Source organism: Thioclava sp. 'Guangxiensis', from assembly GCF_045348365.1.
Taxonomy (GTDB): Bacteria; Pseudomonadota; Alphaproteobacteria; order Rhodobacterales; family Rhodobacteraceae; genus Thioclava; species Thioclava kandeliae.
This window is the reverse complement of record NZ_CP155824.1, coordinates 558,043-615,713: the sequence shown is the minus strand read 5'-3', so window position 1 is coordinate 615,713 and position 57,671 is coordinate 558,043. Positions and strand designations below refer to the sequence as shown.

The window sequence follows — 57,671 nt, the reverse complement described above, 5'->3', positions numbered from 1 at the left end:
ATCCAGACGGCTGTGATCACGGGCGGTGCCAGCGGTTTTGGCGCGGTGGCCACCCGTGCGCTCCATGCGGCGGGCTTCCGTGTTGTGATCACCGACCTCGACCAGGAGGCGGCAGGCGCTCTGGCGCTGGAGCTGGATCTGGCGGGGGAAACCGCCGTAACAGCCACGCTTGATGTGTCGAAACCGGAAGATTTCCAGACCGTGCTGACTAAGGTCATCGAGCGCTGGGGCTCGGCCGAGGTGTTGTTCAATAACGCCGCCCGCACCGAGGCCAAACCCGTGCTGGAGATTGACCCTGCTACCTTCAATGAGGTGATGGCGACCAATGCCGGTGGCGTCTTTGCTGGCTGCCAGACCTTCGGGCGGCATTTCAAGGAACGCGGCTACGGGCGCATCGTCAACATGGCCTCGCTTGCGGGACAGAATGGCGGCACAGCGACAGGGGCGCATTATGCGGCCTCGAAAGGTGCGATCCTCACGCTCACCAAGGTCTTTGCCCGTGATCTGGCGGCCTTTGGCGTGACCTGCAATGCCATCTCTCCGGGTCCGATGGATACGCCCATGGTGCATGGGATCGTTCCGGAAGAGCGGATGGAAGGCTTTCTGAAGAACATCCCCGTCGGGCGGCTCGGCTCGCCGGAGTTCGTCGCCAAGATGGTCACCATGCTGGCCTCCCCCGAGGCCGAATTCGTCACTGGCGCCTGTTGGGACGTCAATGGCGGCCTGTTCATGAGGTAAGGACAATGAAGGACATGCAGACTAACGCCCTCGTTCTGACCGTGGCCGAGCGCCTCGATGATCGGGGCGATATCATGCAGCTCACGCTGCGCGGCGCGGGCGATCTGCCCGCCTTCACCGCAGGCGCCCATATCGACCTTCTGGTGGAGACCGCAGAAGGCCCCGTCTGGCGGCAATATTCGCTGGCGGGCGATCCCTCGGACCGCTCTGCCTACCGTCTTGGCATCCTGCGCGATCCGGCCTCGCGGGGCGGCTCGGTGGCCTTGCATGACACGCTGAAAACCGGTGCAAGCGTGCATGTGGAAGGCCCGCGCAACCATTTCCCGCTGGCCGAGGCATCGTTCTCGGTGCTTTTCGGGGGCGGGATCGGGATCACTCCGATGCTGGCCATGGCATGGGAACTCTCTGCCAAGGGGGCCGATTTCATCCTGCATTACGCGACGCGATCGCAAGATCGCACCGCGTTTCTCGATCAGATCAAGAGCTTCCCATTTGCCGAGAAAATCGTTCTGCATCATGATGATGGCGCAGGTGCGGGCCCGGTTGATCTGGCGCGTGATCTGCCCGAAGCGGCCGTGGGCACCCATATCTATGTCTGCGGCCCGCAGGGTTTCATGGAGTGGGTGATCAACGGTGCCGAGGCTGCGGGCTACGCCCCCGCCAACATCCACCGCGAATATTTCTCGGCGGATGTGGATGTGACGGGCGACAGCTACGAGGTCGAATGTGCGGTCTCCGGTATCACCGTGACGGTCGGCCCCGAGGATACCATCGTCAAGGCGCTGGCCCGCGGAGGGATCAAGATCGAGGTGAAATGCGAAGAGGGCATCTGCGGCACCTGTGTCACCGATGTCATCGCGGGCGAGATCGATCACCGCGACCAGTTCCTGACCGAAGAGGAGCGCGAGGAAGGCGACCAGATCTGTGCCTGCTGCTCGCGCGCCTGTGGCAAACGTATCGTGCTGGACATCTGAGGGATCATCATGGAACTCAAGGATCTTTTCCGCGAAGGCATGTCGCGTCTCGGGGCGTCGGTCACCGTGCTGACCACCGATGGTCCGGCGGGCCGCCACGGGATGACGGCCTCGGCCGTCTGCTCGGTCACCGACACGCCGCCCACGCTTCTGGTCTGCGTCAACCGCAGTAACCGCAGCCATGACATGTTTGTCCAGAACGGCACGCTTTGTGTGAACGTGCTGGGCGGGCAGCATCGCGATCTGTCGGGGCGGTTTGCCAGATCAGGGCTCGAGGACCGCTTCGAGGGCACGCTCTGGTCCACCCATGCCACCGGAGCGCCGGTCTTGGGTGATGCGGTTGCCGCCTTTGATTGCGTGATCAGCGCGCGGCAGGAAGTGGGCACACATTCGGTCTTCTTCTGCGAGATCCGCGATATCGAGCTGGCTGAAGGCCCCTGCGAGACGCTCGTCTGGTGCAACCGCGACTTCCACCAGCTGGCGATGGCCTCCTGAGGGCCGCGTATAATTCTGCAAGCCTCCGCCCAAGAGGGGCAAAGCCATCCACTTTTCACAGGGAAACGCGACATGAATATGCGACTTGGACTGACTTCACTGGGCCTTCTGCTGGCGGGCACCGCCATCGCACAGGCCAATACCGTGCTGACCGTGGCCAACTGGCTACCGCCCGCGCATCCGCTGGTATCGGAGGTGATCAAACCGCTGACCGAAGAGATCGCCAAAGCGACCAATGGCGAGGTGACGGCCAATATCCTGCCTGCGCCGCTCGGGCCGCCTGCCGCGCATTTCGACTTTGCGGTCAATGGGGTGGCCGATATCACCTTCGGGGTGCAGGGCTATAATGCGGGGCGGTTCAAGACCACCAATATCGCCGAACTGCCCTTCCTGGGCGATAGCGCCGAGGCCAATTCGGTCGCCTATTGGCGCGTGTTCAAGGACAAGCTGGAGGCTGCGGGCGAATATAAGGGCGTGCATGTGCTGGGTGTCTTTACCCATGGTCCGGGCGAGATCTTCCTGAAAGAGGGCGATGCGGGCGCAACCGATGTCCTGAAAGGCCAGAAGATGCGCGTGGGCGGCGGCATCATCAACGAGGTGGCCAACAAGCTGGGCGCGGTCTCGGTGGAAGGGCCGTCTTCGAAATCCTACGAGCTGCTGAGCCAGGGCGTGGCCGACGGGATCTTCTTCCCCTATGAATCGGTCAACTTCTTCAAGCTGATCCCGCAGCTCTCGGAAGGCATCTCCGTGCCGGGCGGGCTGTATAACACCTCCTTCTATGTCGTGATGAACGAGAAGAAATGGGAGAGCCTGACCCCCGAGCAGCAGAAGGAGATCGACAGCGTGACCGGCGAGGCGCTTGCGCGTATGGCGGGCAAGATGTGGGACCGTGCCGATGCGCAGGGCATCGAGGCGATGAAGGGCAAGATCGATGTGACGCCCGCCACCAAAGAGCAGATGGCCGCGTGGCATGAGGCGCTGCAGCCGATCATCGATGCCAAGATCGCCGAAGTCTCGAGCACGGGCGTCGATGGTCAGGCCGCCTATGACGAGATGAAGGCCCAGATCGAGACGGTCTCGGCCGAGATGAAGGCCGCGCAATGAAACCGGCCGATCTGAGCCTTCGGGACAGTGGCGAACAGGCGGGGGAGGGGGCAGGGCTCCCCTCCGCCCATACCGTTCTGGCGGTCCTTGGCGGTATCCTGCTGATGGCGATGATGGGACTGACGGTGGTCGATGTGGTGGGCCGCTATCTGTTCAACGCGCCGCTCAAGGGGGCGGCAGAACTCACCGAGCTTCTGCTGTGCGCTACAATCTTCCTCGGCCTGCCAGCGGTGGCATTGCGCAACGAGCATGTGACGGTCGATCTGGTCACCGACGCGATGCCCGACCGGTGGCAGCCATGGCGGCGCATGGCCTGCGGGATTTTCTCGGCGGTGGTGTTGGGGGTCGTGACATGGCGGATCTGGGTCTATGCGGACCAGATCGCGGGCTATGGCGGCGCCACGACCAACCTGTTGCTCCCCATCGCCCCGCTGGGCTATTTCTGCGCCATTTGCACTGCTGTGGGGATGATCATGGCGGTTTATGTGCCATTTCAGGCGCTGATCACGCGCGCCACGAAGGGATAGAGTATGGAATATTGGCCAATTGGTATGGCGGTGGTGATGGGGCTTTTGCTCTGTGGCGTGCCGATCGCCTTTGCGCTGGCAGGTGTGGGGGTCGTGGGCGTTGCCTCGATCATCGGCTGGACGCCTGCGCTCTCGCTTATGGGTTCGGCGTTTTTCGACAATGGCCGTGATTACTCGCTCTCGGTGCTGCCGCTGTTCCTGATGATGGGCAATTTCGTGGTGCAATCGGGGATCGCGACAGAGCTTTATAACGCGGCCTACGCATGGCTGCGCCACCGCAAGGGCGGGCTGGCCACGGCGACCGTGGTGGCCTGTGGCGCGTTCTCCTCGGTCTGCGGCTCGTCCATGGCCACCGCCGCCACCATGACGCGGATCGCGCTGCCTTCCATGCGGCGCTTCGGCTATCCCGACCAACTCTCGACGGCCTCCATCGCGGCAGGCGGCACACTGGGCATCCTGATCCCGCCTTCGGTCATACTGGTTTTCTATGGCATTATGACCCAGCAGGATATCGGCAAGCTGTTTCTTGCGGGGCTGATCCCGGGTATTCTAGGGATCATCGGCTACGCCATCGCCGTGCGCATTACCATCGCGCTCAAAGGCATCGATCTGCCGGTCGAGGAAAAGCTGCCGCTGGGCGAGCGGATCCGCGCGCTCAAGGGCACGGCCGGCGCGCTGGTCCTCTTCGTATTCGTGATGGGGGGCATTTATCTGGGCGTTTTCACCCCCACCGAGTCCGCGGGCATGGGGGCGGCTGGTGCTCTTTTGCTGGTGGTGCTCTCGGGGCGCTTCACATGGGCGGGGCTCGTCAATGTGCTCTATGATACGATGAAAACCACCGCGATGATGTTCTTCATCCTGTTCGGCGCGCTGACCTTCACCAATTACGTCAACATGTCGGGCATGACGACTGATATCCAGAGCTTCCTCGGCCTGTTCGGCACCACGCCGATCGTGACCATTCTGGTGATCCTGTGCATCTATCTGGTGCTGGGATGTGTGCTGGAAAGCCTGTCGATGATCATGCTGACGGTGCCGGTCTTCTATCCGATTGTCGCGGCACAGGGGATCGACTTGATCTGGTTCGGGATCTTCGTCGTGATGGTCACCGAGATCAGCTATATCACACCGCCGGTGGGCATGAACGCATTCGTGCTGCGCTCGGTGGTGCCGGATGTGCGGTTGGGCACGATCTTCCGCGGGCTCGGGCCGTTTGTGGCGATGGATGTGGTGCGGGTCGCGATCCTGACCATTTTCCCGACGCTTGTTCTGATCCTGACCTGAGGGGGCACCATGGAAAGCAGGATGAAAATCGCGGTGATCGGGGCCGGTAATATCGGCACGGCGATGGCCGCCCTTCTGGGAGGCTCCGGCGCCGAGGTCACGGTCACGGCACGCGGGCTCCGGCTCGAGCAGATCCGCGCCCAAGGGGTGGCGCTATGTGACCGTGGCACATGGCACCGCGCCCGCCCGCAGGCGAAACAGGCGCTGGAGCAGGTGCAGGATGCCGTGTTCTTCTGTGTGAAGGCGCAAGCCCTGCCGCAGGCGGTGGCCGAGAACATCGCGGGGATCGGGCCGGACACGCTCGTTATCCCGATGGTCAATGGTCTGCCCTTCTGGTTTTTTGCGGGCGGGGCCGAGGTGCCCTTCGTCGATCCCGAGGCGATACTGGCCCGCCATCTCGATCCGCAGCAGGTGCTGGGGGCGGTGCTCCTGATGACCGTGCGGATGGAGGCGGGCGAGGCGCTGTCTTCCAATACGCCGACGCTGTCGCTCGGACCCGCGATGGGGGCGCATGACCGCCCCGCGATCGCGCGGCTGGCCCGTGTGCTGGAGGCGGGGGGCATCCTCACCGATGTGACGCCCACCATCCGGCAGAAGGTGTTGGTGAAGCTTCTGGCCAATATTACCACCAATCCGCTCTCGGCGCTGCTGGGAGACCATCTCTCGACCATCGGGAACAGTCCCGAGCTTGCTGCGCTTGCCTGTGCTGTGGCCGATCCGTTCCGCGCATGGGCCGGGGATCTGGGTTACGCTCTGCCCGATAACCGCTGGCTCACCGATCTCTATATCGATGCCGGAGATTTCCCGACCTCGATGTTGCAGGATGCCCGTGCCGGCCGCGCCCTCGAGCTGGATGCCATTGCCCGGGCGCCCATGGCGATGGCGGAGGCGGCAGGCCATCCGAACCCCGCGCTCGCCGCCATTCTCGCCGCACTCGACACCCACTGCACTTTGCCGCTCTCGGGCTCCGAGGCGCAGATCGCCCGACATTCCCTCATGAACACCATTTCTCTGGAAAGGATCTGACATGAACGACCTGACCCCGATCCATAAGCCGCTTGCCGAAATGACCGAAGCGGAGCTGCGCGTGCAGCTTGCCGATTTCTACCATCTTGTCAGCTACATGGGCTGGACCGAGCTGATCTTCAACCATATCTCGGTGCGTCTGCCGGGCGATGAGCATGCCTATCTGGTGAACCCGATGGGGCTGCATTACGACGAGGTGACGCCCGAGAACCTGCTGGTGGTGGGCGTGGATGGCAAGCTGAAACGCGAGAGCCCCTACAAGCCCAACCCCGCCGGTTTCGCCCTGCATGGCGTAATCCACGAGCATCGCCCCGATGTGGGCTGTGTGGCCCATACCCATACCACGCCGATCTCGGCCATCGTGGGCAAGATGGCCCCGATCTCGCATGACAATTTCAACGGGGCGCAGCTTTATGGGCGCGTGGCCTATCACGAGTTCGAGGGGATCACGATCTACGATACCGAGCGCGAGCGGATGCTGGCCTCGCTGGGCGATAAACATGTGCTCGTTCTGCGCAATCACGGGATCGCAGTCTGCGAGGCCGATATTCCGCTGACCTTCTTCCTGTTGTGGACGGTCCAGCGTGCCGCCGAGATCCAATGCGCGACCGCCGGTATTCCGGGGCCGGACAGCACCCTGCCCGAAGGGATCAAACGCAAATGTGCCGAGGATGCGCAGCGGTTGAAGGATAATTCGTCCTTCGCGACGCTGCTGTTTGACGCGATGGTGCGCAAGATGAAGCGCGACTGCCCGCATTTCGCCTGAGTTATACGCCCGAGGCCCATCGGGTGTTGACCCTCCCCGCATAGGGGAGGGCCTTTGCGTTCAGGCGGGCACGTTGCCCGGAAGGGTGGCAAGAGCCGCCGCCATACGGGCATAGACCTCCGCCGCATCATGGCAGCCATTGAGCCACAGGCAGTTATCGGGCCGGCCCGTCTGGCGCAGCCAGTCGACGACGGTCATACCGGTGGTCAGCTCGCCTGCGCATTCCACATCGACGGGGCAGAGCTTGCCGGGGAACAGATCGGGCCAGATCGTGGCGGCAATCGCCACCGCATCATGCAGCGGCCGCGTCTTTGTGCCGTATTTCTTGTTCCCGTATTGTTCGAAGAATTCCATCATGCCGGCACAGGCCTGCATGACCTCCGTGCCCGTCTCACGCAGGGTCGTGGACCAGCCCAGAGGTGCGGCGCAGGCATGGGTGCAGTCCAGCGGCACGGCGGTGACCGGAACTCCGGCCTCCCCCGCCGAGGAGAGCACGATCCGCACGGCCTCGGGGTCGACGAGGATGTTGTATTCGGCGGCAGGGGTCATATTGCCGCCCTCGAAGAAGCCGCCCCCCATGAAGCTGATCCCTGCCATGTTCTGCAAGATCTCGGGGGCGCGACGGATGGCCAGCGCCAGATTGGTCTGCGGGCCGAGGCAGATCATCTGCACCTTTTGCGGATGCGCGAGGATGGTTTCGATTATGAAATCCACCGCATGGGTTTTGGCGGGGGGGAAGCGGGCCTCGGCCCAGTCCCAGCCGTCAATCCCCGTCTCGCCGTGGATCTCGGGCACGGGACGCGGCTTGCGGATCAGCGGGCGGGCGGAGCCCGCATGGACCGGTGTTTTGGGCAGGCCAGCCAATTCGACAATACGGCGCGCATTATCGGTGGTCTGCTCGAGCCCCATATTTCCGGCCACCGTCGTCAGGCCCAGAACGTCCAGCTCGGGCACCGCGAGAGCGAGCAGGATTGCAAAGGCGTCGTCTTGGCCCGGATCGGTGTCGATGATGACGGGAAGCGCCATGGAATACTCCTTGTGACCGGAACTCCGGCATTGATGGTATAAATGTGATGCATCTTTGGGCATATCCGGATTGGTATACCGAAAATTGCGATATGCCATCGCAAACCACTTCCATCAAAAGATCAAGTCTCGAATACTGTATACAGAAAATACTGGAGGAAAGTATGAAGGGCGAATTCGACAATATTCCGATCGTGGATCTGAGCGCCTTGGCTGCGAGTGCCACCCCCGAGGCGCGCGCCGAGACGGTTGCGGCGCTCAAATCGGCTCTGGAGACGTCGGGCTTTGCCTATCTGTCCGGCCATGGCGTGTCCGAGGATCTGGTCGAGAAAATGCGCCAGATGAACATGGCCTTCCATGATCTTCCGATGGAGGAGAAAATGGCGCTCAAGATCAACGAGTTCCACCGTGGCTATATGCCGATGTCGTCCTCGACTATCGTGACCTCCTCGGTGGCCAAGGTCACCAAGCCGAACCGTTCCGAGAGCCTCATGGTAATGCATGATGTGCCCGAGGATGCGTCCTATGCAGGCGAGCCGATGCATGGCCCGAACCAGTTCCCCGCTTCCCTGCCGGAAGTCGAGGAGACCGCGCTGGCTTATATGCGCGAGATGACGGGGTTGGGTGAGCGGATCGCCGAGGCGCTGGCCGAGGCGCTTGGCCTCGAGCGCGACTGGTTCGCGAAGTATTTCGACACTCCGACGCTGTTCCTGCGCCTGCTGCATTATCCCGAACAGCCCGATGAGGAAGAGCTCTTCGGCTCCGCTCCGCATACCGATTACGGCTTCATCACGCTTCTCAAGCAGGATAATGTCGGCGGGCTCGAGGTGCGCAACAAGCGTGGCGACTGGATCCCCGCGCCGCCGATCGAGGGCACTTTTGTCATGAATGTTGGCGACATCCTGTCCAAATGGTCGAATGGGCGGTTTGTGTCCACGCCCCACCGCGTGCGTAACCTCTCGCGCAAGGACCGCTATTCGCAGCCCTTCTTCTACGATCCGTCGATGCGCGCGCTGGTGGAATGCCCCGAGGCGATGCTCGAGGCAGGCGAGACCGCGCAGATGGAGCCGGTGCTCTATGGCGATTATTTGCTTGAACGTCTGAACAAGAATTACGACTACCGCAAAAAAGCCTCCTGAGGCGATCCGGGCGGCAAGATCCGGCACCCACCAAGGCACCAATAGGGACATGACCATGACTGATCTGAATCGTCGCAAATTGCTCACGGCGCTCGTTGCCTTGGGCGGGGCCTCCGTGCTCAATATTCCGGCCGTCTACGCGGCCACCAACGAGTTGGTGATCACCACCTATGGTGGCTCCTGGGAGAAGTTCTGGCGTGATACGCTGATCCCCGGTTTCACCAAGGAGACCGGGATCACCCCCAAGCTCGATATCGGGCTTGGCCGGGTCTATACCGCCAATATGCGGGCCGCTGGCAAGGAAGATCCGCCCTATGGCTGCCTGATGTTCAACGAGATCTATGCGCAGGTGCTGCGCAAGGAGGGGTTCTTCGAGAAGCTCGACCAGTCGTTGCTGCCGAACTACCAGGACCTCTATCCGGTAGCGACCAAGGCCTCCGACGGTTATGGCGCGGTCGGTCTGATCTCGCCTATCGGGATCGGTTACCGCACCGATATGATTTCGGCCCCGCCGACCTCGTGGAAGGATCTGTGGGAGAACGAGGAGCTGAAAGGCCGCCTCGGTCTTTACAATATCGTCAACTCCGCGGGTAAGATGTTCCTGATGCTGGCGTCCAAGATCTATGGTTCGGGCATCGACGATCTGGAAACCGGCTTTGCCAAGCTGAAAGAGTTGGGCCCTGTCTACCAGACAGATTTCAACATGAGCACGGCCATGGCTACCGGCGAGATTGCCGTCGCGCCGTTCGATTTCGGCGAGATCGCGCGGCTGCGCGAGCAGGGGCTGCCGGTCGATTGCATCATCCCCGACGAGGGCCTGATGATGTGGGACCAGACCTTCAGTATCTGCGCCAATACGCCTGCCCGTGAAGAGGCCTATAAATATCTCGATTTCGTTTTGGGTCCTATCGGTCAGGATCTGTTGATGCGCGAATTCTTCGTCTCGCCAGTCAACAAGACCGTTGAAGTACCGGAAGACCTGCAAAAGGATGTGCCTGTCTTCGGGGCGGCCATGGACCAGTTTATCGAATGGGACTGGGAGTTGATGAACTCCAGATCCGAAGAAATTGCGCGCCGCTGGAACGAGATCTTCGGCGCCTGACCCCTTCCCCTCTCCTGTCCCTTCGGGTTTACCCCGTTGGGGCAGGCTTTTTCTTTTCCGACCCCGGTAACAGATGACCCAGGTAACGCTCCAGTCTCTTGTGAAGACCTATGGCAAGACACCCGCCCTCAAATCCGTTTCGCTCGAGATCGGCGATGGCGAGTTTGTCTCTCTTCTGGGCCCCTCGGGATGCGGTAAATCCACCACGCTTCGCTGCATCGCGGGGTTCGAGGATATCACCGGCGGGCAGATCCTGTTCGACGGGCGTGATATCTCGCGCAAGTTGCCCGAGGAACGCGATATCGGTATGGTGTTCCAGTCCTATGCGCTTTTCCCGCATATGACGGTCGCGCAGAATCTGGCCTTCGGGTTGCAGATGCGCAAGATCGCCAAATCCGAGATCACGCGCCGTGTCGCGCGCGCCCTCGATATGGTGCAGCTCACCCCCTATGCCGAGCGCTATCCCAAGGCGCTGTCGGGCGGCCAGCAGCAGCGTGTGGCGCTGGCACGGGCTCTGGTGATCGAGCCTGCGATCTTGCTGCTGGACGAGCCTCTGGCCAATCTCGATGCCGCATTGCGTGACGAGATGCGCGGCTTTATCCGCGACCTGCAGCGCCGTGTGGGCATCACCACGATCTATGTCACCCATGACCAGAACGAGGCGATGACCATGTCCGACCGCGTGGTCGTGATGTTCAATGGTGAGATTGCCCAGCGGGGCAGCCCCGAAGATGTCTATGACCGCCCGCAGACCGAGGCCATCGCGCGGTTTGTCGGCAACGCCAATATCCTGTCGCTGCCGGTCTCGGCAGATGGCGAGGGGGTGGATCTGCCCGAGGGACGCAGCCTGCCGCTGGTGGGGGCACATCTGCCCGCAGGGGCCAGCCTGCGTCTGATGGCGCGGCCCGAGCAGATCGGCATTTGCGCGCCCGAGGAGGGCGATCTGGTGGGGCAGGTGATCTCCTGTGCCTTCAGCGGCGGGCATCTGGAATATATCATCGAGACGGATCTCGGGCCGATGGCGGTGATCTCGCCCACGACCTATCGCGCGAATGAGGGCGAACGCGTGGGGCTGAGCCTCGATCCGGCACGGCTCTGGCCGCTCGGAGCGGACGCATGACGATCTCGCGCACGCGCTCCATGCTGTTGATCCTGCCGGCGGCCATTCTGGTCTTCGGCTTCATCATGCTGCCCTATATCTCGGTGCTGGTCATGAGCTTCCGGCTGCCGGGCGAGGGCCAGACGCCTTATGGCGAGGGCTTTGGTCTGACGGCCTATGAGTCCTTCTTCTCCCAGCCCTATTATCTCGACAGCCTGCCGCAGACATTGTGGATGGGGGCGCTGACCACTTTCCTGTGCCTTGTGCTGGCCTATCCGGTGGCGCTGCATATCGCGCTGGCCTCGCGGCGCTGGCGGGGGCTTCTCTACGGGCTGGTGCTGTCGCCGCTTCTGGTGGGGATCGTGGTGCGCAGCTATGGCTGGACGATCCTTCTGGGCAATGCCGGTGTCATCAATACGGTTTTGCGTGACTGGGGACTGATTTCGCGGCCTATTCCACTGATGTATAATGATTTCGGCGTAATCCTTGCGCTGGCGCATGTGTTCTTGCCCTTCATGGTGCTGCCGCTTCTGTCGACGCTGTCCCAGATGGACCATTCGGTGGCGCAGGCGGCGCGTTCGCTGGGGGCGAAGCGCTTCACCGTCTTTCGTCGCGTGACGCTGCCGATGTCGATGCCCGGCATCCAGTCGGGCTGTATTCTGGTCTTCGTGCTGGCGGTCTCGTCCTATGTGACGCCCGCGCTGATCGGCGGGATGCGGGTGAAGACAACAACCATCCTCGTGGTGGATGCGCTTCTTGACCAGTATCAATGGCCGTTTGGTGCGGCGATGGCACTGGTGCTGGCGGTCTCGGCGGGGATTATCGTGCTGATCTTCTCGCGCCTGACGCGAATGAAGTGGAAATGACCATGCGGCTTGCCTCTCCTCTCCTGGGTCTGTTGCGCTTCGGCGTCTATGCCTTTTTGCTCGCGCCCATCGTCATTGTTGTGCTGGCCTCGCTCAATGCCGGAAACTTCCTGACCTTCCCGCCGCAGGGCCTGTCCCTGCGCTGGTTCTGGACCTTCCTGGGCAATAAGGTCTTCATCGACGCGATCCTCTATTCGAGCATTCTGGCGGGCTCGGCCACGGCGGTGTCGATGGTGATCGGCACGATGGCCGCGCTTTATGTGGTGCGCCATGCAGGGCCTGCGCGCGAGGGCTGGCGTATCCTGATGCTCCTGCCGCTGATCCTTCCCGAGATCCTGACGGCGATCGCGCTTTTGTTCTTCTTCTTCGAGATCGGGGTGGGGACCGAGCACAAGATCGCGCTCTTCACGGGCCATGTGCTGATGACGCTGCCCTTCATCTTCCTCAATGTGGTGACGGTGCTACAGGGGCGCGATGATGCCTGCGAGCTGGCCGCGCGCACCCTGGGGGCTACCCGCATGGTAGCCTTCCGCCGCATCACCCTGCCATTGATCGCGCCGGGTCTTGCGACGGGGGCGGTCTTTGCCTTCATCATTAGTTTCGATACTTTCGGCATCTCCTATATGCTCAAGGGCACGGGTTCTGCTCCTCTCCCGATCCAGCTCTATGATTACCTGCGCTTCAACTTCACGCCCGAGGCCGCCGCCGTTTCCACAGTATCGATCATCGTCTCTCTCGCCCTTGTCGTCGTGACGGACTTGCTGTTTGGCCGGAAATGACGCAGCAAGAACATCTTGGATGATTGCCGGATGATGGGACGCGGAGAGGTGTGATGGACGAGATAGGCGGGCCGTTGAAGCTGCGCTCGATCGGAGCGGAGATTGCAGATCGGCTGGAAGCGGCTATCGTCCGTGAGGCGTTCCGCCCCGGCGAGAAGCTGCGCGAGATCGAGATATGCGAGCGGTTCGGGATCTCGCGTTCGCCTCTGCGTGAGGCATTCCAGATCCTCGAAGGGCGCGGGCTGGTCGAACGCAAGCCCCGACTGGGGACCAGCGTGACGCCCATGTCGCTCAAGGCGCTCGATGATATCACCCTGTGCCGGATCCCGCTCGAGGGCAGCTGTGCACGGCTTCTGGCCGAACATCCCGATCACGAGGCCATCGCGTTGCGTCTCGAGACCTGTCTTGGCGAGATGCGCACCGCATTGGTGGCGCAGGATCTGAGCGAGGGATTCGAGGCCAATGTCCGCCTGACCATGATGCTGCACGAGACCTGCGGCAATCCGGTTCTGGCGCGGCTTTTGCGTCAGCTCGATACCTCGGCGCTACGTTACCGCTATGGTGCCTATATCCGCGATGCGGGTATGCTGGAGCGGATGATCGAGGCCAATGCCGCGATGATCGCCGCGATCCGTGCGGGGAATGGCGATGCGGCCTCCGATCTGACCGAGGATCTGGTGCGCAGCGCATGGCAGGCCACGCGCCGTATCCATAGCGATGCGGGCCGCGCCTAAGCGGTCAGCTCGCCGAGATTGACGAAGACCTTCTCGAGAAGCAGGTTCATCACCAGCTGTTCCTCACGGGAAAACCCCGTGAAGGCATGGGCGAAGATCTCGTCGGCGATCTTGCGTGCGCGCATCCGCATCTCGTTGCCCGCATCGGTCAGGGTCACTTCGGTGACACGGCCATCGCTGGCCCGCGGTCCGGTCATCACCAGCCCCTGTGCCGTCATCCGCTGGATGATTTTCGTCGCCGTATTGGCCTTGATGATACAATGGGTCGAGATTTCCGAGATCGACAGTGCCTTGTCCTCGTAAAGCGACATCAGCACCCGCCAGTAGGCGATGTCCATCCCTTCGGCCTTCAGCCGTGCCTCCATCACCTGCATGTAGCGCGAGGACGTCTGTGTGATCCAGTAGAACGGCCATTCGGCTTTGTTGAAGCCGGCTTCATGCGGAGGAGGCGATGTGGTCATGGGCGGAACAGGTCTCTGGCAGATAGGGAAGGGCGGGCCTTGCAGTCCATACAACCTGATTTGCCGGACTGGCAATAATCCAGAGCCCGAAACAACCCGATTATGCGATTTCGTGAGGATCGATTAAAGCAAGAGGAGGTTAGAGCGGCGGCGATCTCAGGGAGGAGGAGGAGATCGCCGCCTGTTTCCAAGGCTCAGGGAGGAGGAGAGAGCCTTCGAAATTCTGGGCAGCGCTTGGCTGCGTTGGAGTTAAACTACCCAATGTGCCGCGTTGCAGAAAGCCCGATTCTTTGCAGAGCCGCCTTGCATCTGGTGCATGGCCCGCCATCGTGGCACCTTAATGGAAATCGCGGCTGGGAAAGAGCCGTTTGGCCTGCTCGCGCGGGTGGCGGGCCGAACCACGAGGCTGGGACGGGCGGGCGCGGGGCGCATCATCGGCCTGCGGTTGGGTCTGGCCGATCACATCTTCCAGCGGATGGCCCAGATCCGAGAGCCTGTGCGACAGATCCTCGATCCGTGCAGCGATCAGATGGGTGACGATCCCCTCGCGCTGCAGTTTGCCGGTCACGCGCAACAGGCGCCCTCCCATTACGGCGCGGCGGAACTGTTGATAGACCTTGGGCCAGACCACCACATTGGCCACCCCCGTCTCGTCCTCAAGCGTGAGGAATACCACGCCAGAGGCGGTGCCGGGGCGCTGGCGGGTGATCACGAGGCCGCAGATCTTGGTCAGACGCAAGGGCGCGTCCGTCAGCCGGTCATGGGGCAGGGTCTCGGGCAGGGAGGGGCGCAACAGCTCCATCGGATGGGCGCGCAAGGTCAGCCGCATGGCGACATAATCCTCCACCACCTCCTCGCCCAGATGCATATTGGGGAGCGTGACCACAGGCTCGCGTAGCCCTTCGCCATCAAGCGGGTCCGAAAACAGCGGCAAAGGCGCGGGCGCCCGGATCGCCTTCACCGCCCAGAGCGCATCACGCCGTGTCAGCCCCATCGCGCCGAAGGCATCGGCCTCGGCCAGCCGTTCCAGCACGGCAGGCGCGATGCCCGCCCTGAGCCACAGGCTCTCGGGGTCGGGGTAGCCATTGCCGCGTGCCCCCGTGATCCAGTCCGCATCCTCGGCGCGGAAGCCCTTGATCTGGCGGAACCCGAGCCGCAGGGCCAGCGTCCCATCGGCACGGCGTTCCAGCCGGTTGTCCCAAGCGGAATGGTTCACACAGATGGGCCGCACCTCCACCCCGTGCTCGCGCAGATCGCGCACGAGCTGGGCGGGTGCATAAAACCCCATCGGCTGCGAATTGAGAAGCGCACAGGTGAAGATCGCGGGATAGGTGCATTTGAACCACGAGGAGACATAGGTCAGCATGGCAAAGGCCGCCGCATGGCTTTCGGGAAAACCGTAATCGGCAAAGCCTTCGATCTGGGCGAAACAGGCCTCGGCCACCGCGTCGCTATAGCCGCGCGCCTTCATTCCGCGGACAAAACGATCGCGATGCTCGCCGATCGTGCCCATCCGCCGGAACGAGGCCAGCGAGCGGCGCAGCTTGTCGGCCTCTTCTGCCGTATAGCCCGCCCCGATCACTGCGATCTGCATGGCCTGTTCCTGAAAGAGCGGCACGCCCAGCGTCTTGCGGGTCACGGCCTCCAGCTCGGGACCGAAGGGCTCTGGCGCCTCCAGCCCCTGACGGCGGCGTATATAGGGTTTGACCATGCCGCCCTGGATGGGGCCGGGCCGCACGATGGCCACCTCGATCACCAGATCGTAGAACTCCTTCGGCTTCATCCGCGGCAGGAAGTTCATCTGTGCGCGGCTTTCCACCTGAAACACCCCCACCGCATCGGCGCGCTGGAGCATCGCATAGGTTGGTCCGTCGTCCTGCGGAACGCTGTCGAGGCTATGCCGGATGCCTTCGTGCTCCTCCAGCAGATCGAAACTCTTGCGCAGGCAGGTCAGCATGCCCAAAGACAGCACATCCACCTTGAGAATGCCGAGCGCGTCGATATCGTCCTTGTCCCATTCGATACAGGTGCGCCCCTCCATCGCGGCATTCTCGATCGGGCAGAGGTCATCGAGCCGCCCTTGGGTGATGATGAAGCCGCCCACATGCTGGCTCAGATGGCGCGGAAAACCGATGATCTCGCCAATGAGCCGCAATGTCAGCGCGAGGCGATGATCGCTCGGGTCGAGGCCCAGCTCGCGCACGCGGTCAAGGTCGGTTCCGGCATTCGACATCCCCCAGATATCGCCCGAAAGCCGCGCCGTGACATCCTCGCTCAGCCCCATCACCTTGCCCACCTCGCGGATGGCGGCGCGGGTGCGGAAATGGATGACGGTGGCGCAGAGCCCCGCCCGCTCGCGCCCGTAGCGCTGGTAGATCCACTGGATCACCTCCTCGCGCCGTTCATGCTCGAAATCGACATCGATATCGGGCGGCTCGCCCCGATGGCGCGAGATGAACCGCTCGAAGACCATGCCGATCATATCGGGAGAGACATCGGTGATGCCGAGAAGGTAGCACAGGATCGAATTGGCCGCAGAGCCCCGCCCCTGACACAGGATGCCACGGCTGCGTGCCTCGGTCACGATATCATAAACGGTCAGGAAATAGGGCGCGTAGCCCAGATCGCCCACCAGTTCCAGCTCCTTGGCCATCAGCCCGTAGACCCGCGCCGTTGCCCCGCGCGGATAGCGCCGCGCCAGCCCCTCCTGCGCCAGCCGTTCGAGGCGGGTCTGGGGTGTTTCCTCGCCGGTCTCCTCGAGCGGATATTGGTAGCTCAGCTCGCTCAGGCAGAAGCTGCAGCGCGCCGCGATTTCGAGACTGCGTTTAAGCGCTGCCGGATGGCGGTGATAGAGCCGCGCCATATCGGGCGCGCCTTTCAGGCGGCGTTCGGCATTGGGCAGGGCGCGTGTGCCGATATCGTCGATCTTCATCCCCTCGCGCAGGCAGGTCAGCACATCGGCCAGCTGGCGGCGATGGGCGCGGTGCATGAGCACATCGCCCACCGCCACCATCGGCGCCGAGGCCCGTAGCGCGAGGGCCGCGCAGGCATCGAACCACGCCTGATCCGAGCCGTCATAACGCGGCGCTGCGCCGGTAAACACATAGCCCGGATAGCGGCGCTGCATCCGGCCCAAGGGGCGGGCGGCCAGTGCAGGATCGGCGGGGGGCAGGGCGATGAGGATCACCCCCTCGCAGTGCTCCAGCAGATCGGCCAGCTCCAGATGGCACTCGCCCTTTCCCGCGCGCCTTTTACCAAGGCTGAGGAGCCGCGAGAGCCGCTGATAGGCGGCCAGATCGGTGGGCAGCGCCACCCATTCGACCGGATCATCGCGCAGCACCAGCCGCGCCCCCACGATGAGCCGCGGTAGTCTGGGCGCGGGCGGCACCGGCAGATCCTTGGGCTGGCCCATCTCCTGGCGCGAACAGGTATCGACCTGCGAAGAGGATCGCACCCGCAGGCTTTGCGTCATCTCCTCGCGCAGCGCCTTGAGCGCCGAATAGGCCCGCACCACACCCGCCAGAGAGTTGCGGTCGGTGAGGGCAATCGCCTCGAGCCCCAGCTCGGTCGCGCGCAGCATCAGCTCCTCGGGATGCGAGGCACCGGTGAGGAAGGTGAAATTGGAGGTGACACAGAGTTCGGCATAGCTCATGCGAATTCTCCCTGGACGAACCATGCGGGATTTTGCGGCGTATAGAACAGCCAGAGCCTGCGGCCCTCGCGCGTGTCCACCTGCCAGTAATCGCGCAGCCCCGCATGGCGGCCCTCATCGGGCAGCCACCATTCGGGGGCGATGCGTTCGGGGCCGGTGGTGCGACCGGTCTCGAAGCCCATGCGCCGCCAGCGGAAACGGGCGGGCGGGCGCGGGGTCTCCTCTCCCATGGTGCCGGTGACCGGCTCGGGCGGGAAAATCTGCACGGGGCGCGGGCGGGGCGCGCTCCATGCCGGATCGGGCGTGCTGAAGGCGGCGGCCGCAAGGGTGAAGGCGCGTTCGGGGATATGGCTTTCGGCGGGTAGGAAGCGCTGGATGTTCTCCAGCCCGATCCGTGTGCCCAGACGGGTTACCAGATCGTCTAGCTGGTCGGGATTACGGCGCGCATGGCCCAGCTGGACCATGGCCAGAGGTTCGATCCCCACCGCTTCGAGGCGCAGCATATCGATGCCGAACCCTGCATCGACCTCCGCCACCCCGCGCGCGAAAAGCGGCAGGATACGGGCGGGATCGCGCATGGGGGCAGCCAGACGCAACTCGACCTGCTGGCTCGCCTGATCGACACGGCGCAGCGTCAGGAGCAATCGGCGCGCGCCTTTCTCATGGCGGGCGAGCTTGTCGCAAAGCGGCACCAGCAACCGCTCGACCCCGCCCATGACATCGGCGCTGAGCCCGATCGGCTCGGGCAGGCTCATGCGGGTGGCAAAGCTGGGGGCTTCCTCCTCGGGAGTGACCGGTTCGGGCATGATGCCCATCGCCTGATCGAGCCGTTCCATCAGCCCCACCCCGAAACGCCGCGCCAGAGGCGCGCGGGCCGCGCTCTGCAGATCGCCGATCTGGCGCAGCCCCAGCCGCTGGAGGGCGGTGACAGTCTGCGGATCAATCCGCAGCGCGGCCACCGGCAGCTCGGCCAGATCCTGTATATGTCCTTGCCCGTAATGCGCAAAAGCCCATGCCGCGCCGCGGGTATGTCCGGCCCCCAACCGCAAGGTCAGACCGGTGCGGAGCGCGCGCGCGCGCATATCCTCCAGCATCTGCGCCTCGCCGCCAAAGAGATGCGTGGAGCCCGTCACATCCAGCACCAGCCCATCCGCGCCCTCGCGCCCGACCCAGGGACAATAGCGCAACGCCCATCGGCGCAGCCCCGACAGGAAACGGGCATCGAGATCGGGGCGGGCAGGGGCAGTGAGGAGATCGGGGCAGAAGGCACGGGCATCGGCCGCACTCATCCCGCGCGCCAGACCTGCCTTCTCGGCCGCATCGTTCAGGCAGCTGAGGCGTTCGGCATTGACCACGCGCAGCGTCAGTGCGAAGGGGCCCGTGACGGAAGAGCCGCGTAAAACGCGGTCTGTGGCCAGTCTTGGAAACCACATGCTGATGATGCGTCTGTCCTGTGCAGCAAACATGACAGGTCCTTTTTGTTCCTGTTATGTTCTTATAATTTTATCGATCCGGAGAGTCGAGGATTCGCTTTGGCACCGAGGCGGATCCGCGTCTCCGTTGAGGGATGGTCCCTGCATTTCGGGAATTGTTTACCACGTTCTCCAAAAACGTGTGCCGATAAGGGATAAAAAACTTTTGGTTGTCATCCTGCTGCCGACATCAATCGCGGGAAGGGATGAGAATGATCAAGTCATTTTGGGGTGCGCTGACGGCAGCATCCGTCATTGCGGCGGCGCCGGTCTGGGCAGAGCAGGGTGTGACCGACAGTTCGGTGAGCTTTGCGCAGGTGGCCGCAATGGAGGGGCCTGCAGCCGCTCTGGGGACGGGGATGAACCTTGGCATCAAGGCCGCCTTCGAAGAGGCTAATGCCGCAGGCGGCGTCAACGGGCGCAAGGTTTCGGTCGAGGGCTTCGACGATGGCTACGAACCCGACCGCTCTGTCGAGCAGGTGCGCAGCGTCATCACCGGCAACGACTATCTGGGGCTGATCGGTCCGGTCGGCACCCCCACGACACAGGCCACACAGCCCTTGGCCACCGAGGCGGGCATGCCCTATATCGGCCCGTTCACCGGTGCGGGCTTCCTCCGCGACCCCAAATTGACCAATGTGGTGAATATCCGTGCTACCTATGGCGCCGAGACCAAAGTCTGGATCGATTATCTGGTGGGCACTCTGGGCCTGAAAGATATCGCCATTCTTTATCAGGATGACGGGTTCGGCCGCGTCGGGCTCGAGGGCGTGACCAAGGCGTTGACCGATCGCGGTATGTCGCTGGTGGCAGAGGGCACCTACACCCGCAACACGGTCGCGGTGAAGACCGCGCTTCTGGATATCCGCAAGGCCAATCCGCAGGCCGTTGTGATGGTGGGGGCCTATAAACCCATCGCGGAATTCATCAAACTGGCCCATAAGATGAAGATGGATGCGGTCTTCGTGAATATTTCCTTCGTGGGGTCCGATGCGCTCTCCAAAGAGCTCGGAGCAGAAGGCGAGGGCGTCATTATCAGCCAGGTCGTGCCCTTCCCGTGGGATGACAGCCTGCCGCTCGTGAAGCAATATCAGGCCGCCCTGAAAACGGTCGCGCCCGATGCTGCACCGGGCTTCGTGACGCTCGAAGGCTATATCACCGGCCGTGTTGCATTGGCTGCGCTCGAAAAAGCGGGGACCGATGTGACCCGCGAAAGCTACCTGGCCGCATTGCAAGATCTGGGCACACTCGATCTGGGGGGCTTCTCGCTCACTTATGGCGCCGGCGACAATCAGGGCTCGGATGACGTGTTCCTGACCGAGATTCAGGCGGATGGTTCCTTCAAGCCGCTCGCATTGGGCGATGGCTGATATCTGATAGCTGCCCCCGCTTGTAGAGCAAGCGGGGGACATCGATCTCTCCGATTTCTAGAGTTTGGAAAGTTCTCTGCATGCCACTGGCGAAGAAGTTATTTGGAAGTATCATGCTGCGCGTCATGATGATCATTGCCGTTATCGGTGCGATGACAATCACCGCAGTGGTCATTGGATGGACCGTGTTCCAGTCCATTTCAGGTGCAGTGACGGACTTTACAGCAAACCGTTTGCCGCTTTTGCAAGATAGTGCTCGAATTACAGCAACGGCAGGCAAGATGCGGGGACATCTGATTGATCTGATGACGGCCCCGTCTGCAGAGGCGCTGCGCACGATCGGAGAAGAGACCGAGAAAACGCTTGATGAGACAAGAGAGATCATCTCGGGTCTGCCGGCGGAGCGTCAGCAGGCCTTGATGGACGCTTTAGCCAAAACCGATGCCGCCCTGAACACCCTGCGTGCCGCGCGCGCCGACGAATATCAGCAAGAGGAGATGATTTCCCATGCTGTCGAGGAGGCGGCCGGGCTTGAGGTCGATGTCGCCACGGCGCTGGCGGATGCGGTAGACAACGCCTATTTCGACATGGTCTTGAGCGGGGAGGATACGATATCCCAAGTGGATGAAAACCTGACAACCCTTTTGGATCAGGATGTAGCGCAGCTGACGACCGCTTTACAGGCACGGGCGGAAATGAACCTGATCTCGGGACTTGCGCTGAGCGCGGTACAGACGGCAGATCCAGCGATCCGGTCCATTCTGGCGGATATTGCGCAGGCCTCGAGCAACAGCCTGACGGAGCTTTTGCAAGATCTGGCAACATCCGAGCAGACGCAACCTGCCGCCGCCGCAGTCACAAATTTGCAGACCCGCCTGATGCCCGTCTTTACCTCATGGAGTGCGGCGAGCTCCGTGGATACCGCCGAAATCTTCGAGTTGCGGCGCCTGGCAGAACTCCAACTCAACACGGCCCTTGATGATATCGGCTTCGATCTGATCATCAAAGGTGACGATACAAAAACGGCCAACCAGACGGCGTTACGTTCCCTTCTGGACGAACAGGTCCGGATGATCCGGAACATGGGCGCATTGGACGCTAGTACGAAGCACTTCTTTGCCGAGGCGCTTCACACCGCCTTGGCACGAGACCCGCTCGAGTTGGCACGCCGGCAAACCGTACTCGTGACAGCGGGAAGAGAGCTGACCGCCCTTAGTGCGACCGCAGATCCCGAACTACAGGGCCGGATCGGCCATCTGGTAAAACTGGCGGACCCCGAGACCGGACTTGCGGCCAACCGTGCCCTCGGTTTTGCGGCAAGCACCCGTGCGGGCGAAGCCCAGATAGATGCCGCGCAAAACGTCACGGAAATTGCCGATCTGATTGCGACAGAGGCGAATGGTGCACGCTCAGCCATCATCGAAATTTCCAAGATGATATCGGCAGACGTCTCGTCCGCACAGACGCAGATTGGCGGCATCGGTATACTTGCTCTTATCATTATCGTGATCGCTCCGGCATTTGCATGGGTCATGATCATCAAGCCGCTCAATCTGATCACACGCGTGACGGAACGCCTTTCCCAAGGCGATCTGGCTCCGGTAAACGGGCTGCCCAGTAGCGGCGAGTTGGGCCGGTTAGCAACGGCCCTATCGATTTTCCGCAACAACGCACTTGACCAGAAACGCCTGCAACAGGAAGAAAAAGACCGCGAACTCGCAGATCGTGCCCGCGAGAAAGCTGCTGCCGAGGAGGCGCGCCGCCGCGAAGAGGAAGAAGAGGCCCGCGAGAAACAGCGTCAGGCCCATGAGGATGCGCGCGCGCGGGAGGATGCTGCGCGGATCGAGGCGCAACGTCAGCAGGAAGAGGCTCGACAGGCACAGCAAGCCCGCGAGACGAGACAGGTCGTCACGGCTCTCGCCCAAGGGCTGGCCGCTTTGTCGCAAGGTAATCTCGCGCATCGCATCAACGAAGAATTTCCGGCCGATTACGAAGCCTTGCGCCATGACTTCAATGTTGCGATCGGTAATCTGGGCGAGGTCATCCGGCAGGTGACGGATTCTGTGTCGGTTATCGGCGCCTCGTCCACGGAGATCGCGCAAGCCTCCTCCGATCTATCCCGGCGCACGGAATCCACCGCGGCCACGCTTGAAGAAACAGCTGCGGCGCTGAATGAGTTGACGGCCTCCGTTTCGTCTTCGACCGAAAGCGCAAAACGTGCGAATATGCGGGTCATATCGGCCCGTGAAAGTGCCGAAACGAGCCGAAGCATCGTTACCGACGCCGTCTCCGCAATGGGCAGCATCGAACATTCGTCACAGGAAATCAGCAAGATCACCTCGGTTCTCGACGATATCGCATTCCAGACCAACCTGCTTGCGCTCAATGCAGGGGTCGAAGCAGCACGGGCGGGTGAAGCAGGGCGTGGGTTTGCAGTCGTGGCGTCCGAAGTGCGCGCCCTTGCATTACGGGCGGGAGAGGCCGCCAGCCAGATCAACGGTCTGATCGCTGCATCGAACAGCCATGTTCAGAACGGCGTGGCCTCGGTTGGTCAGGTCAGCGAAGCGCTGGAGAATATCGTAAGTTTCGTGAAAGAAATCTCGGAGAATGTCGCGGGGATTTCCGCAACATCGGATGAGCAGCTCTCGGGGATTGGCGAGATCAATTCCGCGGTCGGACAGCTGGACGGGACGACTCAAAAGAATGCAGCGATGTTCGAGGAGACAGCAGCGGCCTGCGGCGCGCTCGAACGCGAAGCGTTGCAACTGACACAGGTCGTGGACCGCTTCCATATTCCGCTCACCGATACGGGTCTGGGAGATCACGACGGGTTCGCGCAAGATGTTGCTTAATGCCTGGAAGACCAACTCGGGCTCAGGTTCCATGTGATGGTGTAGTTCCAAAGGGGGCTTGACCTTACTGTCGGGTCGCGCAGGCCGGTCTATTCTTCGGTCTGCTTCATTCGGATAGCGGCTCGTGCAAGGGCTTACGAAGGCCGAGACCACATGCCTGCTGCTCTTGGCCCATATGGACCAAGGCAATGCGCTAACAATGGCCGTGGCATTTTTGTTATATCGTCGAGAGCCCCTGCGATGTAGCCGCGTTTCTACTTGCGTGTGCATTGGGTGGGATCAGCTAGACATCGGCAGGCCGCGATGTACAAGATCGCGCAAGAACTCGGTCCGGAAGCTCGGCCTCTGACGCCCTTACAGATATTCCCGAAGCTTCATACCTGCCATCGGTCTCAACCCTCACCACAATGGTGACGGCGATGCTGATGAACTCAGCTGGCGCACTTTGATCCTGCTCGTATCGATCCGGAGAAAGGGCCGGTGCCTTCGATAGGTGGTGTCATGAAAGGGCCGACACATTCATCGCCTGTATCAGATTATCTACGGATCGCCTCGAAACGCTATGAACATAGGTCTCCTCATTAATAGCGATCCGCGCCTTTGCGATCGCTCGGCGTGTCTTAGAGAAAGACAGCCAATACGCACCGGTCCGCGCCAATATCGAACTCCATCAGGTGCTCGCAGTGACGCCAATCATCTCGCCCAACAAACCGGTATCGCGGCTCAGCGCGAGAAGCGCGAAGGCTCATCATGGATTTGCTTATCAGGTTTCTGGGATCTAATGATGTTTCAGACCCCCCCAAGAAAAATCGTGGCGGGCGCATGTCATAAAACACGGGGCAGAATCTCTTCTATCCCGACCGATTGTAATGTCTCAGAAAAGCGCGCAATCGCAAAAGAATAGTCGCGTTGTCTTCCATCAGAGGGCGCGGGAGCGTCTTGCCGGACCGGCCACGCGGCAACGGGCTGGCTTGCGACCGTTCAACATATGATTTCCGGCTATCCCGCAGGAAACTTGCAGATTTGATAGAAAATGAAAGCCTGATGATGACAGTATTTCATTTTCTGCTGAACTTCCGGCATCAGTAGAGCCGAGGAGACATGTGGGGCTTTTGCTCGGGGAGGGGAAACAGATGGGCAGACCGACGATTACGGATCTGGCGCGGGCCGCTGGGGTCAGTGTGGCGACAGTCGATCGCGTGCTCAACGGGCGCTCGCCCGTGCGCGAGGAGACCGCCAAGAAGGTTCATCAGGCGGCCGTAACTATCGGCTATCATGGCAGCAATATGATCCGGCAGCGCATTCTGGCGGACCGGCCGACCCTCCGCCTTGGGGTGGTGCTGCAAAAACCCAGGCATAGTTTCTATCTCGAATTCATCAGCGCCTTCGAGCGGCAGGTGCAGGCGATCCTGACCCGCCGCATACAGCTTGTCTTCCATCATCCTCAATCGACTGATCCGGCGGAGTTGGCCGATATTCTGGAGGGCCTGACCGGGCGGGTCGATGCGGTTGCAGCCACAGGCGTCGACCATCACCGGATCACGGCGGCCGTGGGGGTGCTCAAGGCCGCAGGTATTCCGGTGTTTTCGCTTTTGTCGGATTTCGCGCAGGGGGTGCGCGAGAGCTATTTCGGCATGAACAATCTCAAGATCGGACGGCAGGCGGGATGGTGTATCTCGAAGATCAGCAAGCGGCCCGGCAAGGTCGCGCTGTTTATCGGCAGCTCGCGCTATCATGGGCATGTGATGCGCGAGACGGGGTTTCGCTCCTATCTGCGCGATGTGGCCCCCGAATTCGAAATGATCGACACCCAGATCAATCTGGAAACGCGGGCATTGACCCATGAGGCGACGCTGGAACTGCTCGACCGACATCCCGATCTCTGCGGCCTTTATGTGGCGGGAGGCGGGATGGAGGGCGCGATCTCGGCGCTCCGCGAGACGCGCGGGCCGGAGGAAGTCCTGCTGATCGTGAACGAGTTGACGCCGGAATCACGGCTGGCCCTTCAGGACGGCTATGCCGCAATGGTCTTTGGCACTCCGATCGAGGATCTGGTGCGCGAATTGCTCGATGTCATCGTTTCGACCCATGAGAATGGCACGGCTGCCGTTCCGGGGCAGCGGTTCTTCCCGCCGCAGCTGTGGACCTCGGAGATTGTATGATGATGGGTTTCTTTCATTTCCGCTGTCTCTATCTCTCACGAATGAAGCGCCATGACGTTTCAACATGATTGACGGATGTTAACGGAATCGGGATCTTTCCCTAGCGCCAAAGCGGAGAGGAGCCGCTGCGGTGCTATCGGGGCATGTATCGCGCCGCATGGGAGCGGCCCGTAGTCCCGATCATCCGGCAAGACCTGAGCGACGCTGCCGGACGTCGTATCTGGAGGAGAACATATGAAAACGCTTTTGGTATCGACCGCTTTGGCGGCATCGATGGCTGGTGCCGTGCATGCAGAGAATATCGGCGTGTCCATGGCCCTGTTCGACGATAATTTCCTGACCGTGCTGCGCAACGGGATGATTGGTTATGGCGAGGGGCTCGAAGGGGTGACCCTGCAGGTCGAGGATGCCCAGAATGATGTGGGCAAGCAATTGAACCAGATCCAGAATTTTGTGGCGCTTGGCGTTGATGCCATCATCGTTAACCCGGTGGATACTGACGCCACGATGGCCATGAGCCAGGCCGCAGCCGATGCCGGCATCCCGCTCGTCTATGTCAACCGCATTCCGGTCAATCTCGACCAGCTTCCCGATAACCAGGCTTTTGTAGGCTCGGACGAGAAGGAATCGGGCACGCTGGAGGCGCAGGAAGTCTGCCGCCTTCTGAAAGAACAGGGCAAGGGCGAGGGTGCCAAGGCTTTGGTGATGATGGGGGAACTCTCCAATCAGGCGGCGCGGATGCGCACGCAGGACATCCATGACGTGATCGCCACCGATGACTGTTCGTTTATCGAGATCGTCGACCAGCAGACCGCGATGTGGTCGCGCACGATGGGCACCGACCTGATGACCAACTGGCTTTCGGCGGGCCTGCAATTCGATGCGGTTATCTCCAATAACGACGAGATGGCGATCGGGGCCATTCAGGCGCTGAAAACCGCAGGCATCCCGATGGAGGATGTGGTCGTGGGCGGGGTCGATGCCACGGCCGATGCGCTGACCGCCATGTCGCAGGGCGATCTGGATGTGACCGTCTTCCAGAATGCGGCGGGGCAGGGGCGTGGCGCGGTTGATGCGGCACTCAGCCTTGCGCGCGGCGAGGATCTGGAGCGCACTGTCTATGTGCCCTTCGAGCTCGTCACCCCCGACAATCTTGCCGATTACACCGCCAAGAACTGAGGCCCAGAGGGGGCGTCCGCGCCCCCTTTCCGTATGCGAGAGGGAGGATCACATGCCAGATGGTGCCAAGGCCTTTGCCCACGAACCCTATCAGGGCGAGTATATTCTGGAAGTCGATAAGGTTCGTAAGGAGTTTCCCGGCGTGGTGGCGCTCGATGATGTGCAGCTGCGCATCCGTCCGGGCACGGTCCATGCGCTGATGGGCGAGAACGGCGCGGGCAAATCGACGCTGATGAAGATCATCGCCGGCGTCTATACGCCCGATCGCGGCGAGGTGCGTTTTGCGGGGCGGCCTCTGGATATCAAGACGCCCGTAGATGCGCTCAACTCCGGTATCGCGATGATCCATCAGGAGCTGAACCTGATGAACACCATGACGGTGGCCGAGAATATCTGGATCCGGCGCGAGCCGAAGAACGGGTTCGGTCTGGTCGATCATGCGCGTATGCGGGCGGTGACGCAGGCGCTGTTCGACGATCTGAATATCGGGCTCGATCCGGCGGCGATGGTGGGCGATCTGACGGTCGCGCAAAAGCAGATGGTCGAGATCGCCAAGGCGGTGAGCTACAATTCCGATGTGCTGATCATGGATGAACCCAGCTCGGCGATCACCGAGACCGAGGTCGAACATCTCTTCGCCATCATCCGCGATCTGCGCGCGAAAGGCGTGGGGATCGTCTATATCACCCATAAGATGAACGAGCTGTTCGAGATTGCAGATGAGCTGACCGTCTTCCGTGATGGCCAGTATATCGCGACCGTCAGTGCCAGCGACGTGACCCGCGACGACATCATCCGCATGATGGTGGGCCGCGAGATCACCGATATGTTTCCCAAGATCGACTGCGAGATTGGGGAAACCATCCTCGAGGTCCGCGGGCTCACATTGCCGGGGACGTTCCATGATGTCAGCTTCAGCCTGCGCCGGGGCGAGATCCTCGGGCTGGCAGGGCTCGTGGGGTCGGGGCGCTCGAATGTGGCCGAGGCGATCTTCGGTGTGACCCCTGCCGCTTCGGGCGAGATCCTGATCGACGGGGTGCCCGTCGCGATGGCCTCGCCTCAGGTGGCGATGGAACACGGGCTGGCCTTCCTGACCGAGGATCGCAAGGAGACGGGCTGTTTCCTGCAACTCGACTGTCTGGCCAATATCCAGATGGCGCTTCTGACGCGCGACAAGGTCAGCGGTCTGGGTTTTGTAAAACAGAAGGAAATCGAGGCGCTGGCCGAAGATTATGCCGCCAAGCTGCGGGTGAAGACCCCCAATCTGGCGGAGACGGTGGAAAATCTCTCGGGCGGAAACCAGCAGAAGCTGCTGATCGCGCGCTGGCTTCTGACCAATCCGCGCATCCTCATTCTCGACGAGCCGACGCGCGGGATCGATGTGGGCGCGAAATCCGAGATCCACCGTCTGATCACCCAGCTGGCAGGGCAGGGGGTGGCGGTGCTGATGATCTCGTCGGAACTGCCGGAGGTCTTGGGCATGTCGGACAGGATCATGGTGATGCACGAGGGCCATGTGAGTGGCTTCCTTGATCGGGCGGAGGCCGATCAGGTGCGTGTGATGGAGCTTGCGGCGAAATAACGCCGCAAGTCAGGGGAGTTAGGGAGGAATGCCATTATGGCGACGCAAGATGTAAATATGGAGGATGCGCGGGGCACGGCGCATCGCAAGTTGCCGCAGGAGGTGAATATCCTGCTGGTGCTTGTCGGGATTGCCATTGTTTTCGAGATTTTGGGCTGGATCTTTCAGGGCCAGTCCTTTCTGGCCAATATCGGCCGTCTGAAGATCATGATCCTGCAGGTCTCGGTGGTGGGGATCATCGCCGTGGGGGTGACGCAGGTCATCATCTCGGGGGGGATCGACCTGTCCTCGGGCTCGGTCGTGGGGGCCGTCGCGATGGTCTCGATGTCCTTCGCGCAATCGGCGGAATATGCGCGGGCGGTCTATCCGGCGCTGACCGATATGCCGGTGATCGTGCCGATCCTGATCGGGCTTGCTTGCGGGGCGGTGGCCGGTTTCATCAATGGCTGGCTTATCGCCTATACCAAGATCCCGCCCTTCATCGCGACTTTGGGGATGATGGTGGCAGCGCGCGGTTTCGCCAAATGGTATACCAAGGGACAGCCGATCTCTTTCCCCACCGAGAGCTATGCGATGCTCGGCAAGGGAATGACGCCCGTCTATATCTTCATCGCGGTGGCTGTAATCTTCCATATCGCGATGAAATATACCCGCTATGGCAAGTTTACCTATGCGATTGGCGCCAATCCGCAGGCCGCGCGTGTCTCGGGGATCAATGTCGAGCGCCATATTATCAAGCTCTATATGGTCGCGGCCATGCTTGCCGCGCTTGCGGGCATCGTGGTCGCCGCCCGCGGCCAGACCGCGCAGGCCGGCATGGGCCTGATGTATGAACTCGACGCCATTGCGATGGCGGTGATCGGCGGCACGTCTCTGGCAGGTGGACGCGGCTCGATCATCGGGACCTCGATCGGCATGGTGATCTTCGGGGTCATCATCTCGGGGTTCACCTTCCTCCGGCTCGACGCCTATTACCAGGAAATGATCAAGGGCGTGATCATCGTGGCCGCCGTGGTCGTGGACACCTACCGCCAGAAAAAACGCATCAAGAAATAACCTCCCCCGCGGTGCGGCGAGAGGCCGCCCCGTGTGAGCCATGACGATTATCTATCAACGGGAGAGAGACAATGAAGACCAGACTTGCAGCCCTCGCGCTAGGCACTGCCCTGACGGCGGGGATGGCCCATGCCGAGACAACCGTGGGTGTGTCGATGACCAGTTTCGACAACCCCTTCCTCACCATTCTGCTGGACGGTATCCGCAGCGAGGCCGCGACCCATTCCGATCTGACGCTCTCGGTCGAGGATGCCCAGCTCGATGTGGCCCGCCAGCTCAATCAGGTGCAGAACATGGTGGCCAATGGCGTCGATGCGATCATCGTCAATCCGGTGGATGGGGCGGCCACGCCCGCGATGACGGCGGTCGCGCGCGATGCGGGCATCCCCATCGTCTATGTCAACCACCCGCCCGCCGAGCACGAGAACATGCCCGAGGGCGCCTCCTTCGTGGGCTCCGACGAGAAACAGTCGGGCACCATGCAGACAAGGGCCGTCTGCGAGATGCTGGGGGGGAAGGGCAAGGTGCTGGTGCTGATGGGCCCTCTGGAGAACGAGGCCTCGATGGTGCGCACCCGCGATATCGAGGAGGTGATCTCCCAAGCCCCCTGTGACGGGATGGAGATCGTCGACAAGCAGGTGGGCAACTGGAACCGCACCCAAGGCGCGGATCTGACCACCAACTGGCTGACGGCGGGCATCCCCTTCGATGCGATCATCTCGAATAATGACGAGATGGCGATCGGGGCGATCCAGTCGCTGCGCGCGGCAGGGGCCGATATGGACCGGATCGTGGTGGCGGGGATTGATGCCACGCCCGACGGGCTGGCCGCGATGCGCGCGGGCGATCTGGATGTGACCGTGTTCCAGAACGCGACGAAACAGGGGCAGGTGACGTTGCAGACCGCGCTCGACATGGCCGCGGGCCAGAGTGTCGAGGGCAATATCTGGGTGCCGTTCGAGCCCGTCACCCCCGACACGCTCGACCAGTATAACTGACACAGCGTGGCGGGGCCTGCCCGCCACAAGACGACCGGAGTTTTCATGAAACATACGCTAGACCCGCATATGATCCGCCATCTTTCGCTGGAGGAGACCTGCCGCAAGACCGCCGAGCTGGGTTACGATTATATCGAACTCTCGCCGCGCCCCGATTTCCTGTCTTGGTGGACGCGCCCCAAGGTCTATCCCGAGCGGATTGCCAGCTTCAAAAAAGCGCTGAAGGACCATGGCGTGGGTCTGGCGACGCTGCAGCCGATGTATCGCTGGGCCAGCCCTTATCCCGATGAATGGGAGAACGCGATCGACAACTGGAAACGCGCCATCGAGATCGCGATCGAGATGGACTGCCCGATGTTCGTCTCCGAATTCGGCCGCGGGGGCTCGCCCAACCGCTCGCTGAATGACCGTTCGGGCCTGCACCGCCCCGAGACCTGCGAGATGCAGTTCTTCCGCGCGATGGATCTCCTCGTGCCGATCCTCGAGCGGGAGGGGCTGACGCTGTCGCTGGAAGCCCATCCCGAAGACTGGCTCGAGGAGATCGCGCCGGCCATCGATATCATCAAGACGATCAATTCGCCTTCGGTGAAGGCGTCTTTCATCGCGCCGCATACCTTCTTCTACGGCCCCGATATGGAAGCGAACCTGCGCGCCACGGCGGGCCATCTGGTCCATGTGCGTCTGGCCGACACCTATGACCATAACAAGTCGTCGGAGCTGCGCTATATCGTGAACCCGCCGGAATCCAAGGTGCGGGTGCACCAGCATCTGGATATCGGGCAGGGCGAGATCGACTGGGATCTCTTCTTCAAGACACTGGCCGATATGGAGTTCGACGGTGTGCTGTCGAATTGCGTCTTTGCCTGGGAGGACCGCGCCGAGGCAAGCGCCGCCTCCATGCTGGCCTCGACCAAAAGCTATATCGCGAAATATTTCTGATAAGGATCAATCCTATGACCGTAAGAGTAGGTGTTATCGGCACCGGCATGATCGGGCGCGATCATACGCGCCGTCTGCAACAGGTTCTGGCAGGGGCCCACGTGGTGGCGCTGGCCGATTACAGTTTCGATGCGGCCCGCGCCGCGCAGGCCGATCTCGCGCCCGAAGCCACCGTCTATGCCACGGGCGAGGAGCTGATCGCAGCTGCGGATGTGGACGCCATCCTCGTCACCTCGACAGGCTCGACCCATGAGGCCTATGTTCTGGCCGCGATTGCCGCGGGCAAACCCTGTTTCTGCGAGAAGCCGCTGGCCACGACCGCCGAGGGGGCCAAGCGCATCGTCGATGCGGAAGTGGCGCATGGAAAGCGCCTCGTGCAGGTCGGGTTCATGCGCCGCTACGATGCGGGCTACCGGATGCTCAAGGAGGTGGTCGATACGCAGATCGGCACACCGCTGATGGTCCATGCCGCCCATCGCAACCCGTCCGTGCCCGAAGCCTATCTGACGCCGATGGCGATCCATGACACGCTGATCCACGAGATCGATGTGCTGCGCTGGCTGCTGGATGATGACTATGTCTCGGCGCAGGTGGTGTTCCCGCGCGCCTCCTCGAAGGCCCATGCCAAGCTGCGCGATCCGCAGGTGGTTCTGCTGGAAACGGCCAAAGGCGTGCGGATCGATGTCGAGGTCTTCGTGAATTGCACCTATGGCTATGACATCCAGTGTCAGGTCGTGGGCGAGGAGGGGCTTGCCAATCTGCCCGAGCCGATGGCCATCACCAAGCGTCTGGGTGCCGAGCTGAAGAACGATATCCTGACCGACTGGAAGGACCGTTTCGTCGCGAGCTATGATGTCGAGCTGAAGGACTTCATCGCGGCCGCGCAGGCGGGCACCGCCTCGGGACCCTCGGCATGGGATGGCTATGTCGCGGCGATCACCTCCGATGCCTGCGTCACCGCACAGGATAACGAGGGCACGATCATCCCGATCACCCTGCCAACCCGCCCCGCTCTCTATAACTGAACCCTTTGCCAAAGGTGAGATCATGCGTTTTGCACTCAATCATATCTGCACACCGAAACTGTCGCTGGCCGAATTCTTTGCGCTGTGCCGCCGTCAGGGCGTGACCGAGGTCGAGATCCGTAACGACATTCCCGATATCCTGGGCACGATGGCCCCCGCCGAGGTGCGGGCGCTGGCCGAGGAATACGGGATCACGATCCTCTCGATCAACGCGCTCTATCCGTTCAATGCCTGGTCGGGCGACCTGCCTGCCCGTGCCGAGGCGATGGCCGATTATGCCGCCTCCTGCGGGGCTAAGGCGCTGGTGATGTGCCCGCTCAATGACGGCACGCCGGTCTCCTTCGAGGACACCGTCGCGGCGCTCCAGGCCATGAAACCGGTGCTCGAGGCGCGCGGCCTCACGGGGCTTGTCGAGCCGCTGGGCTTTCCGGTCTCCTCGCTGCGTCTGAAATCGGTGGCGGTGAAGGCCATCGAGGCGGCGGATGGCATGGGCACCTACAAACTGATGCATGACACCTTCCACCATCATCTGGCCTCCGAGACCGAGTTCTTCCCCGAAATCACCGGTCTGGTGCATCTGTCGGGCGTGGCCGATCCGGAGGTGGCCGTCGAGGATATGCTCGATGCACATCGGGTGCATGTCGATGGCGCAGACCGGCTCGAAAATATCGCCCAGATCCGCAAGCTGATCGAGCTTGGCTATCAGGGAGCCTTCTCCGTCGAGCCTTTCGCGGAGGAGGTGCATCTGGCCAAGGATCCCGAGGCGCAGATTGCGGCGAGCCTTGCCTATATGCGCGAGGCAGTCGCCGCCGCGGATGCCTGAAACGCGGTATCACCGCAGGTAAAAGCCCGGTCGGAAGCGTGGTCCTCCGGTCGGCCTAGGGGCCTCACCAGCGCCCTGCAAGAATTGGACGGACATTATGAAACCATTGGATGTAATTACGATTGGTCGCGCTGGCGTTGACCTTTACGGCTCTCAGGTTGGGGGTCGTCTGGAGGATATGGGGTCATTTGAGAAATATATTGGCGGGTCTCCGACGAATATCGCCTGCGGGACGGCGCGTCTTGGGTTGAACTCGGGTCTGATCACGCGGGTTGGCGACGAGCATATGGGTCGGTTCATCCGCGAGGAGTTGGTGCGTCACGGGGTGAATGTCGAGGGTGTGACCACGGATCCCGAGCGTCTGACGGCGCTGGTGATTCTGGGGATCCGCGACGAGGAGCAATTCCCGCTGATCTTCTACCGCGAGAACTGCGCGGATATGGCGCTGTGCGAGGATGACATCTCGGAAGATCTGATCGGGCGCACGCGCTCGGTGGTGGCGACGGGCACGCATCTGTCGAACCCCAAGACGGAAGCGGCGACGCTGAAAGCGCTGGCGCTGGCGCGCAAACACGGTGCGCAGACGGCGCTCGATATCGATTACCGCCCCAATCTCTGGGGGGTTGCGGGCCATGGCGATGGCGAGAGCCGCTTTGTGGAAAGCGCCGAAGTGACGGCCAAGTTGCAGAAGTCCTTGCATTATTTCGACCTGATCGTGGGCACCGAGGAAGAGTTCCATATCGCGGGTGGCACGACCGATACGATCGCGGCGCTCAAGGCGGTGCGGGCGGTGTCGAATGCGACGCTGATCTGCAAACGCGGGGCGGCGGGGGCTGCGGCCTTTGAAGGCGCGATCCCCGAGAGCCTTGACGAGGGCCAGACGGGCCCGGGCTTCCCGATCGAGGTGTTCAATGTGCTGGGCGCGGGCGACGGGTTCTTCTCCGGCCTCCTGAAGGGCTGGCTCGATGGCGAGACCTGGCCGAAGGCGCTCGAATATGCCAATGCCTGCGGGGCCTTTGCGGTCTCGCGCCATGGCTGCACGCCGGCCTATCCCTCGCTCGAGGAGCTGGAGTTCTTCCTGAGCCGCGGCGTGATCCAGCCCGATCTGCGCAATGATGCCGAGCTCGAGCAGATCCACTGGGCAACCAACCGCCATCGCAGCCATGGCGGCGACTTCTCCGAGATGCGGGTGTTCGCCTTCGATCACCGGATGCAGCTCGAGGAGATGGAGGGCTATACGCTGAAAAAAGGCGGGGCCTTCAAGGAGCTGTGCCTCGAGGCCGCACTCAAGGTGCAGGATGGCCGTCCGGGCTATGGGATCCTGTGCGACAACCGCATCGGGCGCCATGCGCTGCATGCGGCCTCGGGCACGGGCCTGTGGATCGGGCGTCCCTGCGAATGGCCTGGTTCCCGTCCGCTGACGCTGGAGCCGGAACTGGGCGATGATTGCGGCGGCCTGAAGGAATGGGCGCGCGAGAATGTGGTGAAGGTTCTGGTGTTCTGCCATCCCGATGATGATGCGCAGACCTGGGCCAGGCAGCTCGACAGCGTCAAGAAACTCTACGCGGCCTCGCGCCGCAACAATCTCGAGTTCCTCCTCGAGATCATCCCCTCCAAGGTGGCTGCGGTGACCGATGACACCACGGCTATCCTGATCCGGCGGTTCTATGCGGAAGGGATCTATCCCGACTGGTGGAAGCTGGAGCCGATGGCATCGCAGACCGGATGGGCCAAGGCCTGCGATGCCATCGAGGAGCATGACCGCCACACCCGCGGGATCGTGGTTCTGGGGCTGGATGCGCCGGAGGCGGAACTGGCGGCAAGCTTCGAGGTGGCCGCAGGCTTCCCGCTGGTGAAAGGCTTTGCCGTGGGCCGGACGATCTTCGGGTCGGTGGCGCGCGACTGGCTGGCGGGGCGGATGGATGACGAGGAGGCGGTTGCCGAGATGGCCACGCGCTACACCCGTCTGGCCGGGATCTGGGACAAGGCCCGCGCGGCAGCGACCTCTGTGGCTGCCGAATAATCGAAAGGACCGGCGCGCCCCATCGGGGGCGCAGCCCGCGATGCGCGCCCGCAGGTGGCTCGATGCCGCCAAGGGCGCGGCCCCCCACAGGGCGGGGCGTATAACAAAGGAAGAAGAGTATGGGCACGATCCGCATGACGGCCGCACAGGCCATGGTAAAATGGCTGAGCGTTCAGCTGACGCCCGAGGGCGAACGGTATATCGAGGGGATCTGGGCGATCTTCGGCCATGGCAATGTGGCGGGTCTGGGTCAGGCGCTCGAGGAGATCGGCGAGGCCTTCCCGACCTGGCGCGGGCAGAACGAGCAGACCATGGCGCATGCGGGTCTGGCCTATACCAAGGGCATGGGCCGCACCCGCGCGCATGCGGTGACCTCCTCGATCGGGCCGGGCTCGACGAACCTCGTGACGGCGGCGGCGCTGGCGCATGTGAACCGTCTGCCGATCCTTCTGATCCCGGGCGATGTCTTCGCCAATCGCCGCCCCGATCCGGTGCTGCAGCAGGTCGAAGGCTTCGAGGATGGCACGATCTCGGCCAATGACTGCCTGCGCCCCGTCTCGCGCTATTATGACCGGATCACGCGGCCCGAGCATCTCCTGACGGCGCTGCCCCGCGCATTGGCCACGATGACCGATCCTGCCTCGGCAGGCCCTGTCACGCTGGCCTTCTGTCAGGATGTGCAATCGGAAGCCTTCGATTACCCCGAAGCGTTCTTCACCCCCCGCACCTGGCATATCCGCCGCCCCGCGCCCGATGCGCGCGAGCTCGATCATGCCATCGCGATGATCCGCGCGGCCAAGGCCCCTGTGATCGTGGCCGGCGGCGGGGTGATCTATTCGCAGGCCGAGGCCACGCTGGCCGGGTTCGCCAGCCGCCACAACATCCCCGTGGTCGAGACGCAGGCGGGCAAATCGGCGCTCTCGCAATTCCACCCGATGAACTTCGGGGCGAGCGGCGTCGACGGCTCGGCGGCGGCCAATGCCGCAAGCCAGCGCGCCGATCTGGTGATCGGTGTGGGCACGCGCCTGCAGGACTTCACCACCGGCTCGCGCACGCTCTTTGCGAACCCGCAAGCGAAACTCCTCTCGATCAACGTCGCCGCTTATGATGCCATGAAGCACGGCGCCGAGCCCCTGATGGCCGATGCGAAAGTGGCGCTCGAAGCGCTGACCGAAGGCCTCGGCGCCTACCGCGCCGAGGATGCCGATCAGGCCGCCCGCGAGGATTGGCTGAAGGCCGTGACCCATCACTGCCGCGACCGCTCGGAGGAGCGGGGCGCGGGCGAGCTGCCGCTCGATGCGGAAGTCATCGGCGCGGTGCAGCGCGCGGCCCCCGAGGCCGTTGTGATGTGTGCCGCAGGCACCATGCCGGGCGCGCTGAAGCTCCTCTGGCAGCCCACTCAAGGCGGCTATCACATGGAATACGGCTATAGCTGCATGGGCTACGAGGTCGCAGGCGGCATGGGGCTGAAGCTCGCGAACCCCGACCGCGAGGTGATCTGCTTCGTGGGCGATGGCTCCTATATGCTGGCCAATTCCGAGCTGGCCACTGCCGTCATGCGCCGCATCCCCTTCACCGTGGTGCTGACCGATAATGCGGGCTATGGCTGCATCAACCGGCTGCAGACGCTGGGCTGTGGCGGCAACCCGTTCAACAACATGTATGTGAACTGCAATATCGAGGCGCAGCCGCAGATCGATTATGTGATGCATGCGGCCTCGATGGGCGCGCATGCGGTGAAGGCACGCGATATCAAGGATCTGGAAGCGCAACTGGCGGCCGCCCGCACGCGCGATATCCCCACCGTCATCGTGATCGACACCACCGCGAAAGACTTCCCCGGCACCGGCATCGAGACCACGGCAGGCCACGCCGGCCACTTCTGGGACGTCGCCGTCCCCGCAACAGGCCACGCCCCGAACCGCCCCGCAGCCTACCAACGCTACCTCGAAAATACCGCCAAACAACGGCTCGTGAACTAACCACCGGCGCGGCAGGCGGACCCTATGGGGACGCCTGCGCCGCGCGAGGGGGTTCGATGCCCCCGAGCGCGGCCCCTACCCATAAGGAGATCCCCATGATCAAATTCGGCACCAACCCCATCGCCTGGGCCAATGACGACGACCAGTCCATCGGCGCGGATATCCCCACCGCGCGCATCCTCGAGGAGGCGGGCCGCCTCATCGGCTTCGACGGTATCGAGAACGGCCACCGCTGGCCACAGGACGACGCGGAGGCCCTGCGCGCCCTGCTGGCCGGATATGGCCTCGCCTTCATCTCCGGCTGGTATTCGACCGAACTCCTGACCCGCTCGGTCGAGGCGGAGATCGAGGCCGTCCAGCCCCATCTGGCCAAGCTCAAACATAATGGCTGCAAGGTCTGCATCGTCTGCGAATGCTCCAACACCGTCCATGGGCGCCCCGATGTGCCGGTCAATGACCGCCCCAAACTCAGCGCCGCCGAGATGAGCGCGTTCGGCGCCAAGATGGAAGCCTTCGCCGCCTATCTCGCAACCCAGGGCATCCGGCTTGCCTATCACCACCATATGGGGACCGTGGTCGAGAGCCCCGCCGAGATCGACGCCTTCATGGCCGCGACGGGCCCCGCCACGCATCTTCTCTTCGATGCGGGCCATTGCACCTTCGGCGGCGGCAATCCCGAGGAAGTGCTTGCCCGCCATATCACGCGCGTCGCCCATTTCCACGCCAAGAATATCCGCCCCGAGATCACCGCGAAGGTCCGTGCCGAGAACCTGTCCTTCCTGCAGGGCGTGCTGGCCGGCGCCTTCACCGTGCCCGGCGATCAGGAGGGTGCCGTCGACTTCACGCCGCTTCTCACGATCCTCGCGCAGAACGGCTATGACGGATGGATCGTCATCGAGGCAGAGCAGGACCCCCATATCCGAAACCCGCTCCTCTACCAGACCCTCGGCCTCCACACCCTCAAACGCATCGCAAACGAGGTCGGCCTGACAAACACCCAAAAACAACCGGTCGAGGCCTGAGGGGTGCTCGATCTCGAACATCTCTTTGCCTTTGATCACCCGATCTATCGACCGCTCTGGATGCGCCTTGGTCTGGTGGCGCTCTGCCTCGGCTGGGCGGTGTTCGAGGCGCTGACCGGAAGCGCGGGCTGGGCCATCCTTTTTGGGGCCTGTGGTGCCTATCTGGGGTGGCGGCTGTTGCTGCGCCACAGTTCAGGGAAAGACCGGCAGACCTGACAGAGGGGGGGAGCCGGAGCCGGTTCCCCCGCCGCTACAGATGTTCACGCAGATAGATGCGCAGCGGCGTTTCCATCTCGAGGCCTCCCGGCTCGCTGCGCCCGAAAATAATCGCGATCTGGCGTAGCGCGGTTTCGACCTCGACCGCCGGCTCCTGATCGATCAACGCATCGATTATCCCCTCCGCCAGCAGTCTGCGCCGCTCGGGGGTCAACTCATGCGCGATTACCACGGGCCGGGCCGCGCCTCGATAGTGGAGGGCGAGCGCCTGCGCAATTTCCTTCACGGCGGCCGAGGCACAGTAGATTGCCGCGATATCGGGCTCGGCACGCAAGGCCGCATGCAGGAAATGCGCGGCCCGCTCGACCCCGTCTCCCATCTCGACAATATCGAGGAGCTGGGCGCGCGGATAATGCTCTGCCAGCGCGTCGCGGATGCCCTCACAGCGCTCGGTCTGGCCGATCATTGACAGATGCCCCGCCATCACCAACACCTTTCCCCCGTGCCGCCCCAGAAACCGTCCCGTCAACTCGCCCGCGATACGCCCCGCGCGGTAGTTATCGGGACCGATATAGATGGCATGTGGCGCACCGACATCGCTGGCCAGCGTGATCACGGGCTGGCCCGAGGCGGCACGGGCTTCCAGAAAGGCAGCAATGGAGGGGGTGTCGGGCAGGCAGGTGATCAGCGCCTCATGGCTGGCCGAGGCCTTGCGAAGCGCCTTGAGCGTGCTGGTCGCATCGCGCGGATCGGCATGGTGGATACGGCTTTGCAGGTTGAACGGATTGGGCCCATGGTTCTGGGCGCGGAAAGCCGCTGCCAGACTGGCATGGAATGGGTTAGTGCCCGGTTGCAGGAACACGGCGACCCGCAGGGTGCGCGCGGCCCGCAGATCAAGTGCGCGATCCAGTTTCAGCCGCCTTGCGGCCTCCAATACGCGCCGCTCCTTATCCTCGCCCACGCCCCCACGATTGTTGAGCACACGGTCCACGGTTGCTGCCGAGACGCCGGCGTCTCGGGCAACATCGGCGGCAGTGGCCTTGCGGGTCATGAGCAACTCGATCTGATGAAATCTCATCAAAATCTGGTCTATGTGGCAGCTTCGTGCAAGCCTAATCTTTGCCCAAGGCCGGGAGGGCCTGAGGGAGAAAGACCATGACCAGACTTGCCTGTTTCGGGGCAGGGCGCATCGGACAGATCCATGCGCTGAACGCTGCGCGCTTGCCGGATGTCTCGCTTGTAGCGATTGCCGATCCGATCGACAGCCCCGCGCGTGCACAGCTTTGTGCGGCGACAGGGGCACAATTGCGCGCCACACAGGACATCTTCGATGATCCTGACATTGATGGCGTGATCATCGCCAGTTCCACCGACAGCCACGTCGACCTGCTGCGGCTTGCGGCCCAGACCGGCAAGGCGGTCTTCTGCGAGAAGCCGATCAGTCTGGATTTCGCGCTGTCCGAGCAGGTGACACAGGCGGTCGAGGCGTCGGGGATCAGGTGCATGATGGGGTTCCAGCGCCGCTATGATGCCAGCTTCCGGGCCCTGCGCGAGCGGATCGCGTCGGGCGAGGCGGGGCGGCTCGAACAGCTGAGCATGTGGTCGCGAGATCCCGCGCCGCCGCCGCGCGCCTATGTGGAACGCTCGGGCGGCATGTTCCGCGACAGCTCGATCCATGATGCCGATATGGTGCGCTATATGATGGACGAGGAGATCGCCACCGTCTATGCGGTAGGCGCCTGCCTGATCTCCGAGGAGATCGGGGCGGCGGGCGATGTAGATAGCCTGATGATCACGATGACCACCGTTTCGGGGCGACAGGCCCAGATCACCGGGTGCCGCCGTGGTCCGATGGGCTTCGACCAGAGGCTCGAGGCGCTCTGCTCACATGAGGTACTTTCGATCGCCAACCAGCCGCAGCACCATATGGTCGTGTCGACCCGTTCGGGCGCGTTGAGCGCGCCGCCAGAAGCCTATTTCCTCGAGCGTTTCGCGCAGGCCTATCGCGACGAGATGGTGGATTTCGTGGCAATGATCCGCGACGCCCATGTGCCGCTGGCCGGTATCCGCGACGGGTTCGAGGCGCAGCGTCTGGTCGAGGCTGCAATACGTTCGATGTGCGAAGGTCGTGCGGTCGATCTGCGCCAACCCCAGCTGGAGGAGGTCTGAGATGGGGCTTCCACAAGGTGTCAAACTGGGTGTGAGCCCCCTGAGCTGGGCCAATGACGTGCTCGAAGATCTGGGCGCGGATATCCCGCTCTCGACCTGCCTGAACGACGCCGCGGAGACGGGGTATCAGGGCATCGAGCTTGGCCGCAAATTTCCGCGTGATGCGGCAGTTCTCGGCCCGCTTCTGGCGGATTACGGGCTCGATCTGGCCTCGGGCTGGTATTCGGGCGAGCTGGCCCTGCGGGGCGTGGACGAAGAACTGGCGGCAGTCGGGCGACATGCGCGGCTTTTGCAGGCGATGGGGGCCCGGGTGATGGTCTATGGCGAGGTCGCGATGATGGCCGAGCCTGACGCGCTCGATCAGCCGATGTCGCGGCGCGTGCTGATGTCGACATCCGATCGGCGCGCCTATGCCGAGCGTCTGACGCGGTTCGCGGACGCCTTGCAGACGCGTTACGGGCTGCGGCTGGCCTATCACCACCACCTGATGATGGTGGCCGAGACCTATGAGGAAGTGGCCGAGATTTTTGCCCGGTCCGGCCCCGAACTGGGGCTGCTTATCGATACCGGCCATGCGGCGGGGGCGGGCTATGCGTATGGCCGCCTGATCTCTGACTTCGGTCAGAGAATATGCCACATCCATCTCAAGGACATGCGCCCCGAGGTGATGGCCCGTGTGCGGCGTGGCGACCTCAGCTTCAATGCGGGCGTGCGCGCGGGCATGTTTACCGTGCCGGGCGATGGCTGCATCGATTTCGGGCCGCTTGCGCGCTTTGTGCGCGAGAGCGGCTATCAGGGTTGGCTGGTGGTCGAGGCCGAGCAGGATCCCGCCAAGGTGCCGCCGCGACCCGCGGTCACGGCCGCCCGTGAATATATTCTTTCCCAGTTCGTTCCGGCATGAGGAGGCCGCAATGACCAAGACACTCAAAATCGGGTTGATCGGTTCGGGGTTTATGGGCCAGGCCCATGCCGATGCCTTCCGCCGTGCGGCAATGCTCTATCCCGATCTGCCCGCCCAGCCCGAACTCTATATGCTCGCCGATGCCACAGAGACACTTGCGGCCAAGGCCGCGGCACGGTTCGGATTTGCCCGCTCGACGGGTGACTGGCGTCAGCTGGTGTCCGATCCCGAGGTCGATATCGTCGATATTACCTCGCCCAATGCGCTCCATCACGAGATGGCATTGGCCGCTATTGCCACAGGAAAACATGTCTATTGCGAGAAGCCCCTCTCGGTGACGGTGGCAGAGGCCGAGGAGATGGAGGACGCCGCGCGCCGCGCGGGGGTAAAGACAATGGTGGCCTTCAACAATATCAAGACGCCGGCCGCGATGCTGGCCAAGCAGTTGATCGAGGCGGGAGAGATAGGCCAGCCGATGCGCTTTCGAGGCTGGTTCGATCAGGGCTTCTTCAACGACCCCGATCTGCCCTTTTCGTGGCGCTGCACACGGCGCGAGGCGGGCACCGGTGCGCTTGGCGATCTGGGCAGTCATGTGATTTCGGTGGCGCAATATCTGATGGGGCCTGTGGCCGAGACCATCGCACAGGCACAGACCTATTTCCCGACACGCCCCGAGCCGCAGGGCGCGGGCGGCTATTCGGCCCGTGCGGGCGCGGACGCCCCGCGCCGCGAGGTGGAGAACGAGGACCAGATCCAGACCATGATCCGCTTCGCCTCTGGCGCGGGCGGCACGATCGAGGCCAGCCGTGTGAGCGCGGGCAAGGTCTTTGGGGTCTATTGGGAAATCTCGGGCACCAAAGGCACGATCCTGATGGATGGTGAGCGGTTCAACGAACTCAAGGTCGCACGCTTCGATGACCCCAAACCTGATCGCGGCTTCAAGACGCTTCTGGCAGGCTCGCAGGTGCCGCAATTCTCGGCTTTCTTCCCCTTCGATTTTGCAGGCGGGGGGCTGGGCTATTTCGATGTGAAGGTGATCGAGGTCCGCGATCTGATCGATGGGATCTGCGGGCAGGCCTGCTATCCCGATTTTGCCTTCGGACTGGAAAACCAGCGGATCGTCGATGCGATGGACCGGTCCCTGACAAGCCGTAAATGGGAGACACTCTGATGACCGATTTTCCGCAGACCCTGCCCGCGTCCCGTATCCCCGATCCGATGGCGGCGCCCGCGCTCCGATGGGGGGTGCTCGGCACCGGCTGGATTGCCGAGCAGTTCATTGCCTCGACCCGTGCCCATACGCGCCAGATCTTTGCTGCCGTGGGCTCGCGCAGCCTCGATAAGGCGCAGGATTTTGCAAGCAGATGGGAGATCGAGACGGCGCATGGTTCCTATACCTCGCTGGTCAATGATCCGAGCCTTGATGTGATCTATGTGGCCAGTCCGCATAACCTGCATTTCGAGCATGTGATGCTGGCGCTCGGGGCCGGTAAGCATGTGCTGGTGGAAAAGCCGATGGCGATGTCCCAGAGCCAGGGCCGGCAGATGGCGGAACTGGCGCAACGCAAGGGGCTGTTTCTGGCCGAGGCTCTCTGGACCTATTTCCTGCCGAAATTCGATGTGATCGACCAGCTTCTGGCGGCGGGAACCCTGGGCGAGATCAAGTCGGTCCAGACCGATTATGGCGAGTATTTCACCCGTGACCACCGCATCTTCAACCCGGCGCTCGCAGGCGGCCCGCTGATGGATCTGGGCACCTACCCGCTGTCGCTGATCACCCGCCTGATGGGGGCGCCCGCGACGTTGGTGGGGCAGAAACAGATGGACGAGAGCGGGGTCCATGGGCAGCTCTCGCTGATGATGGCCGATCACGCGGGCAATCAGGCGACGCTTTCCACCTCGCTTTACGGCTTCACGCCCACGAATGCGGTGATCGTGGGAACCAAAGCCACGCTGCGCTTCGGGTCCGAATTCAACCTGCCGGGGCCGTTCACGCTGGCTTCCGCCGATGGCGCATCTGTGTTGACATGGGACGAGCCGCGGGGGCGCCATTTCGAGGGGCTGTTCTATGAGGCCGCCGAGGTTGCGCGCTGTATTGCGGCGGGGCAGAGCGAAACCCCCAAACGGCCGCTCGATACGTCGCTCATGATGCTGGGAACGCTTGATCGGGTGATCGCGACATTGGGGCTCGAGTATCTTGCAACGGCAGAAGAAGTGATGTCCTGACGCAGAAGGCATTGCGGGGAAGGGGGGCTGGCTTGCAGCCCCTTTTCGCATCTGCCGGAGGCCGCTTTTCTGACGCGGGGCAAGAAGCTTACTTCAGGTTCCATCATTTTTTATGGATCCAATCGTGATCGGCTGCGTTCCGCCATCTGTATGTCAAATTGACATGTCGGGCTATTTTGGCGGAGGAGGACGTGATGGGTAGCGCATATTCATCGGAGCGCCCGCGCACGATCGGGATCGTGGCAGGCGGGCTGGGCGGTGCCGTTGTGGCGGTTTGGAATTTCATGACGCCGCTTACAGGGGTGACCGGAACCTTCGGGGCGGGGCTGGTGATCGCCAGCTCGATCCTGATCGTGATTGCGGGGCTCTGGATCCAGATCACGCGCCCGGGCGGGCTTCGGCTGGTGCTGCGTATCCTCGTGGCGCTCGGCGCGCTAGGGACAGCGGCTGCAGGGTATTTCCTGCATGAATGGTGGTTGATCGTGGCGATGGTCGTCGTCGCGCTTGGCTTGATTTATGATCTGCGCGCGGGCCGCTCGCTGCGCAAAAGCGAGGTGATGGCATGATGCGCGCGACACAGACCGCAACGCTGGCCCTGCTGGCGCTCACTCTGCCATGGGCGGCCATAGCACAGGAGACGCAAACGCCCGCAGCGCCCTCCGATTCGCCGCCCGCGCAGGAGGCCGCATCTCAGGACGGCGCGGACCAGAGCAGCGATCCGGGGGCCGATGAGGACAGCCCCGCGGCCCCGGTGCAGACTGCGCAGGACCGCTATCCGGGCGTGGCCGATCCGCTCTTCGCCGTCGAGACCCGCACGCGCAACGGCACGCCCCTTGTGCCCGAAACCGCCGGTTGGGACAGCTTCCACGGGCAGTTGAACGCCCAGAAATACTCTCCCCTGACCCAGATCACGCCCGAGAATGTGGGCAAGCTGGAAAAGGTCTGGGATCTGCATACGGGCGATGTCTCGGACGGCTCGGGAGACCAGCCCGCCACTGTCTGGTCGGCCACGCCGATCTTTGCCAATGACACGCTCTATATCGGCACGCCCTTCTACCGTATCCTCGCCCTCGATCCGGCGACGGGCGAGCAGAAATGGGCGTTCGACACCAAATCCAGGCTCGAGGCGCTTACCCAGCCCGCACTGAAGAACCGCGGCGTGGCCTATTGGCAGGCGGCAAACCCTGTCGAAGGCAAGATCTGCCAGAAGATCGTCTATATCGGGACGATGGATGCGCAGCTCTTCGCGGTCGATGCCGATAGCGGCAAATCCTGCCCCGATTTCGGCAAGGATGGCGTGCTGGATGTGAACCAGTGGAATACGGTCAATGACCGCTTCCCCTTCTCGGTGCTGCAGCCGCCAACGGTTGCGGGCGATCATGTGATCCTCGGCTGGGCGGGCAAGGACTGGGAATATGCCGAAGCCCCTCCGGGCGCGGTCTTCTCGGTCAATGCGCAGACCGGCAAGCTGGAATGGGCCTTCGAGACGCTGCCCGAGGATATCCGCCGCCAGACCGGCACCGCCAATGTCTGGACCGCCATGTCGGTCGATCTGGGGCTGAATATGGTCTATCTGCCGGTGGCCTCGCCCTCGCCCAATTACTGGGGCGGTAACCGCACGCAGGAGATCCCCTATGCGACCTCCACCACCGCGCTCGATCTTGATACCGGTGAGGTGGTCTGGTCGCGGCAATGGGTGCATCACGATATCTGGGATTATGACATAAACTCGGCCCCCACGCTGATGGATATCACGGTGGACGGCAAGGAGATCCCCGCGCTGATGCAGGCCACCAAGATGGGCTTCCTCTTTACCGTCAACCGTGCCACGGGCGAGGATGTCTGGCCCATCGAGGAGCGGCCCGTGCCGCAGGGCGATGGCTCGGTCGAGGGCGAATATTATGCGCCCACGCAACCTTTCCCCACCAAACCCGCGCCGCTTCTCGACCAGTCGGAAAAGCCCGAGGTCTGGGGGATCGCGGATCTTGTGTCGGGGGGCCAATGCTCAAAGCTCTTCGACAATCTCGATTATCGCGGGATGTATACGCCGCCCACCACCAAGGGCGAGGGGGTGCTGACCTATCCCGATAGCGCCGGTGGCGTGCAATGGGGCGGCGTGGCCTTCGACCCCGAAAGCCAGATCGCGGTCGTGAATACCTCGCATATCGTGCAGTATATCAAGCTCTATGACCGCGAGACCTATGATAAGGTCGCTGGTGGCTCGGGCAACGAGAACGGCTATTATCCGCAGCAGGGCGCGCCCTATGGGATGAGCCTGATGACGGCGCTGAACTGGCTCGGGATGCCCTGCTGGAAGCCGCCCTTTGGCGAGCTGGTGGCAATCGATATGCATACGGGCGATGTGAAATGGCGCAAGCCTCTGGGCAGCTCGCAGAAATACGGCTTCTTCATGCCCGAGAGCATGGGCTCGCCCACCATCGGCGGTCCTGCGGTGACCAAATCGGGGCTCGTATTTATCGGAGCCACGATGGATGCCAAGGCACGCGCCTTCGATCTGAACACGGGAGAGGAACTCTGGTCCTCGCAATTGCAGGCACCCGTGGTGGCCAACCCCGCGATCTACGAATATCAGGGGCGGCAATATGTGGCCTTCATCTCTGGCGGCAATTCGATCCTGAAACCCGCCGTGGGTGACCAGATCGCGGTCTATGCGCTGCCGCAGTAGCCCTGCATTGCACAGCTGAACACCGAAAGGGCCGCCCTCCGTGCCGGAGGGCGGCCCTTTCCCTATATTGCGGGGGCGCCTCACCCCTGCGGTTCCGCCGTCAGGCGATGATCTCGACCTGCTCGCCCACCTGTATCAGGGTATTGGCATGGTCGAGAAAGGTCGTCTCGTCGGGGAAGACGCTGCTCTTGTAGGTGTCGGAGCCGAGCACTGCCTGCATCCCCTCGGGGCTGTCGAACCAGATCTCTGCAGTGCCATCGAAATCGGCCGTCTCCACCGTGCCTTCGGGAGCGCTGATCGGATGGGTCTGGATATAGCGCAGCACATGGCGCTCGGCTTCGGGGATGGACCGGAAGAGCGGCCCGTGTGTGTGGATATGGTGTTCGACGAACTCGCTACGGGTCAGGGAAGGGAGACGTTTGAGAAACATCGTCATCTTGATCATGGGGCTTTCCTTTCGGTTGCAGGGTTATGGATGGGGCGTCCAGCGCGGCAGCGGCGGGGTGGCGCTATTGCCTGAAGGATAGGTCAGCAGTTCCACCAGCATCCCCCAAGGCGTGGTGCCATAGATGCCCGCATTGCCCGCGCCATCCTCGACACCCGAGAGTGGATGCGGTCCCGCCATCAGCGAACCGCCCGCCTGCGCGAAGCGCTCTGCGGCGGTGTCGATATCCTCGACATAGAGCCCGATATGGGTGATCCCGCGATCCTGCAGCCGCGCGGGTGCACGGCTTTCGCCATCGGCGATACAGAACATCTCGAGGCAGGGGCCATTTCCGATCCGCATGAGGCGCATATGGGTGACCTTGGTGCCTTCGGTCAGGCCCAGCTGTGCCTCTGGGTCCTTGCCTGCCATCGGGGGGGCATCGGCGGGCTGCACATCATAAAGCGTGACCGCGCCGAAAGCTTGGGTAAAGAAGCGCGTGGCCTCGGCCATATCCGGCACAGTTAGCCCGATATGATCGGTGCCGCGGATATCGGGATGGGCGGCCTCCTCCTTGGCAAAGCCTGTAAGCTCGGTCACCTCCGAGCCGCCATTCTCGACGATCTCTTCAAGAGCCGCGTTGAACTGCTGTGTGTGGGGCTGGGCAAGGTGATGCTCGAAGGCCTGATCGTCACGGTATTCCTCGATCATCACCACGGCGCCATCGCGCTCATGGCTGGCCTCGAAGCGCAGGTTGCCGGCTTCGGCGCGGACATTGCGGGCCAGCTCTGCCACGAGGGCCCTCAGGCGGTCCTCCTGCCCTGCAAGTGGCACGGCGCGGGCGGTCATCAATCTGGTCATCAGGGAGCTCCTTCCGTCGGGGTTGTATGTGTATTCCTACATTCACCCAACTCCGAAATAGAGATGGAGTTCCATATAAAAAATAGTAAAAACAATAGCTTAAAAACTTTTACGTCACGCCGAAAGGCCCGCCGGACTGAATCCGGCAGGCCCGATTTCCGTTTAGGGTAAGGGCTATCAGCCCGCCGAAAGATCCTCGCGGATGGCTTGGGCCGCCCGCAGCGACAGTGCCGCCATGGTCAGCGTCGCGTTCACCGTGCCCGCCGCAGCCATCGTCCCGCCGGTGGCAAGGAAGAGGTTCTGGTGGTCATGGGTCCGGCACCAGCTATCGGTCACGCTATCGCGCGGGTCATGGCCCATGATCGTGCCGCCGCAGATGTGGTTATTGGGCGTGAAATGGTCCGACATCTCGATCTCGGTCGCGCCGAAGGCCTCGGCGATGGTGTGCAGATGCTCGCGCGAGGTCACGGCCGCGCGGCGCACATACTCGCCCACATCGTAATAGACATCGGGCATCGGCAGGCCGAGGCTGTCCTTGCGGTCCTTCGAGAGCGTCAGGCGGTTATCGGGATCCGCCAGCGTCTCGTGATTGACATAGATATCGACCCCGCAGGCTGAGCGGCGGCGGATCTCCTCGTCGAGCGCGCGACCCACCTTGCCGGTGGCCAGCGCCTTCATGCCCGCTTTTGATGTCTGGGCCGTGTTGTTATAGCCGATCTGGATGGCCGAATGCTCGCCCCGCCAGTCGCCATCACGGAAATTGGTGATCGAGGACATCTGCACCGAGCCCTGCCCCGCCCAGACGGGTTCGGCGGCCACAAACGACATCGAGATGCCCGGATGGTCCATCATGTTACGTCCCACCTGATCGGAGGAGTTGGCGATGCCGTTGGGGTTCTTGTCATTGGCCGCGATCAGGAGAAGCTTCGGTGTCTCGATCCCGTTGGCCGCGATCACGAAGCGCTTGGCTGTGACCTTGGTCGAGTTCTTGTCGGGATCGTAGAAATGGAAGGCGGTGATGTCGTTCTTGGCATCGGTATCGATGCGGTAGACCACCGCATTGGGGATTACCTTCGCGCCGAGCGCTTCGGCCTTCTCGATCGAATAGATGCCGTTATACATCGCCCCGATCGGGCAGATCGGCATACAGTTGTTATTGCCGCAGCATTGCGGGCGCCCGTCATAGGGCTCCGAATTGCGGCCTTGCGGAACGGGAGTATTGTCGTAACCCAGAGGCGCTACGACCTCGGTGAACCGGCGGTCGCCATAGCCATAGGGCATAGAGGTCATGGGCCAGGGCTGGGCGCGCGGGGCGGAAGGGGTGATCTCCTGGCCGTTCGGGCCCATCACGCCCATCTCGACCTCGGCCTTGTAGTAATAGGGTTCGATCTCGTCATAGCTCAGCGCGAAATCACGGCCCACGCCGTAACGGCTCTGCATCTCGAAATCCGACGGCAAATAACGCCAGGACGAGGCCGCCCAGTGCCATGTCGTGCCACCCACGCCCTTGATGATGCCCTGCTTGTAGGCGGTGGCATCAGGGCCGGTGGTCTTGAGATAGTTGTTATCGGGGAAGAAATTGGTGTGCGGCGCCCATGGGACGGTCGGATAGGGGGTGGCGTAATCGAAGCCTGCCTTGTTGGCGGGGGGCATGTAGCGCCAGTTCTGCACGATCTGGTCGCGGTCATAGCGCGGGCCTGCATCGAGCACGATGACCGAGAGACCGGCGCGGGTCAGATCAAGGGCGAGAAGCCCGCCACAGATACCTGCACCTGCGATGACGACATCGGCGCTGAGAGTGTCTTGCGACATGGGAGGTCCTTTCGGAACGGCGCCGCGCGGAGCGGCGCATGGAAGGGGGGCTGGCGGGGCATGGGGCCCCGCCGGAAGGTGTCAGCGGCGGCGGCGGATCAGCCACACCACCAGCAGGACCAGCACGAGAAGCACAACGAGGGCCACGCCGATCATGATCTGGGGGGCTGCGAGCCGCACGAGCGGTGCGACGGGGCCACCGGTGCGCAGGGTTTTCACCTCATCGGCGGTCACGGTCTGGCCGGTATCGCCGAAGGTTGTGCTGGCATAGCTGGCAAGCCGCGCGATCTGCGCATCGTCAAGCTTCTGCACCAGACTGTCCGGCCCGAAGCCCGGCATCAGAGTGTGCTTGCCATCCGCCTCGCGGGTCACGCCATGCAGGATGGTGGAGACCAGATTGGCGCTCTGGCCGTTTTCCAGCGTCACATTGTCCTTGAGCGCGGGATATGTCCCGTCTTTCGAGCCCTCGCCCGACAGCCCGTGGCAGGAGGCGCAGGCGGTCTCGTAAAGCTCGGCGCCGCCGGCATCCTTGGCCAGACGGTGCCCTGTGCGATTGGCGCTATGCTCCCACGGCGCGAAGGCGGCATCGGTGGCCTGGCCTGCCGCGGGGGACAGATCGCTGTCGCGCGCCGGCAGGCTGCGAAGATAGGTGACCATCGCGTCGATATCGGTATCGCTCAGATGCTGGAGGCTGTATTCCACCGCTTCCGCCATCGGGCCGGAGGCGCGACCATGGGTGGCGATCCCCGTCTTGAGATAGCGTGCCAGATCGGCATCGGACCAGTCCGACAGCCCGCCCTTGCCCGGCGTCAGATTGGGCGCATACCACGCGCCCACATCACCGCCCGCCATCAGATCGGCGGTTTTCGACCCCATCAGCAGGTTGCGCGGCGTGTGGCAGGTGCCGCAATGCGCAGGCCCCTGCACCAGATAGCGCCCGCGGTTCCATGCCTCGGACTGGTCGGGATCGGAGGTGATCGGCGCACCGCCTGCAAAGAGCGCGTTCCAGCCGATCATCGCCCAGCGTTGGGAGAAGGGGAAGGGCAGGTCGGTCTCGGGGGCGGCTGTCTCGACGGGCGCGACATCCTGCATGAAATAGTCATAGAGCGCGGCGATATCGGCATCGCTCATATGGGCATAGGCCGGATAGGGCATCGCCGGATAGAGATGCGCGCCATCGCGACGGATGCCTTTGCGCACCGCGTCCGAAAATTCCTCGAGCGTGTAGCTTCCGATCCCGAACGCTTTCGAGGGGGTGATGTTGGAGGAGGTGATCACCCCCATCGGCGAGTTGATCGCATAGCCGCCCGCAAAGGGTTTGCCACCCTTGGCGGTATGGCAGGCCGCGCAATCGGCCGTGGTCGCGATATAGGCGCCGCTGGCAGGGTCGGGGGTCTGCGCGGCAAGCGGGCTCGCCAGAAGGCCGAAGCCCAGAAGCGCCCGCGCCATGCGGGTCAGAGGGAAACGGGTCATAGCGGCTCCCCGAAAGCAGGCATGTCGGATAGGGCGGGCGGTGCGACAACCCACCAGTTGGGACCGTCGAGCGCATAGGTCGGGATCGGCACGGCATCGCGAGCGGGCTGGTACATCAGCGCCGTATCGAAGGCATAGACGGTTGCATCACTGCCGGTGGTCGTCACGCCGGAATACCACGCAGCGACGATGGCAAGGAGCGTATCGTGGAGCGGATCACCTTCAAGGCTCTGGGCGAGGGTCTCGACATCGGGAGCGTTTGTGGCGGAGATTTTCGTCTCCAGCGCGCGGGCCTTGGTGTCGAAATCCTCCTGCGCTGCGGAAAGACCGTCGAGGAGCCCCTGTCCGGTGCGGGGATCAAGCGCCCCGTGGCCGGTCACGAACTGTGACAGCGACATGAATCGGGTCAGACGCGCGGTGTTCTGGGCAAGAAGCTGCTGCGGTAGGGCTGTGAGGAACAGTCCCACGGCCGAGCTTCCCAAGAAGCCGCGGCGCGTCAGAGAGAGTTTGGGTGGCATTGTGCAGTCCTGACTCTATCGGTTTCGGAAACGGTTAGCGCTAATATGCGCGTCATCTGTCACAATCGGTAACCGAGGCAAGTCGATTTCTAATCGACTGAATATCGACGGTTTTTTCAGACTATAGCGAAACTGGTCCGTCAATTGCCGAGGCTGGCCACCATAAGTTAAGAAAATAAATGGATTAATTAGTGGTCTAATCTTATGAGGCGTCTGCCTCAAAATGATGTAAAACCACATGAAGCATGCATCATTTGCATGACGGATAGACCTCAAACGCCGTGCCTATCATCTGTTTTATCAATTCGATTGTTTAAAAACGCCCGAATCTCTTCGGGCGTTCGATGGAGGTTCTGAGGATCTTGGGGAAGAGCGGACTCAGTGGTGCCGCCGCTCGGAGGTCAGGTCAAAGAGCGCATAGGCGCTCACCACAGCGAAGCAGAGAGCGGGGACGAGATAGGAGAGCGCCGGCCCGAACCGGTCCAGCATGGCAGCCTGCACCATCGGCATGACCGCCCCGCCAGCAATCGCCATGACAAGGCCCGCCGCCCCGAATTTGGTATCCTCGCCAAGCCCTTCGAGCGCGATCCCGTAGATCGTGGGGAACATAAGCGAGAGACAGGCCGAGAGCCCCGTCACCGCCCAGACCCCCGCCAAACCGGGCAGGCCCGCCGCAAAGAGGCACAGGCCCGTCCCGAGGAGGGCCATGGCACAAAGAAGCCGCGCGGGCCGGATGACGGTCATCAGACCTACCATGACAAAGCGCGCCAGCAGGAAGACCAGAAGGCTCGCCTGCAGCACCCATCCGGCCTCGGCCTCGCTGCCGCCGATTGCGCCCAAGACATATTGGATGGTGAAGGTCCATGTGCATGTCTGTGCCGCGACATTGAAGAATTGCGCAACAACACCAAAGGCATAGTGGCGGTTGCGCAGGAGCCGTCGCAGGGCTGCGTTAAAGTTGTGGGCCGGTGCGTCGCGCCGTTCTGCGGTGCGCTCGGGCAAGCGTTTGAGCGCGATTGCCAGCCAGATCGACAGCAGCACGAAGGCCAGTGCCACATAGGGCCCCATCACCGCGGCCAATTCGTTCTGCCGGATCGCGTCAAGCTGCGCGGGCGCCATTGCAGCGCGTTCGGCATCTGTGGCGGGGTTGAGATTGGGCAGGATCAGTGTGGCCGAGAGCAGGACGCCGATATTCGTGCCCACGGGATTGAACGCCTGTGCGAGGTTGAGGCGGCGGGTGGCGGTGGCTTCGGGACCCAGCGAGATGACAAAGGGATTGGCAGAGGTCTCGAGAATCGAGAGCCCGCCCGCCAGACAGAAAAGCGCGGCCAGAAAGAAGCCATATGTCATCATCAGGCTTGCAGGATAGAACAGGAAGGCGCCGATGGTCGCAAGCCCGAGCCCCGTCAGCATGCCTGTCTTGTAACTGAAGCGGCGGTTGATAAAGGCGGCAGGCAGCGCCAGCAGAAAATAGGCCCCGTAATAGGAGAACTGCACGAGCGAGGCCTGTAGTGAACTCATCGAGAAGATCCGCGAGAAGACCTGCACCAGCGGGTCGGTCAGGTTGGCGGCCACCCCCCAGACGGTAAAACAGATGATCAGCAGCAGGAAAGGCAAGCGCATTCCCTGCCCGACGAAGGGGAGACGTTCATTCATCGGAATTCTCATGATTATGGGCCGTTGGCGCGCTTATTGCAGGAAATAGCGGTCGAAGACGGGGCCACAGGCCGCGCCCAATGTGCGGGCATTGGAGCCGGTCTGGGCCAGTTGCGGGGCGGGCGGGATCAGACCGCGCGTGTCGAGCTGGGCCAGAGCGGCGGTGGTGCGGGTCACGATCCGGGCGCGCACCTCCTCTGGCATGGCGCCGCCGATCAGCACGGCCTCGAAATCCATGACCGCGCCGATGGAGCGGATGGCATGGGCGAGCGCGCGGGCGGTGGTGTCGATCCATGGTCCGAGCTGGCGCTCGAACCCGCTCCAGTCCTGCGGGCGGGTCCAGAGCGCGGAGGTATCGAGCCCCTCACGCGCGATCGCGTTCTCAAGGAGATAGAGGGAGGCGGCGTCCAGAAGCTGCACCTCTGCGCCATCCGGACCGGGCACGCGCAACGAGCCGAAGGCCCCCGCATTGCCCTTGCCGCCCACGACGACTTTTGAGTCGAGCACTACGCCGCCGCCGATGAAGGAGCCTATGAAGAAATAGGCGTAATCGCCGAATTCCCGCCCGCGCCCGAAGACATGTTCGGCGCGGCAGGCGGCGGTGCCGTCATTCTGCGTGATCAGCGGCAGATCGGTAATCCGCGCGACTTCGGCCTGGATGTCGGTCTCACGCCAGATCGAGAAACCGGCGGGAGCGTCGAGCGCCTCGGTCCAGCTCCAGATTTCGGCGGGCGCCGCGATTCCAAGCCCGCAGATGCGTTCTTTCTGCAGCGGGCTCAGCCCCTGCGTCAGCCGCTCCATCCCCGATTCGAGATAGGCGAAGAGCGCATCGGGCATCGGGTAGCGATAGGTGGTCTGCTCCTCGGCCAGCACCTCTCCGGCAAGGTTCATAACCATGAGATCCGCCGACCGACGCCCGATCTTGAACCCGAAAGACAGCGCGCCATCGGGATTGATCGCCATCGGTGTCGAGGGTTTCCCGATCCGCCCGCGCTTGGGTGTTCCGCGCAAGAGAAACCCGTCATTTTCCAGTTTTTTCAGAATATTGGAGACGGTTTGCGGGGTCAGCCCCGTCAGCTTGGCGATATCCATGCCCGGCAATTCGCCATGGCGCTGGATCGTCGACAGGATCAGCCGCTCGTTATGCGCGCGCGCACCGATATGATTGACACCCCCTCCGAGGGCGCGGATCTCGCTTCCATCCATGTCTCATCCTCCACGTTCGATTAAGCTAAAGGGAAAAATATATAAATCAATTGGAATTATTTATTGACGCGTTTTGCGCGGAATGCCACCGTGAGACAGACCGGTATCGTCCGGTTGCCGTGCTTTGAGGAGGGCACGGGAGACTTCTAGGGAGGAAGATCCGATGAAAACACTGATTTCGGTCAGCGTGCTGACGCTTGCTGTCTCGGCGGCAGGGGCATGGGCGGCAGATACAAGCGCCTGCCTGATCACAAAGACAGATACCAATCCATTCTTCGTCAAGATGCGTGAAGGTGCCGAGGCCAAGGCGAAAGAGCTGGGCATCACGCTCAACAGCTATGCCGGCAAGGTCGATGGCGATAACGAGACGCAGGTGAACGCCGTTGAGACCTGTATCGCCAACGGCGCCAAGGGGATCCTTATCACCGCATCAAGCACCTCGGCCATCGTGCCGTCGATCGAGGCTGCGCGGGCGGCGGGGCTCTTGGTGATCGCGCTCGACACGCCGCTCGATCCGATCGATGCCGCCGATATGACCTTTGCCACCGACAATTTCCATGCGGGCGAGCTGATCGGCCAATGGGCCAAGGCCAAGCTGGGGGATAAGGCACAGGATGCCCGGATCGCCTTCCTCGATCTCGATGTCAGCCAGCCCACCGTGGGCGTGATGCGCGATCAGGGCTTCATGCAGGGCTTCGGCATTGATCTGGCCGATCCCAACCAGTGGGGCGACGAGAGCGATCCGCGCATCGTCGGCCATGATGTGACGCAGGGCAACGAGGAAGGCGGCCGCAAGGCGATGGAGAATCTCCTTGCGAAAGATCCGATGGTCGATGTGGTCTACACGATCAACGAGCCTGCCGCCGCGGGTGCCTATGAGGCGCTCAAGTCCATGGGGCGCGAGAAGGATGTGCTGATCGTGTCGGTCGATGGTGGCTGCCCGGGTGTGCAGAATATCGCCGATGGTGTGATCGGGGCGACTGCGCAGCAATATCCGCTCCTGATGGCGTCCAAGGGGATCGAAGCGATTGCGGCTTTCGCCAAGGATGGCACCAAGCCCGAGGCGACCGATGGCAAGACCTTCTTCGATACCGGTGTGGCGCTTGTGACTGACCAGCCTGTCGAGGGGGTCGAGTCGATCTCGGTGGCCGAAGGTCAGGATATGTGCTGGGGCTGAGTGCCAGCATGATCGCATCCAACCCGTCCCGAGGGCGGGTTGGGAACACGGACGGAGCGCTGCGCTCCTGCACTCATGGGGGGAAACATGAGCAGCTCGGATCAATATGAAGATGTGGTCAAGAAACGCGAGGCCGAGCGGTTTGCCGAATTCGAGCCAGCGCGAAAAGGGTTTGCGGGTCGCGCCCATGAGGCGCTCCATACCAATCCGGCGTTGGTGCCGCTGATCGTGCTTGTGGGCGCGCTTGTCGTGTTCGGGCTGGTGCTGGGGAGCAAGTTCTTCTCGCCCTTCGCGCTGACGCTGGTGCTCCAGCAGGTGCAGATCGTGGGTATTCTGGCCGCCGCTCAGGCGCTGATCATCCTGACGGCGGGGATCGACCTCTCGGTAGGGGCGCTGGCGGTGCTCTGCTCGGTCATCATGGGCCAGTTTACCTTCCGCTACGGCATTCCCGCGGAGCTGTCGGTGGTGATCGGGCTGGTTTGCGGCACGCTGATCGGCGGGATCAATGGCTGGCTCGTGAGCCGCGTGAAGCTTCCGCCTTTCATCGTGACGCTCGGCATGTGGCAGATCGTGCTGGCGGTGAACTATCTCTATTCGCGCAACGAGACCATCCGCGCCCGCGATATCAAGACCGAGGCGCCTTTCCTGCAGATCCTCGGCACCAAATTCGCGCTTGGCGGCGCGGTGCTGACCGTGGGCGTCGTGGTGATGCTGGGCGTTGTGCTGGTGCTGGCCTATGCGCTGCGCTCGACCGCTTGGGGGCGCCATGTCTATGCGGTGGGCGATGACCCCGAGGCGGCCGAGCTGGCCGGTGTCAGCCGCCACAAGACATTGATGTCGGTATATATGCTGGTGGGCTTCATCTGCGGGCTGGCGGGTTGGGTGATGATCGGCCGTTTCGGCTCGGTCTCGCCTTCGGCCACCACGGGCGTCATCGGCAATATCCAGGCGATCACCGCGGTGGTGATCGGGGGGATCTCGCTCTTTGGCGGGCGCGGCTCGATCATGGGCGCATTGTTCGGCGCACTGATCGTGGGCGTGTTCGAGCTGGGCTTGCGCATGGCAGGGGCCGACCCGCAATGGACCTATCTGCTGATCGGTGTGCTGATCATTGCCGCTGTAACCATCGACCAATCCATCCGGAAGGTGACCCAATGACCCAAGCTGTTCTTCAGGCGCGCGGCCTCGTGAAGCGCTATGGCCGCGTCACTGCCCTCGATCATTGCGATTTCGATCTGATGCCGGGCGAGATCCTCGCGGTGATCGGCGATAATGGCGCGGGGAAATCCTCGCTGATCAAGGCGCTTTCGGGCGCGATCAAGCCCAATGCCGGCGAGATCCTCCTTGATGGCACACCCGTCCAGTTCGCCTCGCCCAATGATGCGCGGGCCGCAGGGATCGAGACGGTCTACCAGACGCTCGCCATGTCGCCCGCCCTCTCGATTGCCGATAATATGTTCATGGGTCGAGAGCGGCGTGTGCCGGGGATCATGGGCACGCTGTTCCGCAAGCTCGACAAGCGCGGGATGGAGGATTTCGCCCGCCAGAAGCTGGCCGAGCTGGGTCTGATGACCATCCAGAATATCTCCCAACCCGTCGAGACGCTCTCGGGCGGTCAGCGGCAGGGGGTGGCGGTGGCGCGGGCTGCGGCTTTCGGCTCGCGCGTGGTGATCCTCGACGAGCCCACCGCCGCACTCGGGGTCAAGGAAAGCCGCCGCGTGCTCGACCTTATCCAGGAGGTGCGCGCGCGCGGTATTCCGATCATCCTGATCTCGCATAACATGCCGCATGTGTTCGAGATTGCCGACCGTATCCATGTCCACCGGCTGGGAAAGCGGCTCTGCGTGATCGACCCCAAGGCGCATAGCATGTCGGATGCGGTGGCCTATATGACCGGCGCCGCCGTCCCCGAAGGCGTGGCGGAACCGGCCTGAGGCCAAGCGGCCCCCGATCCGGCCCCTGATCCGGCCCGCAGATTTCGTGGGGGCTTGCGCATCATCACCGGTGTGCCAGCCCCTAAGGCAAATGCCGCGCTGCGGATCGCACAGTCTATGGCGATGGGCCTCGAAGGTCCCGATGCCATTGCCGC

Annotated in this window: 49 protein-coding genes (1 of these 49 running past the window's edge); 37 read left to right on the top strand and 12 right to left on the bottom strand. The window is 62.6% G+C overall.

Annotated elements, in window-relative coordinates:
* The 8 genes from ABEB22_RS20110 to ABEB22_RS20075 all read left to right on the top strand — a co-directional run.
* Positions 1-738: the 3' portion of an SDR family NAD(P)-dependent oxidoreductase gene (locus tag ABEB22_RS20110; protein WP_349295104.1), read on the top strand. The gene continues 24 nt to the left of window position 1, outside the view; the window shows 738 of its 762 coding nt (coding positions 25-762); its start codon lies beyond the left edge, outside the window; its stop codon occupies positions 736-738.
* Positions 739-752: 14 nt separating this feature from the next.
* Positions 753-1,712, top strand: coding sequence for a PDR/VanB family oxidoreductase (locus tag ABEB22_RS20105; RefSeq protein WP_349295103.1), 960 nt, complete (start codon positions 753-755; stop codon positions 1,710-1,712).
* A 9-nt stretch (positions 1,713-1,721) separates the two neighbouring features.
* On the top strand, positions 1,722-2,207 hold the full coding sequence (locus tag ABEB22_RS20100; protein WP_349295102.1) for a flavin reductase: 486 nt from the start codon (positions 1,722-1,724) through the stop codon (positions 2,205-2,207).
* A gap of 72 nt (positions 2,208-2,279) precedes the next feature.
* Positions 2,280-3,311 carry a TRAP transporter substrate-binding protein gene (locus ABEB22_RS20095; protein ID WP_349295101.1) on the top strand — a complete coding sequence of 344 codons (1,032 nt, stop codon included), beginning with the start codon at positions 2,280-2,282 and terminating at the stop codon, positions 3,309-3,311.
* The gene (locus ABEB22_RS20090; RefSeq protein WP_339115168.1) at positions 3,308-3,838 is read left to right on the top strand and encodes a TRAP transporter small permease; all 531 of its coding nucleotides are present in this window, start codon (positions 3,308-3,310) and stop codon (positions 3,836-3,838) included. The genes ABEB22_RS20095 and ABEB22_RS20090 overlap by 4 nt, the downstream gene beginning before the upstream one ends.
* 3 nt (positions 3,839-3,841) lie before the next feature.
* On the top strand, positions 3,842-5,122 hold the full coding sequence (locus ABEB22_RS20085; RefSeq protein WP_349295100.1) for a TRAP transporter large permease: 1,281 nt from the start codon (positions 3,842-3,844) through the stop codon (positions 5,120-5,122).
* Between the two features lie 9 nt (positions 5,123-5,131).
* The gene (locus ABEB22_RS20080; RefSeq protein WP_349295099.1) at positions 5,132-6,148 is read left to right on the top strand and encodes a 2-dehydropantoate 2-reductase N-terminal domain-containing protein; all 1,017 of its coding nucleotides are present in this window, start codon (positions 5,132-5,134) and stop codon (positions 6,146-6,148) included.
* 1 nt (position 6,149) lies between these two features.
* Entirely contained in the window at positions 6,150-6,914 is a 765-nt protein-coding gene (locus ABEB22_RS20075; protein WP_349295098.1) for a class II aldolase/adducin family protein, read from the top strand.
* A 60-nt stretch (positions 6,915-6,974) separates the two neighbouring features.
* Here the strand turns inward: ABEB22_RS20075 and ABEB22_RS20070 are convergent, their stop codons facing one another.
* Complete coding sequence (locus ABEB22_RS20070; protein WP_339115164.1) at positions 6,975-7,940, bottom strand: nucleoside hydrolase; 966 nt, start codon at positions 7,938-7,940, stop codon at positions 6,975-6,977.
* A 164-nt stretch (positions 7,941-8,104) separates the two neighbouring features.
* Between ABEB22_RS20070 and ABEB22_RS20065 the strand changes: the two genes are divergently transcribed.
* The 6 genes from ABEB22_RS20065 (at position 8,105) to ABEB22_RS20040 (ending at position 13,659) form a co-directional block, all read left to right on the top strand.
* Positions 8,105-9,079, top strand: a complete 975-nt coding sequence (locus ABEB22_RS20065) for a 2OG-Fe(II) oxygenase family protein (RefSeq protein ID WP_339115163.1) — start codon at positions 8,105-8,107, stop codon at positions 9,077-9,079.
* A 55-nt stretch (positions 9,080-9,134) separates the two neighbouring features.
* On the top strand, positions 9,135-10,181 hold the full coding sequence (locus ABEB22_RS20060) for an ABC transporter substrate-binding protein (RefSeq protein WP_349295097.1): 1,047 nt from the start codon (positions 9,135-9,137) through the stop codon (positions 10,179-10,181).
* 73 nt (positions 10,182-10,254) lie between these two features.
* Positions 10,255-11,301 (top strand): ABC transporter ATP-binding protein, encoded by a 1,047-nt coding sequence (locus ABEB22_RS20055; RefSeq protein WP_349295096.1) that lies wholly within the window; start codon positions 10,255-10,257, stop codon positions 11,299-11,301.
* The gene (locus tag ABEB22_RS20050) at positions 11,298-12,146 is read left to right on the top strand and encodes an ABC transporter permease (protein ID WP_349295095.1); all 849 of its coding nucleotides are present in this window, start codon (positions 11,298-11,300) and stop codon (positions 12,144-12,146) included. Before ABEB22_RS20055 ends, ABEB22_RS20050 begins: the two co-directional genes overlap by 4 nt.
* On the top strand, positions 12,143-12,925 hold the full coding sequence (locus ABEB22_RS20045) for an ABC transporter permease (protein WP_339115159.1): 783 nt from the start codon (positions 12,143-12,145) through the stop codon (positions 12,923-12,925). The genes ABEB22_RS20050 and ABEB22_RS20045 overlap by 4 nt, the downstream gene beginning before the upstream one ends.
* Positions 12,926-12,978: 53 nt before the next feature.
* Complete coding sequence (locus ABEB22_RS20040; protein ID WP_339115158.1) at positions 12,979-13,659, top strand: GntR family transcriptional regulator; 681 nt, start codon at positions 12,979-12,981, stop codon at positions 13,657-13,659.
* Here the strand turns inward: ABEB22_RS20040 and ABEB22_RS20035 are convergent.
* The 3 genes from ABEB22_RS20035 to ABEB22_RS20025 all read right to left on the bottom strand — a co-directional run bounded on the left by ABEB22_RS20035 (position 13,656) and on the right by ABEB22_RS20025 (position 19,238).
* On the bottom strand, positions 13,656-14,120 hold the full coding sequence (locus ABEB22_RS20035) for a MarR family winged helix-turn-helix transcriptional regulator (RefSeq protein ID WP_339115157.1): 465 nt from the start codon (positions 14,118-14,120) through the stop codon (positions 13,656-13,658). The genes ABEB22_RS20040 and ABEB22_RS20035 overlap by 4 nt on opposite strands.
* A 337-nt stretch (positions 14,121-14,457) precedes the next feature.
* On the bottom strand, positions 14,458-17,772 hold the full coding sequence (locus ABEB22_RS20030; RefSeq protein WP_349295094.1) for an error-prone DNA polymerase: 3,315 nt from the start codon (positions 17,770-17,772) through the stop codon (positions 14,458-14,460).
* Positions 17,769-19,238, bottom strand: a complete 1,470-nt coding sequence (locus ABEB22_RS20025) for a Y-family DNA polymerase (RefSeq protein ID WP_406871204.1) — start codon at positions 19,236-19,238, stop codon at positions 17,769-17,771. Before ABEB22_RS20025 ends, ABEB22_RS20030 begins: the two co-directional genes overlap by 4 nt.
* 218 nt (positions 19,239-19,456) lie before the next feature.
* Between ABEB22_RS20025 and ABEB22_RS20020 the strand changes: the two genes are divergently transcribed.
* From ABEB22_RS20020 to ABEB22_RS19955, 14 genes are all read left to right on the top strand, one after another.
* Positions 19,457-20,614, top strand: a complete 1,158-nt coding sequence (locus ABEB22_RS20020; protein ID WP_406871203.1) for an ABC transporter substrate-binding protein — start codon at positions 19,457-19,459, stop codon at positions 20,612-20,614.
* Between the two features lie 80 nt (positions 20,615-20,694).
* Positions 20,695-23,466 (top strand): methyl-accepting chemotaxis protein, encoded by a 2,772-nt coding sequence (locus ABEB22_RS20015; protein WP_349295092.1) that lies wholly within the window; start codon positions 20,695-20,697, stop codon positions 23,464-23,466.
* 1,133 nt (positions 23,467-24,599) lie between these two features.
* Entirely contained in the window at positions 24,600-25,628 is a 1,029-nt protein-coding gene (locus ABEB22_RS20010; protein ID WP_339115152.1) for a LacI family DNA-binding transcriptional regulator, read from the top strand.
* Between the two features lie 234 nt (positions 25,629-25,862).
* Positions 25,863-26,807: a sugar ABC transporter substrate-binding protein gene (locus tag ABEB22_RS20005; protein WP_339115151.1), complete on the top strand. Its 945-nt coding sequence runs from the start codon at positions 25,863-25,865 to the stop codon at positions 26,805-26,807.
* Between the two features lie 52 nt (positions 26,808-26,859).
* Positions 26,860-28,389 carry a sugar ABC transporter ATP-binding protein gene (locus ABEB22_RS20000; protein WP_349295091.1) on the top strand — a complete coding sequence of 510 codons (1,530 nt, stop codon included), beginning with the start codon at positions 26,860-26,862 and terminating at the stop codon, positions 28,387-28,389.
* 36 nt (positions 28,390-28,425) lie between these two features.
* Complete coding sequence (locus ABEB22_RS19995; RefSeq protein ID WP_339115149.1) at positions 28,426-29,445, top strand: ABC transporter permease; 1,020 nt, start codon at positions 28,426-28,428, stop codon at positions 29,443-29,445.
* A gap of 71 nt (positions 29,446-29,516) precedes the next feature.
* Positions 29,517-30,443, top strand: a complete 927-nt coding sequence (locus ABEB22_RS19990) for a sugar ABC transporter substrate-binding protein (RefSeq protein WP_339115148.1) — start codon at positions 29,517-29,519, stop codon at positions 30,441-30,443.
* Positions 30,444-30,488: 45 nt separating this feature from the next.
* Positions 30,489-31,382 carry a sugar phosphate isomerase/epimerase gene (locus ABEB22_RS19985; protein WP_349295090.1) on the top strand — a complete coding sequence of 298 codons (894 nt, stop codon included), beginning with the start codon at positions 30,489-30,491 and terminating at the stop codon, positions 31,380-31,382.
* A 14-nt stretch (positions 31,383-31,396) separates the two neighbouring features.
* The gene (locus ABEB22_RS19980; RefSeq protein WP_349295089.1) at positions 31,397-32,407 is read left to right on the top strand and encodes a Gfo/Idh/MocA family oxidoreductase; all 1,011 of its coding nucleotides are present in this window, start codon (positions 31,397-31,399) and stop codon (positions 32,405-32,407) included.
* Positions 32,408-32,429: 22 nt separating this feature from the next.
* The gene (locus tag ABEB22_RS19975) at positions 32,430-33,230 is read left to right on the top strand and encodes a TIM barrel protein (protein ID WP_349295088.1); all 801 of its coding nucleotides are present in this window, start codon (positions 32,430-32,432) and stop codon (positions 33,228-33,230) included.
* A 97-nt stretch (positions 33,231-33,327) separates the two neighbouring features.
* Positions 33,328-35,253, top strand: coding sequence for a 5-dehydro-2-deoxygluconokinase (gene iolC, locus ABEB22_RS19970; RefSeq protein ID WP_349295087.1), 1,926 nt, complete (start codon positions 33,328-33,330; stop codon positions 35,251-35,253).
* 119 nt (positions 35,254-35,372) lie between these two features.
* A complete protein-coding gene (gene iolD, locus ABEB22_RS19965) occupies positions 35,373-37,235 on the top strand; it encodes a 3D-(3,5/4)-trihydroxycyclohexane-1,2-dione acylhydrolase (decyclizing) (protein ID WP_349295086.1) in 1,863 nt (620 codons plus the stop codon).
* Positions 37,236-37,330: 95 nt separating this feature from the next.
* Entirely contained in the window at positions 37,331-38,257 is a 927-nt protein-coding gene (iolE, locus tag ABEB22_RS19960) for a myo-inosose-2 dehydratase (RefSeq protein WP_339115142.1), read from the top strand.
* A 3-nt stretch (positions 38,258-38,260) separates the two neighbouring features.
* Positions 38,261-38,473, top strand: coding sequence for a hypothetical protein (locus ABEB22_RS19955; protein WP_349295085.1), 213 nt, complete (start codon positions 38,261-38,263; stop codon positions 38,471-38,473).
* Positions 38,474-38,507: 34 nt separating this feature from the next.
* On the opposite strand, the gene ABEB22_RS19950 is transcribed toward ABEB22_RS19955, so the two are convergent.
* Positions 38,508-39,551, bottom strand: coding sequence for a LacI family DNA-binding transcriptional regulator (locus tag ABEB22_RS19950; RefSeq protein WP_349295084.1), 1,044 nt, complete (start codon positions 39,549-39,551; stop codon positions 38,508-38,510).
* A gap of 77 nt (positions 39,552-39,628) precedes the next feature.
* Between ABEB22_RS19950 and ABEB22_RS19945 the strand changes: the two genes are divergently transcribed.
* The 6 genes from ABEB22_RS19945 to ABEB22_RS19920 all read left to right on the top strand — a co-directional run bounded on the left by ABEB22_RS19945 (position 39,629) and on the right by ABEB22_RS19920 (position 46,455).
* Positions 39,629-40,642 (top strand): Gfo/Idh/MocA family oxidoreductase, encoded by a 1,014-nt coding sequence (locus tag ABEB22_RS19945; RefSeq protein WP_349295083.1) that lies wholly within the window; start codon positions 39,629-39,631, stop codon positions 40,640-40,642.
* A 1-nt stretch (position 40,643) separates the two neighbouring features.
* Positions 40,644-41,543: a myo-inosose-2 dehydratase gene (iolE, locus tag ABEB22_RS19940; protein WP_349295082.1), complete on the top strand. Its 900-nt coding sequence runs from the start codon at positions 40,644-40,646 to the stop codon at positions 41,541-41,543.
* 10 nt (positions 41,544-41,553) lie between these two features.
* Positions 41,554-42,714 carry a Gfo/Idh/MocA family oxidoreductase gene (locus ABEB22_RS19935; RefSeq protein ID WP_349295081.1) on the top strand — a complete coding sequence of 387 codons (1,161 nt, stop codon included), beginning with the start codon at positions 41,554-41,556 and terminating at the stop codon, positions 42,712-42,714.
* The gene (locus tag ABEB22_RS19930; protein WP_349295080.1) at positions 42,714-43,769 is read left to right on the top strand and encodes a Gfo/Idh/MocA family oxidoreductase; all 1,056 of its coding nucleotides are present in this window, start codon (positions 42,714-42,716) and stop codon (positions 43,767-43,769) included. The genes ABEB22_RS19935 and ABEB22_RS19930 overlap by 1 nt, the downstream gene beginning before the upstream one ends.
* Positions 43,770-43,963: 194 nt before the next feature.
* The gene (locus tag ABEB22_RS19925; RefSeq protein WP_339115135.1) at positions 43,964-44,335 is read left to right on the top strand and encodes a hypothetical protein; all 372 of its coding nucleotides are present in this window, start codon (positions 43,964-43,966) and stop codon (positions 44,333-44,335) included.
* Positions 44,332-46,455, top strand: coding sequence for a pyrroloquinoline quinone-dependent dehydrogenase (locus ABEB22_RS19920; RefSeq protein ID WP_349295079.1), 2,124 nt, complete (start codon positions 44,332-44,334; stop codon positions 46,453-46,455). The genes ABEB22_RS19925 and ABEB22_RS19920 overlap by 4 nt, the downstream gene beginning before the upstream one ends.
* A gap of 100 nt (positions 46,456-46,555) precedes the next feature.
* Here ABEB22_RS19920 and ABEB22_RS19915 read toward each other — a convergent pair whose 3' ends face one another.
* From ABEB22_RS19915 to ABEB22_RS19885, 7 genes are all read right to left on the bottom strand, one after another.
* Positions 46,556-46,900, bottom strand: coding sequence for an EthD domain-containing protein (locus ABEB22_RS19915; protein WP_349295078.1), 345 nt, complete (start codon positions 46,898-46,900; stop codon positions 46,556-46,558).
* A gap of 24 nt (positions 46,901-46,924) precedes the next feature.
* Entirely contained in the window at positions 46,925-47,740 is an 816-nt protein-coding gene (locus ABEB22_RS19910; protein ID WP_339115132.1) for an antibiotic biosynthesis monooxygenase, read from the bottom strand.
* 177 nt (positions 47,741-47,917) lie between these two features.
* Complete coding sequence (locus ABEB22_RS19905; protein ID WP_339115131.1) at positions 47,918-49,552, bottom strand: GMC family oxidoreductase; 1,635 nt, start codon at positions 49,550-49,552, stop codon at positions 47,918-47,920.
* Positions 49,553-49,633: 81 nt separating this feature from the next.
* On the bottom strand, positions 49,634-51,025 hold the full coding sequence (locus ABEB22_RS19900; RefSeq protein ID WP_349295077.1) for a c-type cytochrome: 1,392 nt from the start codon (positions 51,023-51,025) through the stop codon (positions 49,634-49,636).
* Positions 51,022-51,543 (bottom strand): sugar dehydrogenase complex small subunit, encoded by a 522-nt coding sequence (locus ABEB22_RS19895; protein WP_339115129.1) that lies wholly within the window; start codon positions 51,541-51,543, stop codon positions 51,022-51,024. Before ABEB22_RS19895 ends, ABEB22_RS19900 begins: the two co-directional genes overlap by 4 nt.
* Positions 51,544-51,921: 378 nt before the next feature.
* Entirely contained in the window at positions 51,922-53,199 is a 1,278-nt protein-coding gene (gene fucP / locus ABEB22_RS19890; protein WP_349295076.1) for an L-fucose:H+ symporter permease, read from the bottom strand.
* A gap of 33 nt (positions 53,200-53,232) precedes the next feature.
* Positions 53,233-54,405 carry an ROK family transcriptional regulator gene (locus ABEB22_RS19885; RefSeq protein WP_349295075.1) on the bottom strand — a complete coding sequence of 391 codons (1,173 nt, stop codon included), beginning with the start codon at positions 54,403-54,405 and terminating at the stop codon, positions 53,233-53,235.
* 163 nt (positions 54,406-54,568) lie between these two features.
* On the opposite strand from ABEB22_RS19885, the gene ABEB22_RS19880 reads away from it, so the two are divergent.
* The 3 genes from ABEB22_RS19880 (at position 54,569) to ABEB22_RS19870 (ending at position 57,516) form a co-directional block, all read left to right on the top strand.
* Positions 54,569-55,582, top strand: coding sequence for a sugar ABC transporter substrate-binding protein (locus ABEB22_RS19880; protein WP_349295074.1), 1,014 nt, complete (start codon positions 54,569-54,571; stop codon positions 55,580-55,582).
* An 87-nt stretch (positions 55,583-55,669) separates the two neighbouring features.
* Positions 55,670-56,740, top strand: coding sequence for an ABC transporter permease (locus ABEB22_RS19875; RefSeq protein ID WP_349295073.1), 1,071 nt, complete (start codon positions 55,670-55,672; stop codon positions 56,738-56,740).
* Positions 56,737-57,516 (top strand): ATP-binding cassette domain-containing protein, encoded by a 780-nt coding sequence (locus tag ABEB22_RS19870; protein ID WP_349295072.1) that lies wholly within the window; start codon positions 56,737-56,739, stop codon positions 57,514-57,516. Before ABEB22_RS19875 ends, ABEB22_RS19870 begins: the two co-directional genes overlap by 4 nt.
* The last annotated feature ends 155 nt before the right edge of the window (positions 57,517-57,671 follow it).

What these genes read in the sequence shown, in the direction of transcription:
- ABEB22_RS20105 (WP_349295103.1), top strand. Translation starts at nt 753, where the DNA reads ATGCAGACTAACGCCCTCGTTCTGACCGTGGCCGAGCGCCTCGATGAT.
- ABEB22_RS20100 (WP_349295102.1), top strand. Translation starts at nt 1,722, where the DNA reads ATGGAACTCAAGGATCTTTTCCGCGAAGGCATGTCGCGTCTCGGGGCG.
- ABEB22_RS20095 (WP_349295101.1), top strand. Translation starts at nt 2,280, where the DNA reads ATGAATATGCGACTTGGACTGACTTCACTGGGCCTTCTGCTGGCGGGC.
- ABEB22_RS20090 (WP_339115168.1), top strand. Translation starts at nt 3,308, where the DNA reads ATGAAACCGGCCGATCTGAGCCTTCGGGACAGTGGCGAACAGGCGGGG.
- ABEB22_RS20085 (WP_349295100.1), top strand. Translation starts at nt 3,842, where the DNA reads ATGGAATATTGGCCAATTGGTATGGCGGTGGTGATGGGGCTTTTGCTC.
- ABEB22_RS20080 (WP_349295099.1), top strand. Translation starts at nt 5,132, where the DNA reads ATGGAAAGCAGGATGAAAATCGCGGTGATCGGGGCCGGTAATATCGGC.
- ABEB22_RS20075 (WP_349295098.1), top strand. Translation starts at nt 6,150, where the DNA reads ATGAACGACCTGACCCCGATCCATAAGCCGCTTGCCGAAATGACCGAA.
- ABEB22_RS20070 (WP_339115164.1), bottom strand. Translation starts at nt 7,940, where the DNA reads ATGGCGCTTCCCGTCATCATCGACACCGATCCGGGCCAAGACGACGCC.
- ABEB22_RS20065 (WP_339115163.1), top strand. Translation starts at nt 8,105, where the DNA reads ATGAAGGGCGAATTCGACAATATTCCGATCGTGGATCTGAGCGCCTTG.
- ABEB22_RS20060 (WP_349295097.1), top strand. Translation starts at nt 9,135, where the DNA reads ATGACTGATCTGAATCGTCGCAAATTGCTCACGGCGCTCGTTGCCTTG.
- ABEB22_RS20055 (WP_349295096.1), top strand. Translation starts at nt 10,255, where the DNA reads ATGACCCAGGTAACGCTCCAGTCTCTTGTGAAGACCTATGGCAAGACA.
- ABEB22_RS20050 (WP_349295095.1), top strand. Translation starts at nt 11,298, where the DNA reads ATGACGATCTCGCGCACGCGCTCCATGCTGTTGATCCTGCCGGCGGCC.
- ABEB22_RS20045 (WP_339115159.1), top strand. Translation starts at nt 12,143, where the DNA reads ATGACCATGCGGCTTGCCTCTCCTCTCCTGGGTCTGTTGCGCTTCGGC.
- ABEB22_RS20040 (WP_339115158.1), top strand. Translation starts at nt 12,979, where the DNA reads ATGGACGAGATAGGCGGGCCGTTGAAGCTGCGCTCGATCGGAGCGGAG.
- ABEB22_RS20035 (WP_339115157.1), bottom strand. Translation starts at nt 14,120, where the DNA reads ATGACCACATCGCCTCCTCCGCATGAAGCCGGCTTCAACAAAGCCGAA.
- ABEB22_RS20030 (WP_349295094.1), bottom strand. Translation starts at nt 17,772, where the DNA reads ATGAGCTATGCCGAACTCTGTGTCACCTCCAATTTCACCTTCCTCACC.
- ABEB22_RS20025 (WP_406871204.1), bottom strand. Translation starts at nt 19,238, where the DNA reads ATGTTTGCTGCACAGGACAGACGCATCATCAGCATGTGGTTTCCAAGA.
- ABEB22_RS20020 (WP_406871203.1), top strand. Translation starts at nt 19,457, where the DNA reads ATGATCAAGTCATTTTGGGGTGCGCTGACGGCAGCATCCGTCATTGCG.
- ABEB22_RS20015 (WP_349295092.1), top strand. Translation starts at nt 20,695, where the DNA reads ATGCCACTGGCGAAGAAGTTATTTGGAAGTATCATGCTGCGCGTCATG.
- ABEB22_RS20010 (WP_339115152.1), top strand. Translation starts at nt 24,600, where the DNA reads ATGGGCAGACCGACGATTACGGATCTGGCGCGGGCCGCTGGGGTCAGT.
- ABEB22_RS20005 (WP_339115151.1), top strand. Translation starts at nt 25,863, where the DNA reads ATGAAAACGCTTTTGGTATCGACCGCTTTGGCGGCATCGATGGCTGGT.
- ABEB22_RS20000 (WP_349295091.1), top strand. Translation starts at nt 26,860, where the DNA reads ATGCCAGATGGTGCCAAGGCCTTTGCCCACGAACCCTATCAGGGCGAG.
- ABEB22_RS19995 (WP_339115149.1), top strand. Translation starts at nt 28,426, where the DNA reads ATGGCGACGCAAGATGTAAATATGGAGGATGCGCGGGGCACGGCGCAT.
- ABEB22_RS19990 (WP_339115148.1), top strand. Translation starts at nt 29,517, where the DNA reads ATGAAGACCAGACTTGCAGCCCTCGCGCTAGGCACTGCCCTGACGGCG.
- ABEB22_RS19985 (WP_349295090.1), top strand. Translation starts at nt 30,489, where the DNA reads ATGAAACATACGCTAGACCCGCATATGATCCGCCATCTTTCGCTGGAG.
- ABEB22_RS19980 (WP_349295089.1), top strand. Translation starts at nt 31,397, where the DNA reads ATGACCGTAAGAGTAGGTGTTATCGGCACCGGCATGATCGGGCGCGAT.
- ABEB22_RS19975 (WP_349295088.1), top strand. Translation starts at nt 32,430, where the DNA reads ATGCGTTTTGCACTCAATCATATCTGCACACCGAAACTGTCGCTGGCC.
- iolC (WP_349295087.1), top strand. Translation starts at nt 33,328, where the DNA reads ATGAAACCATTGGATGTAATTACGATTGGTCGCGCTGGCGTTGACCTT.
- iolD (WP_349295086.1), top strand. Translation starts at nt 35,373, where the DNA reads ATGGGCACGATCCGCATGACGGCCGCACAGGCCATGGTAAAATGGCTG.
- iolE (WP_339115142.1), top strand. Translation starts at nt 37,331, where the DNA reads ATGATCAAATTCGGCACCAACCCCATCGCCTGGGCCAATGACGACGAC.
- ABEB22_RS19950 (WP_349295084.1), bottom strand. Translation starts at nt 39,551, where the DNA reads ATGAGATTTCATCAGATCGAGTTGCTCATGACCCGCAAGGCCACTGCC.
- ABEB22_RS19945 (WP_349295083.1), top strand. Translation starts at nt 39,629, where the DNA reads ATGACCAGACTTGCCTGTTTCGGGGCAGGGCGCATCGGACAGATCCAT.
- iolE (WP_349295082.1), top strand. Translation starts at nt 40,644, where the DNA reads ATGGGGCTTCCACAAGGTGTCAAACTGGGTGTGAGCCCCCTGAGCTGG.
- ABEB22_RS19935 (WP_349295081.1), top strand. Translation starts at nt 41,554, where the DNA reads ATGACCAAGACACTCAAAATCGGGTTGATCGGTTCGGGGTTTATGGGC.
- ABEB22_RS19930 (WP_349295080.1), top strand. Translation starts at nt 42,714, where the DNA reads ATGACCGATTTTCCGCAGACCCTGCCCGCGTCCCGTATCCCCGATCCG.
- ABEB22_RS19925 (WP_339115135.1), top strand. Translation starts at nt 43,964, where the DNA reads ATGGGTAGCGCATATTCATCGGAGCGCCCGCGCACGATCGGGATCGTG.
- ABEB22_RS19920 (WP_349295079.1), top strand. Translation starts at nt 44,332, where the DNA reads ATGATGCGCGCGACACAGACCGCAACGCTGGCCCTGCTGGCGCTCACT.
- ABEB22_RS19915 (WP_349295078.1), bottom strand. Translation starts at nt 46,900, where the DNA reads ATGATCAAGATGACGATGTTTCTCAAACGTCTCCCTTCCCTGACCCGT.
- ABEB22_RS19910 (WP_339115132.1), bottom strand. Translation starts at nt 47,740, where the DNA reads ATGACCAGATTGATGACCGCCCGCGCCGTGCCACTTGCAGGGCAGGAG.
- ABEB22_RS19905 (WP_339115131.1), bottom strand. Translation starts at nt 49,552, where the DNA reads ATGTCGCAAGACACTCTCAGCGCCGATGTCGTCATCGCAGGTGCAGGT.
- ABEB22_RS19900 (WP_349295077.1), bottom strand. Translation starts at nt 51,025, where the DNA reads ATGACCCGTTTCCCTCTGACCCGCATGGCGCGGGCGCTTCTGGGCTTC.
- ABEB22_RS19895 (WP_339115129.1), bottom strand. Translation starts at nt 51,543, where the DNA reads ATGCCACCCAAACTCTCTCTGACGCGCCGCGGCTTCTTGGGAAGCTCG.
- fucP (WP_349295076.1), bottom strand. Translation starts at nt 53,199, where the DNA reads ATGAATGAACGTCTCCCCTTCGTCGGGCAGGGAATGCGCTTGCCTTTC.
- ABEB22_RS19885 (WP_349295075.1), bottom strand. Translation starts at nt 54,405, where the DNA reads ATGGATGGAAGCGAGATCCGCGCCCTCGGAGGGGGTGTCAATCATATC.
- ABEB22_RS19880 (WP_349295074.1), top strand. Translation starts at nt 54,569, where the DNA reads ATGAAAACACTGATTTCGGTCAGCGTGCTGACGCTTGCTGTCTCGGCG.
- ABEB22_RS19875 (WP_349295073.1), top strand. Translation starts at nt 55,670, where the DNA reads ATGAGCAGCTCGGATCAATATGAAGATGTGGTCAAGAAACGCGAGGCC.
- ABEB22_RS19870 (WP_349295072.1), top strand. Translation starts at nt 56,737, where the DNA reads ATGACCCAAGCTGTTCTTCAGGCGCGCGGCCTCGTGAAGCGCTATGGC.